Genomic DNA, 57,671 nt, shown 5'->3' with positions numbered 1-57,671 from the left:
ATAATGGGCATAATTGAACGGTCTTGCGGAGGTAAAGTCGTTGCGCAGGTAGATGACGGCCCCTTGTTTAGTTCGAATCAAGGTTAACGATGAATCGCCCTGCTTCCAATACGCAGGATCGGCCCCCGGATGCTCCGTGCCGAATAGCTCGGCGAAATATCCGCTTTGCGACGAGGGCTTCGACACGATCGTCATCATATAATCGAAGGCGTCGCCGCGGTGAATGCCAAGCCATTGCGCTACCGGCCCCAGTGAATGGGTCGGGTAATTATTGCCGTTATAATCCCTTAGCATCTCGCCTCTCCACGTCAAGCTCCCGTCAGGAGCGTGCGTAGCACTTCGAAGATCATGAATATATCCGCATTCCGCATGGGTCAAATCGCCGAATATCTTCTGTTCCGTCATATTGCGGATCATCATATTCAGACGGAAATAGCAGAAATTCTCCGCCATCATATAGATCATGCCTGTCTGCTCCGCCGTCTCGACAATCTCCCAGCATTCCTCCAGCGTATGAGCGGCCGCCACCTCACATAGAACATGCTTGCCTGCCTTCATAGCCGCTATGGCCTGCCGGGCATGAAGCATCATCGGAGTAGCCAGAAACACCGCATCAATCGCCGGATCTTCCAGAACCTGATTGTAATCGGCGATTGTCTTAATATTCGGGTATTTCTCCTTCCATCTGGACAATACTTCCTCATTCAGGTCGCATATGGCGGCCAGTTCAAGCTTCTCTTCCAGAAAATCGATCGATTTCGTATAGAGGAATCCGCGGTTCCCTCCTATTACTGCCAAACGCACAGGTCTAATCGTTGTCATTAGGGCAGCTCCCTTCGCTTGTTTAATACTCCCTTCCATCTATGTCTACTATATAGGGAATCCGTTATAATACATATGGAAACCATTCAGCCCTTATTAGTAAAATATTCAGATATAGGGGGTTGTCAGCATGCACGGGAATCGGCCAATGGACAGCTTCGGGAACTATCTCGCTAATATTCAGACAGGTATCCTCGTCTCATCTTACGGTGAGCTTGGTGCAGCATGGTCTTATCCGAATGTGAAGGACGACTTCAACCGTCTCTATTTCATGGTCGACGGTCGATGTCGGATCAGGGTCAATGGCTTACAGCTCACCCCTTCAGCCGGTCATCTGATCTTATTGCCGGCCGGAGCCGATATCTCCGCCGAATCTTATAACGGAGAGCGCTTTGCCAAATACTTTTGCCATTTTACCGCAGCGATCGGCGGAAGCCGGCTGTTTGATCTCCTTCATACGTCGCGATCGATCGAGGTCCGCGATACATCATTAATAGAGGAGCAGTTTCAAGAGCTTAATCGTCACTTTTCGGGTACCGGAATCACATCTGCGCTGCGTGCCAAGACAGCTCTGAATCTGCTGCTTTGTTATTTTATCGAGAACAATCCCACGGTCACGCTGCATGAATACAGCCACCCTTCCATTCAAAGAATGACACACGTGCTGGAATACATCGATAAGCATCTCGCCGATAAATTAACGGTTGAGGATCTGGCCAAGCTGGTTCATTTTCACCCTCATTATTTCATTCCGATGTTTCGAACGATGATGGGCTGCTCACCTATGCAGTATATCGCTAAGCTAAGATTCGAAAGAGCGGCAACCCTGCTGCTGTCAACGAAGCTGAATATGAACGAAATTGCCGACTATGTCGGGATTCATCCGGAATATTTCACTAAATTTTTCAAGCATCATGGCGGCGTAAGCCCCACTGAATTTCGTAATTGCAAATTTAATTAATGAGATTAATGATCGTTGCACGGCAAGCCAGAATGACATAAATTAATGTCATTAAATAAGTGCGAAATATCCATATTCCATGCGCCCGCCGCTGATGATCAAGAGCTTAGAAATCCGTTTCGCTAAGCGGGCAATCATCTTGTGATCTGACTAAATCCAACCTTTCTTCTTGCGCTCGAAGAATTCCGTATTTCCTACGGCTTTTTCATGTTCTCATTCGATAACAGCTTCTGCCCTTCGCTTTGATGCTGCTCGCCGCTTCGTCTATCGTGATATCGCCATTTACGCCTTGAGAAAATGACAAGGAAGGACAGCCTTGCGGCCGCCCTTCCTATTCTCCCAATACCTTAAATGCGGAACATGGCAGGAAACTGTTTCACGATCCCGTCTGTAAATGCATCCGCCATTTCCAATGCCTGCTTCTCAATCTGATTATACTTCTCGATGTCGGAGGGATATTTCTTAGAGATTCTGAGCACTGCTTCTTCTTTGGTCATTCGCAGATGATCATACAGCATGTTCCTTAGAGCTGACTCCGAATAATAAGGATTGATGCTGGCCAAGAAAGCTGCGATTTCATCCGCGTTGGCGTACCACTTTTTCTCCGCATCAGCAGCTGCCTGCTCATCTCCAGCCTTCGCCGCTTTAACAAGTTGATCTGCAAGTAAGAGATGCTCCCGCATTAATTGATTAAATCGCGATGCAATCTGATCGCCATAATAATGTCGGAATACCGCAGCCATATCCGACGGATTCTGCAACAGCCGTTCCGTGACGGCACTTTCATCCTGCAGTCCTTCTGCTATGCTGATAATCAACATCCTGGTCCATGCAACATGCTGCTCCCACAGCATCCGGAATGCCTGATTTAATGCCATCTCATGTTTGCTGATGCATGCTGCTTTATGCTCATGACCAGACTTCATTCTAATGAACCGGTTTGACTGAGTCTCACGAGGATGACAATTCACTTGACCGTTATAGTGGTACGGATAGGTACCCGAATAAACGATCGGATAAGGTGAAAATTGGAACCGTGGATCTGAAGTCCATGGTGATGAATAATACTTTATGACTAACTCCTCCTCAATCAGGATACTCACCTAGTTAAGCATATGTGGTGAGTAGCTGTCCGGGTATGGGCTAATGACCACCTGAACTTATACTTGTTAACGAATAACGTTTCGTTATAATCGTTCTTCACCTGGGAAGACATGGTATGATTCGAAAGAAAATGTCGTTGCTATACAACTCAAAATAGAGGATCAAAGTATGTTCGGAGGTTGAGATCATGATGAACACGAACGAGCAAATGATTGCACATTTGGAGCACATTTTATCAGAATATGTTCAATTTGAGGCAATGCCGGGTTTAGCAGTAGGTATCGTTAAGGATAACCAGGTGCTGTATACCCAAGGCTTCGGCGTCAGAAACATCCAAACCGGAGATCCGGTTGACAAGAATACGCTTTTCCACCAAGCATCCATATCCAAGACGGCAGTCGGAACAGGTATCATGCAGTTGGTTGAACGCGGGATGATAGATCTGGATGCCACAGTCACGACTTACCTTCCCTACTTCATCATGGCGGATGAGAGGTTCCGGCTTATTACGGTACGACAGCTTCTGAATCACACATCCGGAATGCCGGATGAAGATGATTATGAATGGGATCGCCCGCAATATGACGATCTTAGCCTGGAGAGGTATGTGAGAAGTATCAGCAGCCGCAGCCTGCTGCGCGATCCAGGCGAACACTTCTTTTATAGTAATATCAGCTATGAGATTCTGGGAGATATCATTGCGAAAGTAACGGGTATGAGCTTTGAGCAATATATGAAGAAATTTATCATTGAACCGTCAGGGATGCGAAGCAGCACCTTCTTCAAGCATGAAGCAGATGAACATCTGGCGACACCACATGTTCTCCGTGTAGAGAATGGATACGGCGGTGGCATTAGCGAGATCTTCCCCTATAACCGCGCACATGGCCCAAGCTCCACGTTGTACGCGAACGCCGAAGATATGTGCCGCTATGCGATCGTACATTTAAATCGCGGCTTTACTCCTGAAGGTCAGACTATTCTGAGTCCGCAAAGCTATGACGAGATGTGGAAACCGAATGACTTTACCGGACATGGCGACGAATCGTCCGCCATAGGACTGTCTTGGTTTATTGGCGAGTACAAAGGCTTCCGGATCGTCTCGCATTCTGGCATGGACACGGGTTTTCAGAGCAAGTTGATTCTGCTGCCCGATACGGGAATTGCCGTGGCCGTGATGACGAATTGTGATTATGTCTGGCTTAACAGCGTTTATACTGCAATTCTCGATAGTTTGTTGGGATTATATCCGCCTTCTATTAAACGCTCCCTGGCTCACCACCTGTCGAAGATTACAACCGCTAGCGGGGTCGATTCTGCACTGAAGGCGTTTAACCGATTACAGGATAACGGACTCGAACGTTATTACGTATGGGAAGATGAGTTTGTCTGCACCGCTAATATGTTGTTCGATCAAGGGAACCGCGAGGATGCGATTAGACTACTGGAATTAACGGTTCTACTATTCCCGGAATCTTCAACACCTCATAATCGTCTGCAACAATTATTGACTGAGAGTTAAGAATGATATCTGATCTATCCCTAGCCGTTCCCATAAACAAAGAAGGACGCTATCGATAGCGTCCTTCTCCCTATATGTTGGTGTTTTCTTTATTGTGGAACGGAGAATCCGTATTGGATAAATACGTTGAGCGCTTCTTCCGTTTGAAGGTAGTCATAGAACTGTTCGGCTTCTTTCATATGCTTGGTTGCTTTCACAATACCCATCGGATAATTCACAGGCGAATAACTGCTAGGATCAACGTTGAACGCCACTTTCACTTTCGATGACGTTAACGCATCCGTTTTGTAGACGAACCCGATATCCACATTGCCTGTCTCTACATATTGGAGTACTTGCCGAACATCCTTGGCTTGTACCATCTTACTTTGCAGACTATCCCACAACTTGGCATACGTAAGTGCTTCCTTGGCATAGTTGCCCGCCGGAACACTCTCCGGAATTCCGATCGCGATCTTGTTCAGTTCCTCTTGCTTCAAGTCCTGCTCGCTTGCTATGCTCAGTTTTCCGTCGACAGGAACAACGGCGACAAGCTCATTCGATAACCAGTTCCGCTGCTGGCTGGCATCGATCAGCTGCTTGTCCACCAACGCTTTCATATTCTTGGTGGCAGCCGATAAAAACAGATCAACGGGTGCGCCTTGTTCAATTTGCTGCTGTAACGCGCCTGACGCCCCTAAATTGAAAGCCAGCTTGATGTTCTTATTCTTCGATTCGTACATCGTCTTAATCTCATTCATGGCGTCAGTCAAACTCGCGGCAGCGGAGATCGTCAGTTCGACGGCTTCTTCAGATGAATCATCTCCTTGCGAAGCAGCTGGCGGTTTGTTGGAATCCGCCCCCGCCTGCGGTTCCGAATTTCCGCATGCACTCAATAGAACAGACAGCAACATGATGATCCCAATTAATGCATATCTAGTTTTAACTATTCTTAACAAGTTTCTCCCTCACAGTTCTTTTATGTATGGTTTGATTATAACTAGATATAATTATAGTGGGAATCCACATTGAAAGTAAACTAGAAAAATAGTTTCAACAGCGATCGTAGGAACCTTCTTCCTGCGGAGCGGTTTGTGTACATCCTTTCGTTCAATTATCACCTTAAAATATGTTACAATACGAATAGTTTGCTTGAGATGAGCTCCTATGAGGTGGTTGACGATGCCAGAGGACATTTCCTATACAGCAGAAGAAATATCGAAGCTATTAAAGATTTCCAAGCTTACCGTTTATGACCTGATTAAGAAAGGCGAGCTTCCTTCCTATCGGGTAGGCAAGCAAATGCGTGTGGACGCCGCGGATCTCCAAGCGTATAAGCTAAGAAATAAGGGGGGCTCTCACGCACAGTCTGCGCAGGAGCCGCCAGTTTATCCTTCCCCATCCCCTGCGGCTGTCCATCATGGGATTCGCTCCCTTGTGATTACAGGCCAAGACATGAGTCTCGATATATTAGCCAAGCATCTGGAGAACAGAACGCCCGGCCTGCGTCCGCTGCGATCCCATGCCGGCAGTCTCGATAGTCTGATCAGCATGTATAAAGGTGAATCCGATATCGTTAGCACACATCTGCTGGATGGCGATACCGGCGAGTATAACCTTCCGTATATCCGCAGGCTGCTGGTCGGCTCCTCCTATTTGGTCGTTAATTTATTATCCAGATATGCGGGCTTCTATGTTGCGCCCGGCAACCCGCTCAACATCAAAGGCTGGTCGGATCTGAGCCGCCATGGCTTGCGTATCGTCAACCGCGAGAAAGGCTCCGGCGCCCGTGTCTTGCTCGACGAACAGCTTCGTCTTCACGGAATCAAGCCCTCTCATCTTACCGGCTATGACCATGTACAGACGAACCATCTCTCGATAGCCGCCCAGGTTGCATTGGGCGAAGCTGATATTGGAGTCGGTATTGAGAAAACGGCTTCGATCGTGAATCAGATCGGGTTCATTCCTTTAATCAAGGAACGATATGATCTTGTCATGATCAAGAACCGAGAGAATCAGGCATGGATTAACGAGCTGCTGCATATCGTGCAGTCGGACGCATTCAAGCAAGAGCTCGAGGCAATGGCAGGCTACGATCTGTCGCTTACAGGCCGCATTTTGTATGAAAGCTGATTCGCGCGCCCGGTTATGGCTGCAATATAAAAAGCCGCTTTAAGCGGCTTTTGGGTCAATAAGTTATAATGGTTACCAGATGATCGATTGTGTTCGGCCGAACCTTCGATATCGTGTCCACGATGCCTTCGGGATAGACGGGCCGAGATTCCAGCTGTTCGAATGTACGCCACACCAATTTAATATCCGGATGTTCACTATGCCATATGGCGTCCGTATCTTCCCATTCGTCAATGAGCGAGCACCAATGGAGAAGCGTACAGTCATGCCGCTGTATGCCGTCGTATTCGACGATGCTTTCATTAACGACAGCCAGCCTGCCCACCTCGACAGGCAGATCGAATTCCTCCATAAGCTCCCTTATAATCGCATGAGCGGCCGTCTCCCTGAATTCCACGGCACCGCCCGGAAAACGGTAGAACGATTCTTCTGCATCACATTGTACGAGCACTTTCATGTTACGGTCATCCACAATAATGCCTTCCGCCCGCAATAAAGGTTTACCCATCTTTACCTCCATTACACGAATTGCCCCACTCCTGATTCATGGAATGGGGCTGTCTGTACTATATTCTGTACGCTTCCAGCGCTTCCTCATCGATATCGACGCCAAGCCCCGGGCCTTTCGGCAGCTCGATGTATCCATCCTTCAGCGTGAACAAGGAATCCGACTTCAAGATCCGATTCACCGGCTCCCACATCTCCTGCGGCGTGAACGGCGGCCGAACGATGCATACCTCCATCACGCGGCAGCTCGCTATGGCACCCGCGGCTTGCAAGGAAGCAGCCAAGTGCGGTCCCATCGTGCCGTGCAAGATACACGAGATGTCGAACGCCTCGGCAAGCGTGCCGACCTTGCGGCAGGTCATAATCCCGCCGCTGTGCGCGCCGTCCGGCTGAATGATATCAACGGCGCCTGCCGCCACGTACTCTTTGAAGTGATGCATCTCATAGCCGAATTCGCCGCCGGTAATCGGAATGTCAACTTCATCCCGCAGTCTGCGGTACGATTCGATATCCTCCCGGGCGAACGGCTCTTCGAGCCAGGTCGCGCCGATGGACTCCATCGCCCGGGCTACCTGCAGACCCTGCTCATAAGTCCAGAACCAGCCCGGATGATGAGCCGTACGGTCAATCATGAGCTCAAGGCCATCAACATCGCCTAATTGTTCCTTCACTTCCGCCAGCACTCTAACGTCGTCCAGCGGATCGGGCCGCCAGCCGCGGATTTTGAAACGGTTATGCCCCATCTCGTAATATCTGACCAGCTGATCGGCTTGATCCTTGATGCTCACATGAGATTGATCCGCCGCGCCTGCCCATACGCATGTCAGATAATACGGGATACGTTCCCGCGTGCTGCCGAGCAGCGTTCTTACCGGAAGACCGGCCGCTTTGCCGGCGATGTCCCATAACGCATGTTCAACGCCGGCGACCCGGTACAGCGCCTCGGTATGCCAATGCTGCTCGATATCGAGCGGATTCGCACCGATGAGGATCGGCCTGACCCGCTTCTCAAGAGCAGTCTCGTCTGTTCCTTGAAACCCGTAGCCGGTAATGCCTTCATCCGTTCGGATGCGAGTAATTCCCAGTCTGGTAATGCGATGGTCATCCGGCTGTGTGTCAGCCAGCTTGACTGTAAACGAATCGATTGAAGTAATTTTCATCTTCAGCTTCCATCCCTTCAAATTGGAAAGATTGATGCCGTTCGTTGATTACATGCTTACCCCTGGAAAATCACTTTTTTGTGAAAAGCGCATTCAAGATCGATTGCAATCTCTGCTTTTCGACGCCTTCGCCTCCCGATATCACAAACATCTATCCTATATAATGTATTCGCTTTCATTTTTCAGCTTGATAATAGCACCTTTGCCACCCTAGTTCAATAGATTGATTAACATTTGTTTCCTATTTAGCCGTATTACGAATGAGGAAGGGTTCCTATGATAACCTCATAAATTCGAACATGCAGGAAAGTATAATCACTTCCCGAATACTTCAAGTATGGAGTATTTAGGAAGTTCGCAAATAGACTGAGACGGAATTCATAGACGAGGTGAGCTGCATGTACGAGAACCTAATTAAGGATCTATTACTGGATCAATATTCAGTGGATGCTGAACAAATTGAGTTCCTATCACACAGCGGCAAAATGGTTTATAAGGTTTATGGTACAAATAAGAAAGCGTACGTCTTTGATATATATGTAACAAGAGAAACAGAAGGCAGCACAGCAAATGATGATAACGCTAAATACAATACTCCTGCAGCTATCGCATCTGAAGTGCGCATATTAACTACACTGAACGAGAAGTACCCTGAACTAAAATCTCCATCCCCCATCAAAAACAAAGATGGCCTATTCCTATCTTCGATTACGGTTAATGGAACAAGTGCACAATGCTTGTTAAGAGATTTTATAGCCGGAATTGAACTGGTAAAAGGCTCCGAACAGTATGTAAGCCAAGCCTACAAAGCAGGCGTAGCAGCTGCTAAGCTGCATCAATGCTCCAATCTGTACTTGCAGAGTGAATACAGCAACAGACCGGTTCATAAGCAGCAATATGTACGAAACATAATACATACCATACAGCTAGGTATTGATATCGGTACGATTACAACCGCTCAATATGCTATCGTCAAGGAAGCGTTGACGTTCATCATTCGAAGAATGGACGAGATGGATCAGAACGCTTATTACACCGGAATCGTACATACGGATTTGCGTGACGCTAACTTTTTATATGATGGGGAGAACGTGATTCCGATTGATTTTGGAAGATGTGTCTATGGCTACCTTCTTTATGACTTGGGAGAAATGTGCGCGCATATGGGAGGTGACGACAGCAACATACTCGTACAAATGATTACAGGCTATCACTCTATACGCAAGCTTAGTCATTATGATATCGTCACCATTGAAGCATTCGAAATGCTATTTATATTGAGCGTTATTGCGGAATTCATCTTACAGAAGGACAATCCATACGTATTCGATACGTTGAGAAGATTAACCGAGAAGGGTCTCGTACACCTGCTTTCCAGTGAACCGGTTATTCCAAGCATTAGAAGTGTTATTTACTAATAAGTAAAAACCGGATCAAAGGGATCCGGTTAACGTAATCGCTGCTAGAAATGAAGTCAATTAACGTTGTCCGCTAGCACATTGCTTTCAGATCTTTTATTTGCTCGATATGTCGTTGCTCGTGTAAATACAATAGTTCAACCCATTGATCTAATGGCAGGTAACCGAAAACAAGATGTTCTACTGCTATTGTCTTTAAAACGGACTTATCATCAATAGTACGAAGTACGTCCATTAATTTAATTCTTGAATCGCTTAATAGTTGAACGATTTGCAGCACTTGAAAGGGTTCGGAACCTGGTTCTGAAATCTTAGGCGCATGAATCTTGTTGGACCGATCTGACACAAAATGAACCGGTATGTGTTCTTTTTCAGCTGGATTCTTTTGTGCAAGCCCAAACGCGATGGCTTTTGCGAACAACTTTTCAGTAATATACAAATGATGACAGACCTGCGCTATGCTCCATTTATTCATCTCAACCCGTCGATTGAAATCATCAAAACTTAAAGAGGAAACCTCATGTAACAACCGCTCTCTCGTTTTAAATAACATCTCTGCTAATTTATCCATACTACTCCCCTTTCGCTTCCAAGTATATCCATTATTTATTATACCATTAGATGCTGAGAATGAATCGTAAAGATTCGATCCGGATGGAATAGTAATGAGTATGCATATTCGCTCCATTCAATTAACCTCGGTCCGAACGAAAAAAAGCCCGTGAGGGCTTCTTTCCGAGGGTTCGCTCGTCTTCTTGCTGACGAGTCCTCTCCGAGAAAATGAAGAGCTCGGACGTCATTACTCCGCCCTGCGGACGCGGTGGACCGACTCCGGAATGGAGCCCGTCCCAGGTCCATCCTGAGAGAACCGATTCTAGCCGTGTGACGCGGTCTCCATAACGCTTAATCGAGTTTGTAATTTGAAGGCAGCTTCAGCAGGATGCCTTCCCCTTGCTTGAAGGATAGGGTCAGCTGGCCGGTTTTTAGACTATAAGCCGTCTCAACGGCATCACCGCTTATTTTCGAAATCTCTTGAATCCATTTCGGCTTATGCTTGAATGTGAATGTACCTTCCCGGGCATTGTCGTAATCTCGATTCACGATCATCACATGAGGATCCCCGTTCTGATGCTCGAAATAAGAGATGATATAAGGTTCGCTGCTGTCAACGGGCTGGACGGCCGATTTGGCAGGAAGACGGTTCGTTGCGTCCGGGATCGTGCTTCCGGTATGGTAAACCGCAACCGAAGTCAATTGCTTCAACGTTTCGCCCAGCTGCAGCAGCTCCGCGTTATTCTGCTTTGCATAGTAATACTTCTCTGTTTTCTCATTATTCGAGTTGAGCAGACCGTCATGGAAACCGGGAATTGGCGGCGTGCCGTAAGTGAAGTAGATGATTCCTTTGACCCCATAGGCCAAATGGGTATACAGATTGTACCTCATCTCGCCTTCATTCGGCTCGCGCAGCACATCGATCCCGACCGTTTGCATATAAGACCATAAGTCCAGATTATGCTTCAAGGCTTGGCGGCGTACGATTTCCAAGGTTCGATAGGTATGCGGTTCAATACCGCCGTTAACACTGAACGGATAAGTGTCGAAGCTCAGCATATCCGGGTTTTTGCTCGCCCATTGGGAGACATAGTTCTCATAGAACGAAGAATTGACGAAGAAGAAGAAATCCGATTCCAAGGCAGCCCCGTTCAAAGAGCCTGTTCCCTGCGGGTACCAATCCTCTCCATCCTTCGAACGTACGATCCAGCCGACGGCATTGTCTCCTCCGCCTTCATGAATGATTTCCCAATAATAATCCGTACTCTCCTTCACCCTCGCATCGAACGTGAACGTTGTGAACAGCCGGGCCGATTCCGCCGTAAGCGTGCTGCTATCGATCAGCTTCTGCTTCTCCGGGGAATCCCAGATGCTCATCGTTAGTTTCTCGTCATCCTTGAATTGGTTGAAATCCAGCCATACTTGAATAGACGTAATTTCATGCTCGCCTGGCTGCGTCCGGAAGGTTTGACCAAGTGTGGCGTCTGGTCTCGCGTATTCCCCGTTTACGTCTTTCATATATCCGGTATGATTATAATTTTCCCAATAACCGGTAAGATTGACGAAGGTCATATGCTCAGGATCAAACGACCTGAATAGTTCCTGCACCTGTGCCGCATTATCGATCGAGTCATAGCCGGTCGGTTCGTCGATGATATTGTATCCCAGCAAACCCGGCCGGCCTTTATAATGGTTGACAATGTCCTGAGGAGCGGCAAGGACCTCTTCGGATAGAGGGCCGCTCTTGTTCGTGAATTGATAATTAAATCGTTCGTCGAACATCATCACCTTCAAATCATGCGCTTCAGCAAAATCCATCACGCGATCATGCGTCGGGAAGCTGTTCGTTCCATTATGCGGGACCAGAAAATTGACATTCATATCCTTAATTTCTTCCATACTTTCATCGGTAATCTGACTGGCCGGCTGAATCCAGAATACCCCGATCGGGAACGAGACATCCATCCGCTGTACCGGACCATCGGGTCTTGGTGGGATCGTCTGCTTCTCCGCTACAGATGCATTTTGCCCAAAAAGCAGCGTAGCTGCAATGGCAGTGGTGAGCAGAATACTCGCCTTTTTCTTCATGACATAACGCTCTCCTCTACAATGATTTTTATAGATTCATCATGAGTGAATGAACATACAACCTTCCTGTACCACCTCCTAAGTACGGGCGCTCATCGCAACAACACCCTTACGTAACCGCTTCCAAGAGAGTTCGAAAATATAATCGAAAGTTATTCTTTCGTTATTTCAAGAATCTCTTGTATTTACTTGAATAATAACAATTAAAATTTCGCTTGTAAACATATTTTTTCCCTTAAACTTTCGTTAATGCCATTAATGAAATATATTATTTCTTTTAAACTTTCGATTATTTTCGATTCGATCTTATTTATTCTGTAAAAAGAAAAGAGCCGCTTAATAATTTATTTAATTTATTCGGGATCTGATTTTACAAACTAACCGTAAAATAATATCAATCCCATACAAAAGCAATAAATATCACTTAAATCTATTGTATTTAGTTGGGTATAATCCATCTGACCAGGAGGAATTTTGATGAACCGTCATTTGAAACGATTGGCCGTCTCCTCGATCTCTGCCACTGTTTTGCTCGCATCAGCACAGGCTTCTGTGCTGCCCGTCTATGCCCAAAGCCATTCTTCGGGAGAAGTTCAAGCCGCTGCGTTCTCGAAGGTGACCGCCCTTTCCCCATCCATTCTCGACCTGAAATTCGACAACGATGCGACCGATAGCTCGGCAAGCGCGGTCTCCGCAACCATCTACGGGAATCCCGAATATGTCCAGGGACGGATCGGACAAGCGATCCAACTCCAAACGCGGGGCCAATACGTGGATCTCGGAGATCGCAACGAGTTCCGCTTCGGCGATGCCGCAGATTTCTCCATCGCCTTCTGGTTCAAATCGTCGGGAATTACGGGCGATCCTTCCATCATCTCGAACAAAGACTGGAATTCCGGAAGCAACACGGGGTGGATTCTGGCCGTAAACGGATCAGGCAATCTCGTGTGGAACTACAAAACGTCCAAGAGCGCCCGAATGGATACCACAGTGCCGGGGATTGCCGACAACACCTGGCATCATATCGCCGTCTCGCATGACCGCGCCAACGGGATCGCGCGCTTCTATAAAGACGGTGCGTTGGTGAAAACCGTCGATATCTCCAGCATGAAAGGCACGCTCGATTCCCCGTACACAACCAAAATCGGTCAGGACGGCACGGGCAAATACGGCTCTACGCTGACCGCGCGAGTGGACAACCTGCAGATGTATAGGAATGCGTTAACCGATGCGGAAGTTAGAGCCATGTTCGATAGCGCGCCTCCGCTTCCGCCCGCTCCGGTCGCATCCGTATCGTTGGATCAGACGGAGCTTAACCTGAAAGCGGGTGCGCCGATGCCGCTTGCGGCAGCCGTATATCCGGACGATGCGACGAATAAAGAAGTGAAATGGACGTCCAGCGACGAAGCGGTGGCCAAAGTGGAGACGATCGATGGCCGCACGACGGTCGTGACCGGCAAAGCCGGTAATGCGACCATAACGGTCAAAACCGTCGACGGCGGCAAAACGGCGACGGCGGCCGTTCGCGTCACGAATTCCATCGATGTATCGGGAGACGGGCTGCTGACGAAGGAGGATCTGAATCTCGTCCTGAAAAACCAGAACAGCCGGGAGGGCGACAATCGCTGGGAGCGGGCGCAAACCGCGGATATTAACGGCGATCGCAAAGTCGATCACGACGATGTGCAAATCGTCAGGGACAGGCTGGCTCCTTACAAGGACGATTTTCTCTACAAACGCGTCGTGTTCATCGGGATCGACGGTGCCGGGAACGGCGTCAAGGACCCGCAAGCCAATGCTGAAAACATTCGGAAGCTTATGAGCGAAGGTGCGGGTACGTACGAAGCAAAAGCGATGCTGCCGACGATCAGCGCGCAAAACTGGGGCTCCATCTTGCATGGCGTCGTTCCGGCCAAGCATGGGCTGACCAATGACGTCGCGGCAGGCAAGCCTTACCCGGAGAACAATCTCTACCCGTCCTATATGAAATTGCTGAAGCAGGAGCGTCCTATGCTCAAGCAAGCATCGTTCGCCACCTGGTCGCCGATCAACAAGGGCATCATCGAGGATTCCGCTGGCGCTTATAAAGCAAACGGAGGGAATGATGAAACGACGACGCAAAACACGGTCGACTATATTAAATCGGAAGGCCAAAACGCGCGCAACATTTTCGTCCATCTGGACGAGGTGGATGGCGCCGGGCACACCTATGGCTACTATACCCCGAAATTTTACGAGAAATTGCAAAAAGCGGACCAAAATGTCGGTCGAATCATCCAAGCTTTGGAAGAAAAAGGGCTGACGGACGATACGCTCATCATCCTTACCGCGGACCATGGCGGGAAAGGGACCGGACATGGCGGAAGCTCCCAGGAAGAGCAGACGGTTTTCTGGTTGGCGAAAGGAACATCGATCGCTGCCGGCACCGTATTGTCAGACGAAGTGAGGGTAGTCGATACGGCTGCCGTAGTCGCTCATGCGCTGCGTTTGGAGATTCCGGAAAATTGGGATGCGAAAATACCGGCAGGACTGTTTCAAGGCAAAAAAAAATAAAGACGTGAACAGGCAATGTCATTAAGTTAAGCGCAGAGACACCACCGAGAATAAAATGGAATCCGAAACGGCATGGGAAAAAGTCCTGTGCCGTTTGTTTTTTGTGCAAGCAAGGAAAAAGCGTACAGCAAACAAAGCGGATGGAATATCCGCTTAAAAAATGTTCATGGGAACCGAATTATGCTACTCTGTAGACGAAGCTACCGTTATATTCAGAGATCCGTGAGGAAGTTTCCCCCCATTATTCAGGTAGTGCTTTCTCATTTTATTAAAGACGAATAAGTGGCTTATAAAATGGAGACGATCGGTTCTGTGGCGTGTGTGAAAAGGGTGTTTCGCCCGTCAATAGGAGGCCAAGATGAACGAAACAGCATTAGAGCTTCAGTTATTTGAGAACTTAAAGCCTGAGTTAACATCGTTCTGTTACAGAATGCTAGGATCCATAGATGACGCCGACGATGCTGTTCAGGAAACTTTTATTCGTGTTTGGCAAAGTTGGCATTCATTCAGGCAGGATTCCTCATTCAAAACATGGGTTTATCGTATTGCATCAAACTTATGCCTGGACAAGCTAAGACAAGCCAAACGCCGCACGCGTCCCGTTGACCTATCCGACCCAGCGGTACTCATCGTTGAACTCCGCGAAAAGTTTCCTGACTCAGCTTGGATTTGGCCTGCCCCTGATTTCTCGGGGAGTCCGGAAGATATTTTCATTCGCAAAGATACCCTCGAACTCTGTTTTATTACACTCTTACAGATCTTACCCCCCCGTCAACGTGCGGTTCTTATTTTGAAGGATGTATTCGAATGGTCCTCCAAACAGATCGCAGAAACTTTAGGAATATCGCCGGCAGCGGTTAACAGCGCCCTGCAAAGAGCCAGAGAAACGATGGACCGAGCGAAACTTCATTCTAACGAGTTTAGCATGATGGATGTCGAACCTGATCGTGAGCTGCTATCACGGTATGTGGAAGCCTTCAAACAATTTGATATCAATGCGCTGGTAGCGTTGTTTCATGAGGAAGGCCGTCTGTCAATGCCGCCTTTCGCAATGTGGGTACGCGGCAAAGACGATTTGTTCAAGTTTTTTTCGCTTACACGCTGGCATTGTGAGGGCTCCCGGTTTTTGCCGATTACGGCGAATGGGGGTTATCCTGCTTTCGCACAGTATGTGCCAAGCGGTGAAGACTCCTACTTGGTACCCTGGGGTATTCACATTATTGAAATAAAGGACAAGCAAATATACCACGTCCAAAATTTCATTAATACAAAATTATTTTACCGATTTGGGCTTCCTGCACAAATACACCGATGAATATCGTAATCTAATTTCGTCTAAATAAATGAGAAACAAAATTACGATTATCAAAGATAGAAAGGACGATAGTTCATGCGTAAAATCATTCTATTCATTCACAGTACTTTTAATGGAGTTGTCACTGGCGACCCAAGCGAGGACAAAACCAACTGGGCGGTCTGGAGAAATAGCGCTGGCATTGAGGAAGGTTCTCAGTATCTATTAAATATTTTCGAGACAGCTGATACCATTTTGCTTGGCCGCGGAACCTACGAAGACCTCTCTAGAAAGTGGCCGACTAGTCGAGGGTCCAAACGGGACGATGGAGGTTCAAGCCTGGGTGATAAGATAAACAACGCCCACAAACTAGTTGTAACAAGCGCCCGCCCGCTCGACAAGCTAAAATGGGGAGAATTTGAAGCTCCAAAACAATTGACCGGCAGTAATATAGAAGAGCAAATTAAGGACCTAAAAAAAGGTGACGGTGGCGACATTGTTATTTTCGGTAGTCCAACGCTCGTGCGATCACTTGCAAATGCAAATCTTATTGACGAATATCAGATAGTCATGCACCCGGTTGTGGTCAACGTAGGTGAGCATTTGTTTGACAATCTTAAGGAGCAGAAGGAATTCCATCTCGTGGACGTCAAAACACTTAAGGTAGGTTCCCTCTTGGTAACCTACAGACCCGCTAAAGCTTAGCTCAACCGGGCAGATCATTACTGTCAACACAAACAGCTACCCAGTTGATAAGGTGCAATGGACCGTCTGTTAACACAGCACGCCGACAGGCTGCTCACCTTGACTACCTACGAAGGAACCTTTGATCAAAAACAACATACGTCCAGTGAGTGATCGCGCATGCTTTGAAAAAGATTGATGTTATGTTGTCGCAAGCTTTAACCTTTAGGCATAGTCGTATCCAAAATGGCTAGGAAGCACATATAGTTAACCCTTCAACGTGTTCAACTAATGATTCGGGGATGGTTTTGGCACTATATAGGTCGAAGACGTCCTGCCAAGTTTTAATGGTTCGCATATAATCCCTCCTAAAAAAATGACCCCCTCGAAAAGCAATGTCATTAAGTTAAAATGGAATCCGAAACGGCATGGGAAAAAGCCCTGTGCCGTTTGTTTTTTTGTGCAAGCAAGGAAAAAGCGTACAGCAAACAAAGCGGATGGAATATCCGCTTAAAAAATGTCCATGGAACCGAACCCGAAAGGACATCGGATAAAACAAGTTCTCCTGCAAATCCAAAAAATCAAAGGTAGACGTGGAAGGGACGAACTTGTAAATCTCGGGATTAGCCTTGACCTCTTTGGTTTGTTTTTTGGTGAGTGTCAGATGAACGTCCTGATCAAACTCTCCTCCAGAGGGCAAGCGCAAGCCCGAAAGAATACCATTGGAATCCAAATCCTTTACCCGTATGACGTAGTTCCACCCTTTGCGTTCCATATGCGCGAAATTGTTGTAACTTTCATAACCTCGATCGGCAGTAGCACTGGTTTTGCCTTTGATGGGGGAACGATCAACCATATCTGCCAGTGCCCTTCCCTCGTTGCACAACCTTCGCGGTTGAACAATGGCATCCATGTAAAGTCTATTGCACAAGTCGTAGGCTGCTTTCAAATGCAGGAGGTTATAGCCTTTCGTGTTCGGTTGACTTTGAAAATAGGTGTCCGTGTCCGCAGCGTCCGTTGCGATATGCAAATCCGAGCCGTCAATGGCGAGTAATCGATACCCGCGGTAGTCCTTGAGATCCGTATACGATTGCGTAAAATTCTGAAACAAGAATTCCACAGCGGACGGCAGGATTTTATTCCTCTGTTGGACGAAAGCAGACGTGGTTGCGGTGTTTACGTCATAGCCTTGCGATTCCAAGAGTTCCTTATATATGCTGTTGCCGCCCATGGAGATCAGGAGTTGCATAACCGTTTCAAAGGGCAGCTTTTTCTTTCGGGTAAAATCTTTTTCCGGGTTTTTGACATAAGGTGCTGGTGCGGCTGACATTTCTCGCATAAGGGATGTCAGCGTTTCTTTTAGCGAATTCACGTACTCATTCATTGCGAAACCTCCTCGTTTTTCAAGGGCCGCGATTTTTCTTTTTCGTGCAAAAAAAGAGCGGGCTATCTTTTCGATAACCTGCTCTTTTCTTGATTTTTGAACCGGAGCCTTAACTTAATGACATTGCGTGAACAGGCGCCGTTTTTCTCTTTGAAGAAAAACGGCGCCTGTTTTATCCAGCGGCTCCGGTCAAGCCAGACACACATGTCGGTGAGAAGTTAGTCGGACATATGACGTCACTGCCGCGGGAGTAGTCTTCCTTACCGACAGAACTGCCGCTATCGGACTGCGCTGGCCCGCCAGTATTTTTTTCGGAATGCCGCTCCTTTACCACTGGTTTGTTGGGATTCCAAGTAATCAATATGCTGTTTGACTTCAATCCAGTTTGATGCGCGGTATACGAATTCATGAGTAACGGACAAATTATAGGGCTGCTCATATAGAATCACTGGCTTGTTAAGGAGAGCAAACTCCTCAGCATAGTGAGGGCCATCGTCAATCAACACATCCACATTGGATGTAATACAAGCCTGGAGTTTATTCTCAATAAGGGTAAGATTGTGGTAGTTAATTTTATAGCGCTTCAGCCATTCCACGGTAACCTCGCGAAATAGCATCGGCCGGGCCGTAATAATAGACAGCTGATGCCGATCGTAGAGGTACTGCATAATTTCGACTGCCATCGGTAAAGGCGAGGAGTTCCAATGGATATCATGCCCATATTTCGTATACACCGCTTCTCGCTCTGCATGATCCCACCCATACAAACGATAAATATAAAAATCATTTACATCCTCGGGCGTGAACGATAATCCGGACGCCAAATTATAATATCGCAAATGACTGGTAGTGGCATCCAGAATGGTGTTATCCAAATCTACTCCAATATGCATGGGAATACCGACCCCCAATTCATGTATGGGCTACCTTCTGCGTCCATTATACCATAACCTGGAAGTCTCGCACGACACGTCGTCTGTCTCAATTTTCTGACAGCATTCGATTCCGAGACGAATGTGCCATTCATAATTCATCATCTTCACTATGTTGAAAGTTCCACTCATTTTAACCTTGCGATAGCTAAAATCCGTTATGCTGGACCAGATCGAATCGGTTGCCATATAAATCTTCAAAGACGACTTCCACGCCCCATGGCACATCGCTCGGTTCACCGAAGAAATGAACGCCCCTTGCTTTCATGGCATCGTAATCGCGCCTGCAATCGTCCGTATGGATCACAAGAAAAACATGGTTAGCCGCTTGGCTTCCCAGCCGCGCCACCTTCTCGCTTGTATCCGCTTGAACGAATACAATCGCCGTTTCGTTGCTGGCCGAAGGGGCTACTGCAACCCATCTCATTCCATGGCCAAAGGCGTTGTCCGCAAGCAGCTCGAACCCCAGCTTCTCCGTGTAGAACTGGATGGCTTCATCATAATCCTTGACTAATATCGTAACAAACCCGATTTTTCTGTTCATTCCATGGGCACTTCCTTCCTTCGCAGCTATTTTCACTCACTTGATATCGTTACTCGTACAGTTTATCCAATTATTCGCTCAGCGAAAACACCGACGAGCCTACAGATCAGTGGACATCATAGAAAGAAAGAGAACATAATAGAACCAGCGAGATGAAAGCGATAATAATCACACTTTTCTTGAATGGAGAGAAAACCTGATGAGCAAGAAGCGAATGCGAGAATACGGCTTGTCCGTCGGCTGGCTTCCGGCCGGTACACTCAACAGCATCTCTGACGTCCCTGGCGTATCCGTCGGCCACGTCACATTGAATTCAGATTCTCCCGGCTGCTCCGTGCGGACGGGCGTGACCGCCATACTGCCGCACCAAGGAGATTGGTTCCGCAGTAAAGCAGCAGCCGCCTCGTATGTCATTAACGGCTACGGCAAGACCGCGGGCTTGGTCCAGGTGGACGAGCTTGGGTTTCTGGAATCGCCCGTTATGCTGACCAATACGTTCAGCGTCCCGGCGGTCGCGGAAGGAACGCTGCGTTATATGATGAACGAGAACCATGAAATTGGTGACCAGACCAGCTCCCTTAATGTCGTAACCGGGGAGTGCAACGATAAGCATCTGAACGACATGCGCGGGCTTCACGTTCGACCCGAGCATGCAGAAGAAGCAATTCGGCTTGCCCGTCAAGCAGCTGGGCAGCCTGTTGCCGAAGGCGCAGTTGGCGCGGGAACCGGAATGGTATGCTTCGGCTGGAAAGGGGGCATCGGCACCTCCTCCCGGAAAATTTACGCTGAAGGTCATCCATACCACATCGGGGTACTCGTTCTGACGAATTTCGGTAACCCGGATGATCTTCTCCTCCTCGGACAACCGATTGGCGAGAGGCTCCTTCATCGTTCAACAGAACGGCAGCAGGACGACGGTTCTATCATGATCGTCGTTGCGACAGACCTCCCGCTGGATGCCCGGCAATTGAAGAAGATCGCCAAGAGGGCCGGAATTGGCCTGGCCCGTACCGGCTCGATCGCCCATCATGGAAGCGGCGATGTTGTTATTGCCTTCAGCAACGGCAACCTGATCCCTCATTCGCCTGACAAGGATATTCTCACTATGAACGTGATCCGCGAGGATGGCGAGGTCATCTCGCAGTGCTTCCGGGCTGTCGCGGAAGCAACCGAAGAAGCCATCGGCAACTCCATGTTCATGGCTGAAACCACCCATGGCCAATACGGAAGAACGGTCCGCGCTCTCCCTGTAGAAGAAGTCATTGCCTTCCTTCGTTAAATCGACTGACAGGACACACTTCAAGTGACTAGCTCCGTCATGCAATGGTGCACAGCTCGCTCTTACGACGCTGTGCACCACGCTTATTCACCGCCGCCGTACACCCGGTTAGCCCTCTTCCTTATTTCTAGAAAGCCCCCGAAGCCAAGTTCCCATTATATAACGTGGCCGATCTTCGCGCTCTTCTGGCAACCGCTTCGGCAGAACAGCTCGCTTCTACGAATACCAGGTTCGCGGGATCGCCGACCCTCGGCCAGACCTGCTCGCCTTCCTTGCTAAGAGGTGTAATTCCTCCCGTAATGTAGCCTAATGCTTGGGAAAGAGATTGCTCGTCGCTGTACCCATACAGCTCCGCCAAGCGTCCAACCTTCTCCAAATGATCTCCGTTGCCGAATGGAGACCAATGATCGGTCATACTATCGGTCCCAAGCCCAACCGTTACGCCATGATCATGAAGCAGCGGAATCGGCATGACAAGACCGCCAATCGGTACAGACGAAGCAATGGACATCCCAAGCTCGGCAAAGCGTGCCGCAAGCTCGGAGGCTGTTCCCGAAGCAATCCCTGCGAAACCGAAAGCATGGCTAACCGTCACCCTGCCATGCCACTTCGCGTCTTCCGTCATGTCGGCAAGCCGGCTCATCGTCGTTAAGCCTGCTTCCCCCCGGTCATGAATATGAATATCGACGCCTGCATTGGACGCAACGGCAATTTCCATAATCGTCTGCAACGATTTCTCGATATTCTCATCGACAGTAGCCGGATCTACGCCGCCTACGAACGTTGCTCCATGCTTCATCGCCTCGCGAACAAGTGGAGCGGCATTGGAGCGGAGAAGCCCATGCTGCGGGAAGGCAACCACTTCATAGGATAGCTTGTCCGAAAAGTTATGCAGCGCTTGCATCGTTGCTTCCAGATTGGATAATCCGATGACCGGATCGATATTGCAATGCGTCCGTACATGCGTGGAGCCGAATCCAAGTATCGTCTCCAGAATGCTCTCAGCCCGATGTTGAGCGGTTGGCAGAAGTTTGGGAAGAAGCTCTCGCTCCTCTTCGATTCGGCCAAAAATACCATTGACGCGTTTCACGGCCTTCCATGGCCCGCTATAATAAGTTTTATCGATATGGATGTGCATTTCCTTGAATGAAGGCAGCATGAGAAGACGTTTGGCATCTACCTTCACGAGATCATCGGTTAACGCTTGATCCGCAGGAATGATTTCGGCAATTACTCCATCCTGTATACGGATATGATAGATATCCGTCATGGTCCCGGATACGGCACCATCCTCATAAATATAACCCTTCTCAAGCCGAACGTTTGTTAACCAGCTGTTGGACATGATGCTCCTCCTCATCGGGTAGCTTTATGGAATCGAACGGCATTAATTTGCTCCTTGGCCGTCGATGCCTCCTCTCTAACATAGCGGATCAGCTCTGATTCTACAATCCTACTCCAGTCACTCCGTTGATTTCGATACGCATAAATAATTCCCCGTGAGGATGAGATGACAGCACCGTTGCCTTTGTCATCGAAGAATTCACTCAGATCCTCCGCTCGTCCGCCTTGGATACCGAACCCGGGAACAAGAAATATCGAGTGAGGCAATGCCCGTCGGAGCTTGGCGGCTTCCTCCGGATACGTTCCGCCGACCACTGCGCCAATATAGGAATAACCGTGGACGCCGGCTGAGTCACCCGCCAGCTTCTCGATTTCCTCCGCCAGCATATCGTATAATACCTTTCCATTCGCTAACTGGAGATCTTGCAATTCATGAGACGAAGGGTTCGATGTCTTCAATAAGAGAAACAATCCTTTATTGTTATCCCGGGCTGCCTGGATAAAGGGCATATAGCCGTCGCTGCCCAAGAAAGGATTGACGGTGACCATATCGCCTGCCATGGTACCTTTCCCCAGATAAGCGCGGGCATAGGCTGCCGAGGTTGAACCGATATCCCCTCTTTTGGCGTCATTGATCACGATCAGATCTTTCGATCGGGCGTAGGCAATCGTTCTTTCCAACGCCTGTATGCCGAAGCTGCCATATACTTCATAGTAGGCAAGCTGAGGCTTGACGGCGATGACTTCATCCGCCACCGCATCTATGATGATTCTGTTAAACTCGAATATTGCATCTGCAATACTTTCATCCGATGATAAATCAACGTCTTCTAGCAAATAATCCGGGAAATATTCCAGATCAGGATCCAGCCCGACAACGAGGGCACTGTTCTTCCTGCTGACTTCTTCTATTAGCTTATCCGCAAAATTTCTCAACTCAAATCCGCTCCCTTATTTGTTCAAACATCGCTTCCAAACCAGCGAAACACGCGTTCATAATAATCCTTCAGGTTATCCCGATGCCATGTTAAAGTGAATGATCTTCATCATGAATGGCCAGTTCCGACGTTTTCTTCAACCGCCGCAGTACGGCAACCAGATCGATATCCGGCCTTTTGCATAGCCCGTTTAACACAGCTTCAAGTAAGCTATTACTGCTATGTACGGAAGTACAAACGATACTTCTATTCCCAACGCATGCGTTCTTTGAGGGAAACGATCTGTGCGGTATGGTGCCGGCCGTGCCAAGCATATCGCTGCATGGCGAGATCCAGACTCATAATGCCATGAGTGGGACTCGTGAACGTCTTGCGGAAATCCTCCGGGGCTAACGAACGAAGCAAGGCGACAAGACGGCTGTGAAGGACGTCCAGCAGCGTGATCGAAAGCTCCACCGGCTCCCGGTAGTCTCTCATCTCAGCCCATATATCCTCCCGGTAGGACGTCGCTGTCGGGCTTTCTTCAGTCAGTGCCCTCTTGAAGCGAATATAAGCATTCATATCGTTATCGGCCATATGATGAATGACCTGCTGGATCGTCCAGCCGCCTGAACGATAAGGCGTTTGCAATTGCTCCATCGTTAGATGTTGAACAGCTGCGCGAAGTCGGGACGCAGCATCAGCAATATCCTCCATCAAGCGGTTACGATCTTCTGGGGTCGGTGCGGGGAACGGCTCGAATCTTCCAATCGGATAACGGTACTGCTCCATAAGCTCACCCTCCCCCTCCCCCTCTCCCTCCAACTGAATCATGTCGTAAATAGAGAACACTCCTTCCATTCCAAAGAAAAAAGGACGCTATCATATCTATGATAATACGTCCTTCCTAATATTACACTATCAATCATGCTCTAGACCTTCAGCTCAACGATAACCATCCCGCGGCCAGGTACATATAGGCTGAATTGAGATCCTTCCGGGAAGACCGGCACGCCGGGAAACCCGGTCAGTACGCGTATCGAAGATATGTTTCGACCTGCATCTATCCTCGCTGACTTGTAGTTATAATAAAGATTGTGAATCAGAATCCGCCAGCTGCCGGGGTTCATCTCCAATACCGAGATCCGGATGAATTCACTGTTCTTGATCACAACCGGTACGCCTGAAGCAGCTTTCATCGTCTCTACGCATCGAAGCAGAAAATCATCATTCATTGGCTTGAAATACAATGCTTTCACCCAAGAAATCGCATCATTGATCTTATCAGACTGCTGCTGCACCGAAGTATCTTCTAGCTCCATGACGAAGCTATCGATGAGTGTGCCGTTCGCATCACGCGTCATGCAGAAATAATGATCAGGCTCACAAGGAAAATTCAATCCAACTGCGACTGCAATTCGAGCCAGCCGCTCGGTCATCTTCCCGATTAGAATCGAAGGTCCATTCCGGTAAGCGGCTGCGAGCGCCAATTCGTTATCCGGCAATAGATGCAGGTTCGCGACAACAATGGTTCCTTGCGCGCGGTCCAGGTCTTCAATGTTGACCATCGTATGGAGAGGCGCTCCTCTCTGCAGCCATTGCTCCATGAACCGGTGAACCGGCCAGCTGCGATTCACGATAAACTCATCTAATGTAGTCTGCAGAGCCGCATCCGACCATACAAGACTGGCTCCGATCGCACGCTCCGGATTTCCGCTGAAGCCAAGCTCCCAGCGATCCGACAGCCACTTCCAGCCGTCGCGGCTTATCCCATCGCCCAGACAGGCCATGAAGCCTGCGGAACTGCGCTTCAGCTCGCCGCCTTCCTGTATGTAAAGATTAGAGAAGGCGTAGATATCCCTCTCGAGAACGGTAGGCGCATGGCTGATCGTGTCCCATTGTTCATTCGTGTCCTGGATGGCGTTCAGGCAAATCAGTTTCACATCCGGCACATACGCCTTAATCGTTGCCAGCATCGCCATGAATTCGGTAATTGGCTCATATTCCATGCCATCCGCCCCGGCCGATAAGGATGCTGCGACAGACTCGACGACAAACCCGTCAATCCCGGTTGCCGCAAGCAGCTTGTAGTCCACCCCGTAACGATACAGCGCTTCGAACGGATCGCGTGTCCATGTGGTGTTCGCGACTGCCTTCTTCCCTTCCTTCCGGATGGCTGTCATAATTTTCTCCCAGAAGCCCGCCCACCTTGCGGCGTGAAAATGTATCCAATCCATCCGTCTATAGTGCCAGATCCATTCGCCGCGCTGCTTCACGGCATGTGCATCATGATCGCAGTTCATGACGATCTCCTGCCCTAATTCGTCTCCGCTGAACCGGACGAATTGTTCGACCATATCGTCGGAATAATCGATTTCAGCAATGCTGAGCCGCGAGCTAGTATAGCCATCGGCTCCATGGTAGCCGTCAAAATGATAATCTCGCATCACAGTCATCAGATCATGGATAAACAAATCCTCGTAATAGCTTCCGTCCTTGAATCGCTTGAGCGGATTGATAACGCCGTACGCATGACCCGACATCCTCATCTCGTACAGCTCCGGATGTGCTCCGCACCATTCTGAAGGACGAAGCTCATTCGGATTATGAACATGAAACATGTCAAAGAAGGCGCAGTATACCGCAATGCCATGCTTCTGAAGCTGCCCGATCAATCCCTTCAGCTGATAGTTGGTCCACTGCTGCCGGTTCCGGTGTTTGCCGTAAGGACGCGCATTGTAGGAGCATACCTCGGGCGGGAGCACGTGCTCCTCCGACATTCCCGGATGTGCGTGAACGAAATCCGGCGTAAACAGCAAGAGCGAGACCGTATCGGGCACGTAACCGACCGTATTCAGATAGGCCTCTACTCCATAATCGTCGCTGGCTTTGTTTTCGAATCCGATTAACTCAATCCATATCCACTTCTCATAACGGCTGTCACTCATGTACGAACCTCCACCTTATTCCGAATTGGCCTTCGCGCTTTCGGGAATGATGTCTGACACGAGATGGGATGCAACCCTTTAGAGCAATTTCTAGATCAGTATACGATAGGATTGTTGAATTTTCTATATAATATATAATGTATTCTCTGCTCGGAGAGAACAAGGAAGACCGGACAAGCAGCACGCTTGTCCGGTCTTGTTCATGACTTGAATTACGTTCTCTTAAATCCGTCCAGCATACTGGAGATAATGATCGTCGTCTGCTCCAATGCATGCTCATAGTCCGGCATCTGAGCAATCCAGAGCGCTGATTCATTCAGCGCACCGGATAGGCAGTGCGTCATAGCTTCGATCGATACAGACTTAAGGCTTCCTTCCCGCTCCATGATTTCGAGCTGTCCCCTCAATAGGCGCATGGAATTGTTCTCGTCCATCACGCGCCATACCTCCCAACCAAGTACGGCTGGGCCATCGACGAGCATGATGCGCTTGCAATGCGGTTCAACGGCTGCCGCAACGAATGCAAGACATCCCCCCAGCAGCTGCTCCCAGAGGTCATCGGACTTGGCAGCCTCCGCTTCTACCCGCTCCGCGATCTCTTTCTGTACCGATTCCAATACGGCAAGAAAGAGTCCTTTCTTATTTTTAAAATGATGATAGAGCGCCCCGCGCGTCACTTCGGCTTCCTTCGCAATTTCTTCAAGGGCTGAATCGGCAAAGCCGAGCTTGGTGAAATGTGCTCTCGCAACTTCGATCAGCTTCTGAATCGTTTCATTGGTTTCTTCTTTGTTTCTTCTCATGAACGCTATGGTCTCCTGTCGATATCGCTGCTTCCTATATTAGCATAATTCAAGCAACTTCAACGCTGCCGAATCGCCGGATTTCGTCAACGTCCGCAAAGAATGACGTGCCATCCAGGGGTTATACGGCCCAACGCGGTTCAACCGGTCATGCAGCCAATCAAGCGCGACTTGCTTATGGTCCTTCGTCAAATCATTCACATGGTTTGCCACTGATTTTCTCACATAGAAGGAAGGATCATTCCATAATGGCCCCAGCAAAGCTAGATTATGTGCAGGATCACCCTTAATAACCGGAATCCCTTTCGCCCAAGGAAGACGGGGGCGGGTCCCTTCGCTGACAAGGCGCCGGACGTGAGGATTGGGATCGCATGTCCACGTTCTGAGCTGCCGGATCGTTGCGTCCGGATATATATTCAGATAAGGACGAATGGCATATTCCGAGGTATGCCGCTTCGTAATCTCATACATGGCGTGCATCGAGATTTCGTAATGCTTGAGGCCGTACTTCTCGACGAAATAGGCAGCAGGCATCAGAAAATAGCCATTGTTGAACATGCCTTCTTCGGTTTCATTCTCCGGACCAAGAATATTCAATAGAATGCTTATTGCCTCTGGATAACGGTCGGGCAAAGCTTCTCTCAGTTCATCGGCAATGACAGCCACTCTGCCCTTCAGTTCAAGCGGCTCCACCCGCTCGGTTATCGCGGCAATAAATTTGCAGGCAGGGAAATCCGGATAATGAGATTCTATGAGATTGGCAAGCCGAACAGCCAGCTCGCTCCCGAAATAGAGCTTCAACGGCTTCACGGATGAACTCATTCGCTCTCACCATCTCCCGTATTCAACCACACCTTCTCCGCATACTGCTCACGCTCAGCTTCCGATGGAGGAATAATCTCAATAATATCCAGCAGTACACCGTTCGGATCGCTTGTGATAAAATGCCGCTGTCCAAACTCCTCATCTCGAAGCTCAAGCTCAAGCGGAAGCTTTTCCTCCTCAATGAGTCTCTTAAACTCCGTATCCGCGTGGTCGACTTCAAAGTTGAGGATCAGACCCTGTACCTTTCTTCTATATATGTCGGGTATTGTCGGATGCGAAGCATCCAAGATTGCCAATTCATACGCTGCCCCGCCGTTATTCAATCGGAGACTTACATACCAGTCCGCTTCATATACCGTTTCAAACCCAAAATAATTTTTGTAAAAATCAGCGCTAATGGCGACCTTGTCCGTCAGAATAACGGGATAGAAACTCGATAGATGCACGGGCAACAGCTCCTCTGAATGATGATGTTTATTTTAACATACATACTGTATGTATGTAAAATAATTATAGAAGCGCCGATTCCGCGTAGCACCGAATCCAGCCGTGCGACACGACGGCATCCCTTACCGGCTATCAAGCAAACAAAGCCAGCAGATGCTGATGGCGAACCCGGGCAAAAAACAACGCGCTACAAGGATCGCCCTGCAGGATGCCATGATGGCGGCTTACAGGGCGATTCGCTCATCTCCGATCAAGCTGGACTGAACCTGACGAATGACAATCGATCTTCTCTTCTAGCTACATATTTCTCTCGAAACCGCATTTCACCAGCCGACCTCGGAGCAAATATCGGCCGGCTCGCCAATTCCTTCCTTCATTGTTCTGGGCGGCAAGGCGCTGATAAACTTTTTCCGCCATCTCTATCATCGGCTGCTCGTAAGCCGTCATCGGATAGTCGGACATCTCGGTCAAATAGTCGACCGTTGCGAGGGGAAAATGCTGCAGCCCTCTTTGCTGCATATGCCGGGCTACGGCAAGGCCGATGCCGCCGCTAATGCAAATGATTCCCAGGGGCTCATCAGCCTTCAAATGAAGTGATTCCAGCAACAGTGCCGTTTCAGCCTCGACATTCGTGTTCCATCCAATCGTGAGGATCGTTCCGCTTCCTCCACTGGCGTCCATGAATGCCTTTTCCCGAAGCACCTCGCTGGACAGAGTCAGCCCTTCAAAGCCGATAAATACTATGGTACCGTCAAAACGGGAGCGCATATCCTCATATAGGGAGTACACCGCGTGATAATGATCAAGGCATACGATATCGGCAACGTCCGTATCGAACTGCTGGTCGAAGATGACGAAGTTCATCCCTACCGTCTGGAGACGCATGAGCAGGCCGAAGTCGATATCGTCGGTTTGCGGCCAAATGACCGCATTGCGTATCCCTTTTTGGATAAAGCGGAAGAAGAGCTTGTCGGAACGCAGCGCTTTACCCTCGTAATCCTGCTTGAACAGCATGAGTGATCCGTTCTTGTCGGCAGTTTGTTCGAAATGCTCCATGAACAGGGCGAAGAACGGATCGTGTACGGCTGCCACCAACGCGATCAAGTCCATGTTTCCGGAAAATCCGCCTTTGCGTGCCCGAACCAGGGTTCCTTGACGCGGAACCCCTTCCAGAAGTCCCTCTCGCTTCAATTCGTCCAACGCTTTCCGGACCGTCACCCGGCTTAGGCCCGTTTGCTCGCAGAGTTCCTGCTCTGTCGCCAGAACGCCGCCAATCGGATATTCGCCTTGAATTATTTTTTTTACGATCTCGTCTTTTAAGCCGTCATACAAGGACATGCCGATCACCTTTCCAAATAAGTTCACTGATGGAACATAGACTCGCATGCCCTATAAACTTTTTCATGTGACATGCTCCCACCACTTATAGAAGTGGGGGCTTCCCAGGACATACCTAATAACCTAGATATCATTACTGGGCTATCTCCGCCTGCCCGGCGGTTCTCTATTCATCTATGCCATACCTAACAATCGAATCCCTTCGGCCCGTATGTTTCCGGCAGCATTTTCATCCCTCTGATGGAGCGTGCCACAACCCTCACAGACCCAAACTCGATCCTTAAGTGTCCGTTCCGTGTTGATCGTACCACACGTTCTGCAAAGCTTGCTCGAAGGATACCATTTATCGATCCGAACAAGCGACTTACCACGTTCAGCCCGTTTATACCCAAGGAACGCCCTGAACATGCCGTTTCCGTTATCCATCGTTGCTTTTCCGAGTGATAGGGATTGGGACATGGCTTTCATGTTCAGATCTTCCACAACGACTGCATCCCAAGCTTCAGCCAGCTGCCGACTCTCTTTGTGCAGGTAATCTTTCCGCTGATTGGATACTTTCTCATGGAGACGGGCTATCCGAAGTTTTTGTTTCCTCCAGTTCGAGCCACCCTTCTTCCTTCTGGAGAGGACTCTCTGGGCTCTCTTCAGCCGAACTTCCATCTGGCGCAAATATCTCGGAGAATTCGCGGATGTCCCGGTGTGGTCGATATATAACGCCTTTGAACTATAATCCAGACCCAGTACTTTTTCACGACGGGGGATCGTATGTTCTGCGTCTGCCGTATACTCGGTCAGGATCGAAATGTGGTATTTCCCATTTGAATTGCGGCTGATCGTTGCCGATTTGATTTCATGTCCATCCGGAATTTGCCGGTGGAGCTTGATTCGGATCTCACCCAGTTTAGGGATACGGACATGCTTCCCGTCTGCTGCGATTCGAACCGTCCCCTTCTGATTATTGGTTGTGTAGCTCTGAACCGGGTTTTTCCGACTTTTGAACTTCGGATACCCCATGTGCTTGTCCCGAAAGAAGTTCCGGAAGGCGGTCTTCAGGTTTAGCTCCGCATTGCACAAGGCGAGGCTGTCCACTTCTCGCAGCCAGTCGAACTCCATCTTGAACGCTGCTGGTGTCCGATACCTCTGCCGCTTCAATTGCTGTTTATCCACTTTATAATATTCGTACTTGACTTGACGTTCAGCCAGCATCCGATTGTAGAGAAACCGAACACAGCCGAATGTTTTACGAATCATCGTCTCTTGCTCTGTTGTGGGATAGATTCTGAACCGATAAGCCTTATTCACGTGATCACCCCTATTCGTTGATTATACCACAAATAAGGAATGTATGTTCGTATATTATCGACAAACAAAATACTAAAAACACTGATTCATCCCCCACCTACACGCTCACTACGTGAGTTAGGAAGTTTAGAGGTGGGGGGACTTCTCGGATTATAGGATAAAAATCAGCCCCCGACGCTACTTCGTTTTCGGCTTGACGACCTCATCTCCCTTATGGAAGTCGGTCGCGAGCCGGGCGTAACGCTCGACGGGCACCTGGCCTTGACGGTTCAAGCCAGGCGCATCCTCGCCTCGCATCATATAGATATTCAACTTGTCGTCGCCGCCTGTATGCCGCACATTGATTCCAGAATAGCGGATCGTCATGCCGATTCGCCAACGATCAGAAACATTTGCAGGAGAACCGTGCACGATATTATCGTCATGTAATGACAATTGGCCGGCTTGAAGGCAAAGCGACTTCGCTTGCGAAGCGTCGAAAGCGCCTTCTTCAAGTTCTAGCGTAAGGATTGAATCGGTAGCGATGCGGCGATGTTTGATCAGTCCTGCTCTATGGGTGCCGGGAATGACCTGCATGGCGCCGTTCGCCTCGTCCACATCTGTGAAAGCTAGCCAGACCGTGACGGTATTGTGCGGCTTGAGCGGCCAGTAGTATGCATCCTGATGCCATGCGACGGTATCCTTGGAATGTGGAGCTTTACCGAAAAACTGGGTTCCCCACATGAAGAATTCCGGACCGAGGATTCCTTCCACATAGTCTAGTATTGGCGGGTGAGTGCAGATGTCGTAGATCCACTTGCTTTTCATATGCCAATCGCGAATATGAATGATTTGCTCCCCCGGCACAAGCAGCTTCTCCAGTTCCCGAAGCTCTTCTCGAAGTTTTTCGACTTCCTCGTTCGAAAATACGGCAGGCAATCCAAGCAAATAACCATTTTGCTTATAGTCATTCTTCTGCTGTTCCGTCAACCGGTAGAATGTCAACTTCGATCACTCCTCATGTATAAATTGTATTATCGATAAATACAATTAGAGAATAATGGAACATCCAAAAGTTGTCAATCCTCCATTTGAAGGACAAAGAAATGCCAAGAATCCATCAGCACTTACTTGCAATTTTTCGCACCCGATCCCCTACATGTGGTACGAGCCACAGGCAAGAAGACGACCGATGCTTTCATCAGTCGCCTTCATTTGGATGTAAGCAGCTTTTTAAGTGAAAATATCGTCCCAGAACGCCCAATCACGGAGTTATGACTGTATTGGTTTTGTTATAGACTTTAATGTCATTCGCATTGACATTCTGCCCGATATAAGCGATCCATAGGTCAATGCCCTCAACTTGTATGTGCTTCGCTTCTTCTTCCAGGATTTGAATACGATCCACCTCTGGATTAGATGTCGTTATGACCGTCATGCTGAAAGGCATACTCGTCTTTCCAGTAATAATGTACGAGTATTCATCGGGACTTAACGAGCCGACGCCATCAATAACTTTCCAATTGCCTTTGGTCTGTTCAAGATAATGAATGGAGATCAAGCCGTCCTGCATCATGTTAAATGCCAATATCCCTTCATCCTTGACTTCATAATGGGAGGTCTTCTCGTAATTAGGTACCGCAGCTAATGCGTGTTCGATTTGGGACAGGCCGAAGCCCTTACCGCTATTACAAGTCGTGGTAAGGAGCATCGTAATAATCGTAAACATGAGTAGACGATTCAACTTCATCATAACTGCTCCTTTATCATTGGAGGTGACGACGAGCCGCCGTTGGCGCTATTCCGTCACCGTAAAATCAATCTGTGATTTAATCGTATAATCCTCTTCCTTGTCCTCGCCGTCAACTTTCGATTCCACATAGAAATCAGCAAACCCGTCTACGACATAATAACCTGCGGGAAACCCGTCCGCCCAAAGACTTTTTATAAAATCGATATAAGCCCGTTCGTCGGTTTCTCCAAAGCCCCCGCTGTTCTTATATTCTTCTCGAAGCGGCTCGCCTCTCTTGAGCGTTGTGTTCAACAAAGGCGTATTCATATTATAGCCTATGCTGTAACCACGCGTTCTCTCTTCAATTGGAAAGGAGAACGGCGATGCGGCATGATAAATCGTGATCGAATCCTGCTCCCCGATATATTCTAACTCTGCATAGATCTTGACGGTTTCGCCTAAGCTGTATTCTGCCTTCTCCGTGACAAGACGATAAATAAAATCGCCATCGGCCGTCACCGCATTTTGCTTATTTAGAATGTCAACCTTAACTGTTCCGGGATCCTCTGACTCCTGTTTTTCTTTGGAACCGCAGCCTGTTATGAAGATCAATATGGACATGAACCCTAATAAAATGGAAGCCTTCATCCCAATCACCTCGCGTGCATTTGTAATCTCTAACGTTGCCTGAGAGGATAATGTTCCATCATTTACTGGATATGTTTCGATCACGGATCATAAGTAAAAAAAACCGCGAAAATCGCGGCTGTAGGACAGATATTTTTCGTACCGTGCGGAGCTCCCAGCGCAAGGCGTTTCGCTGCAAGATGGCGATTGATCGACCACAAGCGCCCTTCCTGAGAGAGGGGCTTATGTTTCTTACAAGCTGTCTAAGACTTGCAGAATTTGATCCGCAAGCAGATCAGCCGCCTCGGGGGCGAATGCCGTTTGAAGAACTTCATAGCCACCCTCAGCGAAGGCTTCGGCCGTCGCAAGATAACCGTTGGCCCCATTGGAATATCCGCTGAACAATGTGTATGGGAATGGGGAGTGCGCTCGAATTCGCTTTCCTGTTGCAGTAAACGGTTCTAACGGTACCCCGATCAACACGGTATCGCCGACTCGAATGAAATGGGCTTCGATCTCCGCGAACGGTTTGCCATAAAAATTCCTTGAATACCGGAGCGCCATATTATTACGCTTCAGTTGGAAATTTGCTTCGCTTATTTGTTCTGCTGGAGCGTTACCGTCTCTTAGAGCGGTCAGTTTGTCGACGAGCTCTGTATTGATTTTCTCCAATTCATTTGTCGGCTTAAGATCACCTACGGGCAGTGAGAGCTTGTGCGATAAGACTTGAAAAGCAACCGGGTCCTGCGGCTTGCGTGTACGTGACCATATCCCCAGGCTCGCTCCAGACTCGACAACCTCGGAGAAGCTGTAGCGGAACTGTTTGTTTCTCGCTTCAAGCAGCGCTTGCGATGCTGCACAGCCCAGCATGGTGCCCATGTCTTGAACGACATCCATTCGATCGAGGAAGCCGCCTGGACCCGGACCGATGTCGCCCGTTGCCCCCTGCAGGAAGAGACAAATCCCGCCCACAGTTTGTTCGACGAAACGTTTGGTTACGCCGGGATAATCGGGGCTTGCTGCTTGGTTCGTATAACCGAGTGTCGTCGGGTGAGCCGCATAATGGACGATACTTGCCACAAGCTTGCCCTCCTCATCGTCGAATCGCACGATAGACACGGTGGGATCCGTCTCTCCGGATTCATTGAATCCGGTAATGATTCTGCCGCTATCCAGCGTCTGTCTCCTGTTCTTGCCTATGGAGCAGGCGCCGTATTCCGCATGTACCGAGACGGTTACTTGCCGATTGGCAGCTTCCACGGCAGCGCTGACGGACTGCTCGATCAGATAGCGGACGTACAGCTCGACGAGATCGCGATTGGGTGCATGCGAGGCGTCGCCGACAACGGGCCCCGCATGGGTATGCGTGGTGGAGACGCGGACCTGCAGCTTGTCGATGCGGAGTGCTGCCGCGATGGCAGTTCGAATCTGATCCGCTTGCAGGTTCGATAGAAGACAAAGATCGAGGTCCAATACGACTGCAGCTGTTTGACCGTCCCCGAGAACGAGAGCCGTACACCAGAAATCCGATTCAATATGAGTAGGCGTTATATGCGTTTGCGCCCCCCAGCCTCCTTGCGCCATCGTTAACGGGGGATTAATAACCGCGCGGGCGGCTCCTGCTTTCAGCATGCCATCATCTCCATAAATTGGTTTCTTCTGCATGTCTTGTAAGATTACGAGCTTAGTTAAACTCGTATAGAAGGCGAAGCAGCAGCAATCAGATCATGTGCGTGGACTTTTCCGGCGCTGTAACGCCTTTTTTGGGTCTTACAGCTAGATCAACCGCCAGTGCTCGGGCTGTAACGCCTTTTTAGGGACTTACAGCAAAGCCTATCTAGTAGTCTCCTAGTACTTGCTAATAAAATAACAAGTGCACGCATACAAACTGCCTACACTGACGTCAAAGCGATCCGCTTCACGGCCAATCCGTCACCATAACTTCCACAATTCAATATTATAACAGCTGAACCAGCGCATGAAGGCGGCGGAGGGATGCGTTGTGCGGCCGACTCAAGTCCCTTCAGACCGTATTCTGGGGCATTGCCTCCGCGACCAAATCTTACTCTTTCGGCCGGCCATCCCATACCGCTCCCTCCTATGCTAACTGTTCGTCCAGTCCACCGGTACAACCCTTATATATTTCTTGAACGCCTTACTAACGGTGCCGTTATAGCCTGCGCGCTGAAAGAAGCGGTGCGCCTCTTCTCTTTGAGTGCCGCTCATCAAGCAAATTCGGGTACAATGCCTGGATACACATAAATCCTCCACGTGCGCCAGCAATGAACGGCCGATTCCTTTACCGCGAGCTTCCTCAATTACGAATATGTATTCTACCATTCCATAGGGTCTGAATTCGTACGCCGGATCCATACACAATGTAAGAAATATAGTTCCCAGCAGATCTCCGTTATCTTCGTAGACGAATAAGAAATTGTTGGGATCCTGCCTGATCTGCTCGATCCTCTCCGGCAGAACGTTGATGTTCCTGCTCGCCGGAGCTAACGATCGGTAGAATCCATTTAGTATAATAGAATCGTCCTTCACTGCTTCCCTAATCATTCTTGTTCACACCCCTATGACCTTTCAACCATCGACCGGCAGCGCATTCCTTCAGAAGAAATCGCCTCGCGCGAAAGGATACCAAGAAACATTGATATAGTTGACGGTAAGCGTTTGTTTATCAAATAGGAACGAGATCACATACACGTTGTCGGCTTTGTTCAATTGATAAAAAGAGGTCAAGGATCGAATCGTCCCGTCTTGCATCACCTCATAATAATAGTTCGCCACTCCGTCGCCGTCATAGCCTGCGGTTCCATATTTCTTCAGAACGTCGAAGAGTGTGCTTTGACCAAGGACTATGCCTTTTTTCGTTTGAAGCCCGTCACCCTCATGAATATCCAAATCGATTTTCCACGAATCGAGCTTACCATTTTCATTGAAATGAATGGAGAAGGAAGGGTATGTCTCACTATCGAAAACATCCAGCCCGGCGGATGTGCCATACAGGCTTCCGATCGATTCCCTGGAATCACCTAGCTTCAATAAAGATTTTGAATTCCCCTCAAAAAGGTTCAAATCTTCCTTCGTAATCGGTTCAGTGCTGAAATCAGGCATTCTAACCGCTTCTTCAACCGGAAGTTCCGGCAGCAAGCTGTGGTCAGAGAGCGCTTTCGGACGAGGTTTGACATCCACCATGCCCTTCAAGATCAGACGGCGTATCCATTGAATCGCCTCTGCCCGTGACAAGGTGCCATCCGCATCGAAACCCTTCTCCGTCGCTAAGGTGATGCGATTCGCAAGCCCATTGCCAACCACATAAACAATAGCATCTCGGCCTTCATAATGAAAACCCTGCGCGGCAGCAATAATTTCTGCTGCTCTTCCGCGGTTGATTGGCGCAAGCCGAAGCTCAGGCTCAGCGGATCCAAGCACCGGATGATTCCAAGATGCAGCTAATCGATACGCGCCTTCGGTCCAGTTATATTGAACACTGCTAGGTAGAGCAATACCGAAAGCGCGGTACATGACTTTCAGAAATTCGGCCTCCGAGATCGATTTATCCGGCTTAAAGGTTCCATCCGGGTAGCCATTGATGATGTTCGTTCTTATTGCCCATTGAAACAATTGCTCCGCCCAATGATCATCGAGGTCTGACGGCTGAACCCGTAACCCCTTCCACTCCCGTTCTATTGTACTGTCCGGTATCGACGACTGTGCCGAAGCTGTCCCTCCCGCAAGCATGGTTGCCGCAATCAGACCAACCGCCGCGCGTTTCAATTTCACCATGAAAAGCACGTATCCTTTCCGTAAATATGAATGATAGGGACATGTACAGAAACTTGTCGCTCCCCTTCGATTTATATCGTAATACAAGCCGTAATTTGTGTATACCAAATGACAAGCTAATATCGTAAAAGGCCGCGGAAACCGAAATTTCCGCGGCTCAATACATCTCAATTTATAGCGGCAATAGCATAACCAGGACACTATGACCGCTAGAGAAGGTGCTCCAACCCTGCCAGCAATGATTTCGCAGCTGCGGCGGTGATCTTCTTGCCGCTTTGCTTATTTACGGTTCGGGCAAAACTATTCAGATTGCCTTTCTGAATATCTCGCAGCAGATCTCTGGATAACGATGCCTGCTTAAATTGATAGAGGGTATATTGATTGACCAGCGCAGTTAAGGCATCGCGTATGGCAACTGCATCACGGAGCAGCATTGCGGCTGCATCGCTTGAAACCTGTATGATCGGCGCTGTCCGATCCAGCTGTATGACGGACGTTCGTGCCTGCTCCACATTCCCGGCCTTGTCCGTTTAACAGTAGAGCATGTTATAACGGCCATCCGTATCCAACGATACGGTACCTGCATATGGCAGCCAGGTCGTACCGCCGTCCATGCGCTGTATTCCGTTAACGCCACACCTGACAAATTGTCGGATGAAACAAGCGTGATCCGAACGGCTTCGTTATGCCAACCGCCTTGGCACTGTGTCAATGGCGTTACCGCGGCTGTAGTCGTGGGACTGTCTTATCCAGCGAGATGGAAACCGATCCGTAGCCTCTCAATCCGGCAGCATTCGTTGCGTAGCCCGTAATGAGCTGATTGGCCTCCTCCGTACTGACTAACATAGGAGGATCGACCGTCAACGGCAGCGAGCTCTCTTCATCTTCTGCAGTAAACTCCACCAAGACATATTGTACCAACCGTGACCCCATAACAAATCGCGTAAATCGCGGCGTTTTTGGTGACATGAATGTGGTCAATGCATTCTTCAGTTAATTGTGTTGACAGCTTACATAAATTGGTTTATTCTTTCATTGAACGGTTCAACCGATCAACAATCAATAAAATAGCGATAGCGAGAATTCATTTTCATTATTGGAGGGGAATTTTCATGACAGAAACGAATTTAGCAGTTACAGAAGGAAATTCAAAGCGTGCTATTATTATTGGGGGAGGAATAGGCGGATTACTGACTGCTAAAGTTCTTTCCGGGTACTACGGAGAGGTATTGATTGTAGATAAAGATGATTTACCTGAAAAACCTGAGAATCGCTCCGGTACTCCTCAGGATTTTCAGCCACATCGTTTAACACCGCGCGGGAGTATGATTATGAATCGCCTCTTTCCTGGATTTAATAATGATTTACTGGCAAGTGGAGCACCCTCGTCACTCAACAAAATCGCTCATTTAAGCAATCCATATGGAAGCCACGCGATGCCAAACCCAGAGGATGAAGCGACGTTTAGCAGAGCCTTACTGGAATGGGTTTTTCGTGAACGCGTGAAAAAGATTCCAAATGTTCGGTTTCTTCTCAAACAGGACGTAATTGGTTTATTAACAAATTCGAAACAGACAGCTGTCACAGGGATCACTGTACGGGATCGCGGTCAATCAAGACAGCAGAAAACATTCGCAGGGGATCTGGTATTGGATGCAAGCGGACGTTCTTCCAAGCTGGTGATATGGCTTCAAGAATTAGGTTATACAATACCCAGACCTGACATTTTAAAGGTCTCTCTTGGATATAGTACTCGCCATTATCGGATCCCCTCCCATCTGGCGGAAAAATGGGATGTTATTCGAGTAGATGGGAATCCCGTAAAGAAGGAATTCACAGGGGTCTTTTCCATTGTTGAAGATAACCGTGCAGAAATGTTGCTTTGGGGTGCGGGTGGACGCTACCCTTCTACGAAAGCTGAAGAGTTTGAACAAACCGTTGCTCACCTTGCAGACCCGTTCATTGCAGAAGTTTTACAGGGACTCGAGCCTCTCACTTCCCCTCGAGGTTATCGAATATCCGAATTGAGCCGTCAGCACTTCGAACAAATGGAAAAATGGCCCTCCGGATTATTAGTTTTGGGAGACGCATTGTGCAATTTTGATCCGATTTATGGTCTGGGAATGACCATGGCAGCGATAGAAGCGGAAATGTTGGAGCAATGTTTAATAGAGCAACGTGCAAATCCCACCCCTCATTTTGAACAAAAAGTACTTCAAAGACTACAGGATGCGATTGAGCCTGCCTGGTGGTTGAATTGCGTGTCTGATTTACAATGGTCCGGCGTTGAATATAGGGGTCAACCCTTGGAAGGGATTGATTTTGCCCAAAAATACTTTAATTTATTTCTACAAGAGGCAACTACGAAACAAAATTTCGAGCAATTTTTATTGTATTGGGGTGTAAATTCATTATTGTTCTCCCCGCGGGTAATGATCGATCAACATATGGTAAGCTCTATTCTTGCTGATGCATCTACCGCTGACAAACAATGGTTTCATGAGTTTTTTAAAAAAAGGGATCAGACATTGGATGAATATTTGGATCAATTACCTTCATTCTCTGGAGCATCCTTTGTATCATTTCCACCGGAAAGTTAAGCCATAAAATTAAGCCATAAAACAAAGGCAGCAACTAAAAAGGAGCGAAACGTACATTGTCACCGATGAACGAAGAACAACTGCAACATATTCGTGATGAACGAAAAGAACAGATTATGGCAGCGGCGCTTAAGATTTTTGCACGGAGAGGCATCATTGGGACAAAGTTGAGCATGATTGCCACAGAAGCGGGTATTAGTCAAGGTCTTCTATACCACTATTTTAAATCGAAAGACGAGCTTTTCATTATACTTATTCAGGAGGCTATTCAAGAATCAATAGACGGTATGAAGAGCGTCTACCAATTACCCGGATCGCCTATTGAAAAATTAAGAGGAATGACTCAGCTCGATCAAGAGGGACAGCTTTATTTTATGCTGATTCACCAGGCACGTACATCAGACGGAGTACCTGAGGAAGCAAAACAGCTTATTGCACAGTACTCCATGGACTCCTATGTTGTCGATATCTTAGAGCCCTTATTCATTGAAGGGCAGAAAGTAGGCGAATTTGCACAGGGAGATCCCCGGAAGCTGATTTCCGCTTATTTTACGGTCGTTTCTGCCCTTATGACATTGAGTATTCATGAAGATGAAGCTTATCAAATGCCAGAAGTTGACTTTTTATTGCGGATTGTAACAGGTCGTCCATGATAAATACGGCGGGTTCTCCTCTTCCGCAAACAACGGTCTCGTCTTCGCAAGCGACAGAGCTGAAAGCAGCGGCAGTACAACCAAACCCAGCTTCATAAACTTGTTCGGAGCCCAAGCATTCACGCCTCTCCTTCGTTCTCAATAAAGAATATGTCATTCTTTATCGAGAATACCATGGGCATCTTATTTTTCTAATATATGGTACATTATTCTATTCTTAATTTTCGCCCAGAATCTCTCCCGTACCCGTTCCTTCGCCCATCCTTCTTATGCGGTCCTTGCTTTTGCGGTAACGAAATAATGATAGTTGATGACTTTCAACCCCTTCGATGTTGCGTGATGATGGAAAATCTCTTCAACCTGCTGCAGACATTCACGCCACACGAACTCCTTCAACAGCTTGCTTTGACCGAAGCATTTCTTCCTTAACACATCCTCCGGTGCCGCAAGATACTCGATCTCTTCTATAGGTTGAACTTGAATATCCGCTAGCCCGCTATCGCTTAGCCGTAAATTTCGTACTAAGCCTTCAGCGGCTTTATCAGGTTCGTATACCATTGGAACGTATAAACCGGGAAAGAGCTTCCGCAGACCTCCATCCGTTCCGCCATGATACAGCCCACAGACAAGACCGCCGGGTTTGACAACGCGGTTGGCCTCCTGATACCATCCTGTCGGACCTTTCTTCGTATAGGCCGCATCGAATTCATGATCGGCGAATGGCAAGTCGGCATCGGCATTGACCTGCTGATACCTCACTTTCCCGGAACCCCTGCTCCTGTTCGCCGTATGAATGAAGCCTTCCGTAATATCGATTCCGATCACTTCAGCTGCTCTCGCGTTGGATGCAACCCGATGCGTAAATTCGCCATGACCGCACCCTACATCAAGAATTCTCGCTTGTTCCGATAGATTCGAACATATCGTCCGATATAATATCGTCTCTGCAGTTGGCTCCTCGAAGATGGAATTCCAGGGATACTTGTATTCCCCGGTCTCTTCAACCAACCGCGAATAGAATGCTTCGCTTTGCGGCGGCGTCCATTCCGGATGCCGTGATGGATCTGGGAATTGATACGGTTTCACGCTGCTTCCTCCTCGCTCAAGCATTCAACTCCGAGAGCGCAATCTTACGGATCTTCAGCCGGGCCAAACATATGCCGTCTTCCGCTTCACCCGCGCAGTAAGCCAGCAATACGGCGTTTTCGATAAAATGAATCGCGGCATAGCAGCAGCCGTTGCCGTCCTCTTCCCGTTCGATTGCAAAATGTCCGGTCCATGACTTCCCTTCGTCCTGACTGATCGCTCCTATAAGGGGCGTCCGTCCCCAGCTATGATTCTCGACTCGACGCGTATTGTACACCGGTATAGGATTCCAGACCGCAAGCAGATGACCGCTCGCCGGATTGCGTTTCATCGATAACGGTGAACATGGCGAGGTGAACGTAGACGGCATCGGACTGCTCCATGATTCACCGCTGTCATAAGAGAACATTTCGTACTGGCAGCCAAGGTCGGTTCGTGCCCATCCCCATATTGCCCCATTGCTAAGCTCAATGGCTCCCGGCTCCTGCAGGTCGCTCATCGAATTCGGCGCCCCGATGGAAAGGAAATTCCGCGCTTCGAACCATGTCCGGCCATCGTCGTCCGACAAGAAGAAGAACGTGATCGCCCTCCCGTCGAAGCTGCCCCATTCCGTATTGCTTGACTTCATCCGGTGCATCGCGGCCGGGACAATCAGTCTGCCGCTCGACAACCGGATGACTCTATCATTGTTCGTGACATAATAGCCTTCACCAGGCACACAGCATACCGGATCGCTCCAAGTCTCGCCCTCGTCCGCCGATCGGCGCACGTGCAATCGCATATCATGCCATCCATACCGCAGCAGATAGAACAAACCGACATCGCCGTTATTCATTCTCAGCATTGATACGCTCATAATATTGAGCGCTTGATGGTCTTCCGGCTGCGCGATGAAAGCTTCATCGGTCCACGTATCGCCATCATCGGACGAGTAGCGAACCGCGATGCCTGCCTTCGCGAAGTCTTCCGAAGAATCGCCTATAAAGCGGCTGTAGACAAACATTAACCGCCCGTCGCGCAAATCCAGGAAAGCGCCTTCGCTATTCCTCGGATTGCCCGGACCGGGACGCAAATCCAGGACGACCTTCCCCCGCTGTTCCATAACCATCATCACTCCTCTTCGGGTGAGCTGAATTTACAGGTCCTATATAATCCCAATCTATCAAAGATAGACGAGGTTGTAAACGAGCTTGAACAGCAGTGCGATGTCGACCGGAATCTCCTATTATTTGGTTGTTGGGACCCGATCGCCATGATATACTGACCCCAGTAAACAAGCCATTATGAAGCAGTTATGGAGGGGTTTTCATATGACTGAAACTTCTTGTCCAATTTCAAAAATAACGCTTTCCGGCGAAGAAATCAGCAAGTACATCCTTATTCATGGAGAGCGCTGCACCCCTTCCGAGATGACAGCCGTGCAAGAATTGCAAACATACATCGGGCAAAGCTGCGGTGCGAAACTGTCAATCGCCAGCGACACCATGGCGGCATCTCCTTATGAAATCGTTGTAGGAACCACCAACCGCAGACAGGACCTGGATGTAAGCTACACGACTCTCGGTGATGACGGCTTCTATCTGCAAGTGAAAGAGTCCAAGCTTTACATTGCAGGAAGCCCTGTCCGCGGAACGCTATACGGCGTGTATACATTTCTGGAAGATTATCTGGGCTGGCGATGGTTCGCCCCAGGCGTGGAGCGGACTATTTTCTCAGGTGACGTGGCGCTGCCCGATTCGATCGATGCGAAATTCATACCGGCCGTAGAATATAGAGACGCCTACTGGTATTCCACTTTCAACGAAAATTGGGCCGTGAAATTAAAGGTAAACAGCACGATCAAGAACAGAGAATGCAGCCGTTCGATTCGGGAGGAATGGGGCGGCGGAATCGGCTATGGCGGACCTTCCTTCGTTCATACCTTTAATGTATTTATGCCCATCAGCGAATACTTCGCCGAGCATCCGGAATACTATGCCCTGCACGATGGCAGAAGAAATGGCGAGCACTTGTATACGCAGCTCTGCCTCTCGCATCCGGATGTGCTGCGCATTATGACGAATAAGGTATTGAACTGTTTAGAAGAAGAACCTGACGCAGGAATCGTCTCTGTTTCGCAGGATGACAGCTACTTAAGCGATAGTTATTGCCGCTGCGATGCCTGCGAGCGTATCCATCAAGAAGAAGGCTCCCCCATGGGCTCCCTGCTCCGCTTTGTCAATGCCATCGCAGATGCCGTCAAAGAGCACTATCCCAAGGTCATCATCGATACGCTGGCTTATCAGCATACGTTTACCCCGCCCAAGATAACCAAACCGCGCGACAATGTAGCCATACGGATTTGCACCTACAGCCCGGTCATTTCCCGAATGCACGAGGAACAGCCGCACATCAAGGAATCGCTGGAGATCTGGAGCAACATCTGCAGCAGAATCTATATCTGGGATTACACTACCAATTTCAGCGATTATATGGTTACGTTCCCCAACTTCCATACGCTGCTGCCGAACATGCGGTTATTTGTCGCCAACAATGCCAAAGGCATCTTCGAACAAGGCAATTACCAGTCGATCAGCGGTGAATTCGGCGAGCTCCGCACCTATTTGCTGGCCCAACTGATGTGGAAGCCGGACATGACCGAATCGGATTACGAGCGGCACATGAATGAGTTCCTGCAGGGCTATTATGGCCCAGGCTGGCATTTCATCAGGCAATTTATTGATGATGTGCAGGATATTGTACTGCAATCGGAACCCGGCGCTCGCGGCACTCCTGCTGAGATCCTTCCTCCCGATTTATTCGATTTAGAGCAGGCGAAATCATGGTGGGATCAGGCAGAGGCTCTCTCGTGCAACGAACATACACGTGAACGGATTCGCCGTTCCAGGCTGCAGCTGCTTCATTGGGAGCTCTTTGCCGATGGACACGCGGATGACGCGGAGAGGGATCACTATTACAAGATGGCAAGAGATTTCGGTATTACAGCCTTAAATGAAGGTGCCGCCGTACCTGAACCAAAAACATGCTAATACTTCGTTACGGCAAACATCCCAATCCATCAGATGGATTGGGATGTTTGATTACATGACATAAGCCCGCGGCGGATGCTCGATGATCGGCGGAACATGTCCGCGCGGAGCATGCTCTTCAAGCCGCTCGGCGATCTGTTCCAGAATTTGAACCCCTGATTCTTCCGACGCCAGGATGCGTTCGAGTACAGCCATCGCAGTTCGGGCGGTATGCGGATCGTTGGGCTCGCCTCCCGATGGCGGCGGAAACATCGTCGCCAGCTCATCGAAGCCTTTGGCGACGTCGGCATAATGCTGCGAGGCTTGGCGTAACAGATCGTGAATTTGCAGTCGCCATTCATCGCCCGGCTTCTCCCATTCCGCAGCCAGCTCCTCCAAGCATAACACAGCGTTATTGCGATTCTGACGGATAATGCCGATGGTGTAGGCCTGTCCGATAGGATCGATAGCCCGCTTCCGGAATACCTCCAACCAAGTGTCATATGCGGCGAGCCCGTTCACGAATCCGGTGAACGTCTCATCCCCTCCCCTTGCATGTCGGCTGATCATTCGGCAAAGTCTCCATAGCGCATCGGATGGCGTAATCGGCTGCTCACCGACAACCCCGAGCAAGAATAAGGAACGCGTTTGGAGACGACCCAATCGGTCATAGGACACACTGCCATCCGCTTGCGTATCCAAGGCATTGAACTGCTGCTTGTCATCATCATACCCGTAGATGAAGCCAAATTCGCTGTGCAGCAGCTCCCACACCATGGCCGGCATCCCTGAATCGATCGAGCTCTGGGCCAATGCAATCGCTTCGGTCATCAGCCTCGGATCTGGCGGCTCGAAATCGAAGGCTTCCACATAACGCACTCGAATACCCAGGTTAAGCATACCGTTCATGATCAAGTAATTTCGGTCGATCATATTGGTGCTGGACATATCGACCCGGGATTCCTCAATGTTTACGATGAAGGCGCCTAATAGAAATCCGTCCACATAGGACAAAGAGAGATGAGGATAGCGCGATCGGACAAACCGGTACAACATTTCAGTGCCGCTCAAGAGCGACCCGCCCGCCTCCTTTAACGGTGATGGATCCAACTCGTTTCGTTTCATGAAGCCGTCTTCCTTTCTTCGCTGAATATGGGTGCGGATCAGAAATGAAAGGCGTTCCTCTTGAACCTTCTGACGGGATCTGGAAATAATCTTATACACATTGCCGACGCTGATCTGGAACATCTCGGCGATTTCCTGCGGGGAACACTGCTCAAAGAAGTAGTTTTCAAAGATGCTCTTCTCTCTTGGATTCAAGCACCGCAGCAAGTCCTTAATGATCCGGTACCATTCCTGACGCTCCAGGTGCAGCTGTGGATCCTTGTATAGGCCTGCATTAGCAATTTCATGAGCGCAAGCGCTGCGGGCGATCAAGAAATCCATAATGCTGCTGATATCGTAAAGATTGACGGTATTCTCGCTTGCTTGCGGCAGTGGATAAGATGATACCGGCAGTTCGCGGCCGTACGGTCCACCTCTGCGCAGCTTCATGAGGGCTTGGTTTCTCACAATGCTTCTGAGCCAACCCACAAATTGATCATTGCGCACGAGCGTGTCGAGCTTTAAGAACGCTCGGATCAAGGCCTCCTGAACAATATCCTCCGACATATGCGGATCCCGCGATATCCGGGCAGCCCATGAGAATGCCTTCACCCGATGACGCCGAACGAGTTCTTCGAATGCCGGAGCGTCACCCTGCCGCGCCCATTCCGTAAGCACTTCATCGCTAACCTTTTCCAATTGTACAGCCTGTCGATCCTCAGCCATTTCAGCCATGACGCACACCCCGCAATTGTTCTGATCCGTCCCTATATATATTCGGATGCCACGGCTTCGCAGATTCTGACAGTAAGTTTAATATTTTCTGAATGAGTACTACTACAGGGTCTTCTCACAAATCCCCGTACAGGTATTCCAACTCATCCCATTGATCGGTTAACCAGCACAATTCCTCTGTGAAACGACTTGGGGGGCCGCTAAATTTATCCATTTCGGCTTTCAGCCACCAGCCCGCTTCCTTGCACCATAACAGTTTGAGCGCGAGAAGGAACTGACCTCTCGGGAATGAACGTTCCTCCCGATAGCCGCAAAAGTACGCATGAATCGCGTCTCCTCTCAGCTCTCCACGGTGCAGCGCACAAGACAACAGCGTCCGGGCGATATCGATCTCCGGATAACTGAATTGGACCGTGTCGAAATCGACGAAGCGAACACGGTCATCTGTCCCGATCAGGATATTATCCGCCCATAAATCCCAATGAGCCCACCCGGGTTCAAGGCTATTCACGAAGGATAGATCCATCTCGGATAAAATCTGGCCTTGGATCTCCAAATACCGGATCGCCTTTTCATTAGGAACAGGCTGCTTTAACGCTGATTCATAATTAGCAGCCCATTGTTGTTTCATAGCCGGTATTGAGGGAGTCCACGGTTCGCCGTCTAACGAAAACCGGGACAGGACGCGATGCATGCTTCCGGCCGCTTTGCCTAACCGATAATGGGTGTTCGTATCCAGAAGGCCGGCAATGGGCGGACGGCCTTCGAAATGTTCCATAATAACGTAGAAATGTCCCGATTCCGTCTTGAATATGAACTCGCCATCCTTGCTCCATACGTTTGGACAGACGTTAATCTCATCATGCAGCAAGTGCTGGAAGAATAGCGAGCGCCCAATTCTTGACCGGCGTCGAGACTCAGATAACCGATATCGCATGGGATGGTAGCACTTGACGAATAGCTGCTGCGCATCGGTCGTTATGATCCATTTCAAGTTATACCAGCCGATGAAATTCGGCGTATAGCCGTAAATATGGATACCGAAGGTTTCCTGAATATGCTTAAAGATATCTGCTCGAACCGCCGGATCATCGGCTGCGCGTCGTTCTTGATCAACGCTCAATGAAGGTCACCTGCCTGTATATAATGAGCAGCATAATCGCCGCAAGCTGGATGAGTCCTTTTTATCTTGCGGCTAAGTATGTTGAATTGTATTGGCATTCAACGAAACCTCCTAATGATGATAGACTCATCATTCTGAACGATATCGCGCCCCTTAAAGTTGCAATAAATTCCATTTTATCGCATTATATTCCCGCTAACCCTGCCTTCCCCTTCCCCCGCAGTGCTGCAATACCATTCCGCTTGCGACCGAAACATGGCCGCGTATACGCCATCTGCCTTCAGCAGCGTTTCGTGCGAGCCCTCTTCTACGATCCGTCCTCCCCGCATGACAATAATCCGATCCGCGTAGCGCGCCCAGCCGAGACGGTGCGATACGAACAAAGTCGTGCGGCCTTGCGCCAACTCGCGGAACGACCGGTAAAGCTCGGTCTCATGCTGCGGATCGAGCGCCGCCGTCGGCTCGTCAAGCACGAGCAGCTTGGGGCTGCGCAGAGCTGCCCGGGCGATGGCCAGACGCTGCCATTGTCCGCCGCTTAGCTCTCTTCCGCCCTCCGCCAGCAATCCAACGGGACTGTCGAGTCCGCCGCATTCGCTTTCCAGACTGCCAGCCCCACCTGCCTGCAGGGCGCGGCGCAAATAAGCGTCCTTGCCAAGCTGTTCCTGGAACCCGAAGCCGACGTTATCGCGCAGTACCGTTTCGTAACGGACGAAATCCTGGAAGACGGCTGACATCGAGCTGCTAAGCTTCACCGGGTCTAACGCTCTCATATCGACTCCGTCCCATATTATTCGCCCGCTAGTTGGTTGATACAAGCCGAGCAGCAAACGGACGAGCGTCGATTTGCCAGCCCCGTTCTCGCCGACCAGCGCCACGGTCTCGCCAGGGTTCAGCGTCAACCGAATCTCATGCAATGCCGGTTCTTGCGCACCGGAATATTGATACGTAACGTTGTCAAACTCGATTAAACACGAAGTCCCCGGATTCGGGAGCGGTGGTGCGATCCCCTCCTTGTCAGCCTCATCCCCCGCCGAAGATTCTTTCAAATAGTCGTTTAAATCCATGATCTTTGTACTCTGAATATAGATTTTGCTGATGGGATGAACCATTCTTCCGGATATGCCGTATGCCTGCCGCATCGCCAGAAACACAATGACGAGCGTACCCGCCGTGAAGCCGCCGGAACCGAGATTCAATGCCATCCACATGATCGCTCCGAACAAGCCCGCAATCTGAACAGCCGATATGATCATACCCCGCTTGATTTCTCTTCTCCGCGCATTCATCCGCAGTGACAGCGACTGACGCATCGTATCATGCCACTTATCAATCAAATAGCCGATCGAGCCGAATATCCGCATTTCCTTCACCGTCTCCGGCTTCGTCACGACTTCGCGCAGGTAATCGGATTGCCGCCCCGATCGGGTCAGGTCCCGATTCATACGGCGCACGACGATATCGGATTCCAGCCGGATGATGAAGGATATGGCGTAGACGATGACCAGCAGAATGCAAACGACGGGATGGGCAAGCGATACCACAATTAGGAGGCCAATCAATTCAAACAAAAGGGTAAGAAAAACAATTACATTCTTCAAGATGCCAAGCACGTCCCCACCCGCTACGGTCTCGGCGCGCTGCAGCCGGTCATAATAGTCGGATTGATCCATTCTTTCTAACGGAACACGGATCGCCCGACGATGCAATTCGGATTGAAGGAGCATCGATGCCCGGTCGCTAAGCATGGGATCGGCTGCGTTCTGGCATGCGGCAAGCAGGGATCGGATCAAAGCAACACCCGTAAAGATAATGAGCGGCAGCAGCGCCTCCTTGAGCATCGATTCCCAATCTCGTCCGTCCGAACCGCCAATGAACAAATCAATCAAATCCTTCTGGGCCGCATACCCCGGTATGATGAGAACGCCGAGCAGCAGCGGAATTCCGAGCCAAATCAAGGTCAATACGGGCATCGCTCTCGATATCCGGCATATCAGTTGTCCGATACTGCGAACAGTCCCAGCACGTGTAGTAATATTCATCCATTCACCCCAGCGTATCGTTATAATTTGCGAGCAGAGGGTAGTCAAATCTTTATGCCATCTGCTTCACTGCGACGCAGCTCGTTCACGCATACCATGAAGCCTGCAGCTGGAACATTCGGCTGTATTCCCCCTTTCGTTTCATCAACTCCTGATGGGTTCCTTGCTCCACGAGCCGGCCATGCTTGAGGACGAATATGACATCCGCCAGCTTCGCGGCCCCTAGCCGATGAGTGACAAGCAGAGCCGAACGCCCTTCGGTTACGCGCAGGAACAGATCGAAGGCTTTCTTCTCCGTCTGAGGATCGAGGGCTGCCGTCGGCTCGTCGAAGAATACGAATCCCGCATCCCGAAGAAGCGCGCGGGCAGTTGCGATCTGCTGCCACTGCCCGCCGGAGGGTTCCATTCCGCCAAAGGGCGAACCGATCTGCATGTCCAAGTCGCCAAGCCGGCTGCCCGCCGATCGAAGCGCATTCCTTAATCGTGCATCATGATGCATCTCCGTCAGGTTGCCAAGCGCAACGTTCTCCCGCAGCGTGACAAACAACCGGGTAAAATCTTGAAAGACCGCAGATATTGAACCTTCTCCGGGCTTCCCATCCTTCAAGCTCCTTCCCCCTTCGCCGCTCCAGACGATTTCGCCGCGATCCAGCATATACATCCCCGTCAACAGCTTGATTAACGTCGATTTGCCCGATCCGTTCTCGCCGACCAGAGCAGCCCTGCAGCCCGAAGGAATCGTCAGACTGATATCGTGCAGCGTCTCCCGTTCAGTGTTGGGATAACGATAATGAAGCTTGCGGATTTCCAATGACGTCCCGCGCACAGTTTCGTTGGGTGGACTCTCTGTAATGCTGTCCGAGTATTTTCTTATGACTGTGCCAATATTAGCGGTCTCAGCCTTACCTGACGTATCTGTGTTTCGAGCCTCCAATGCATGGTGAATCTCGAATCTATGATCTTCTTCAAGATTCATATAGGCTCGAAAATCTGCCCATCTCATATATTGGGTCTGCATGGAGGCTGCATGACCGATCAGGCTCTTCAACTGCGACAACAGCAGCGTCAAAGCCATGAATAACAACGTGAATTCACCGGCGGTAAGCTTGCTTGCTCCCGGCAGCAATACGAGCAGCGAGACGAGCAATCCACCGACGAGTACCATGAGCAGCTCCGGTCCGATCTTGCGCAGCTCGGAGGAACGGACGATGGTCCATTTTTCACGCGATTGTCTTTGGTACAGCTCTAACCAGCGTCCGGACAAGATCGTTCCGATATCGAACAGACGGATTTCCTTGGCCGCTTCGCGTTTCGTCATCAGCGCTGCATAATGCCGGAGCAGTCTGCTGCCCGATGTCTGCTCGCGGCTTAACCGCTCGAGGCTTGCAGCTGACTTCCCCATAACGTACATTTGGAGCAGTGCCGCCGCGCTGATCGCGATAACCGGGATCCATTGGCCGTATGCCAGCATGAGTGCAATTAATACCGCCGACTGCAGCGAAACCTGCAGCAGCTGACAGCCTGTATCGTAAACGGTAAATAATGAGACCTGCAGCGCGCGTTCGCGGAGATCCTTCATGCGAGGCGCTTCAACCAGAGTGAGAGGAAGTTTGGAGGTTTTATACAGCAGAAGCCGCTGTTCCTCGAGCGTGCCAATTTCGCTCAATCTTGTCATGGCGAGCGGGACAGGGACGAATCCGATATTGTTGATGATCATGAGCGCGGCCAACCAAGAAGCTGCTGCAAGTATAGGGCCGATCGGGGCTGGGGCAGCCCATGCTTGAACGCGGTCGACGAGCGTCTTGACCAGCCACAGCTCCACAGGCATGATGAAGGTACCCAAGAGCAGCATGACGGCCAATACGAGAACAGGCGAACGTTCCACCCGGTACAAGATCGATGCTGAATCCAAGAAGCAGCGTATATACTTCGTAATATCCATCCCCCTCATGCCGATCTAGGTAATATTTAATCCGGCATGAAATAGGATATAGAATTTTTTCCAACAAGTATAGACTTATATTAAACCGCCGTTTATAATACGATTATAGGGAGCCGGAATAGGTGCCCCTTAATTTAAAATCACCCAAAAACAACAACTGACACCGGCAAGGTGTCTTTTTTATTGGCCTCGTTACCCCTATGTCAATAAGGAGCTCCAGACGCTTGAAGCGTACTACCCCGCTGCGGATTGCAATGATCCGGCTCGGCTGAACGGATAATCCCGTTTCTTCCCGAACCTCCCGTACGACAGCTTCCTCTAATGACTCCCCCGGGTCCACGAGTCCTCCCGGTATCATCCACTGCCCTCTATTGTTTCCGTAACCGATTTGAACCAATAACACTTCACCGTCTTTAACCAACACGCCTCCTACTGATAGCGATTGTGAATGAGCCATCCCCGTTCCCTCCCTCGACAGAATACAAAATGAGCTTTACTGACGATTCGCAAACACATGCTGAGCGAACTCAATCCAACCTTGAGCCGCCTGAGAGATGTAACCTCCCTTCTTCCGTATGATAGCCAAATCCCAATGGATGCTCGGTTCGATCAGCCGGATGACACGAACCTTGCCCGTATCGAGCTTCGCGCATATCGTCTCCGGAAGGAGGGAGATACCCTGGTTCGCGCAGATCAACTCATAGATGAAATCCCATTGCGCGCTTTCATAGACAACCCGGGGCTCGAATCCCTCCCGAATACAGGCTGCCTTCACGCGGTCATGCAAATTGAATTCCTGGCGAAACAGGATGAATGGCTCATCCCTCAGGTCCGCAAGCCGAACCTTTCGTTTCCTGGACAACGGATGCGCGTGGGGGAGAACGAGGTTCAGATGCCGCTGCACGATTGGGATAATGTCGAATAATCCTTCATCGACAGGCAGCACGATGACCCCCAGATTAATCTTCCCTTCAAGGAGAAGCTGTTCGATCCGTTTGCCTCCCTCTTCCACGATATGGATCGCGATGTCAGGATGCAGCTGATGAAAATCCGCAATGACCTTCGGAAAGAAGCTTGCCCCGATGACCGGAGGCAGTCCCAACGCAAATTGTCCCCTTCTCATCTCCGTTAAGTCTTCTACCGCAGCTAACAGCTGCTGCCTGGCATTGATGACTGCTTGCGCGTGCGTCTGAACCAATTTGCCTGCTTCCGTCAACACGACTCTACGGGTGGATCGGTCGAAGAGAACGATGCCCAGTTCATTCTCCAGGTTCCTCACCATTTTGCTTAGCGTGGGCTGCGAGAGATGAATCGATTGGCTTGCCTTAGAGAAGCTCGCGTGCTGAGCGACCTCGAGAAAATAGCTTAATTGCCGTAAATCCATCGTCCTGCCACACCCTTTATCTATTGAAAAATGGAATAAATAGTATGCCTTATATGTATTTTACTCATAGAAATGCCGCGAGTACAATGTGATTAATGATATCGCCAAGGAGGCTTGTTATGATTACAGCCATTACCGTATTGGGAGCAGGAACGATGGGACTGGGAATCGCCCGGCTGTTTGCCGGTCACGGCTGCCGGGTGACCGTATACGACCCGAATATACAGCCGCTATCAGACCCATTTCTTCCACCCTCTCTTGTCTTGGCAAACGATTTTGAGAAAGCGGTTTCAGAAGCGGACCTGATTGTGGAAGCCGTTCCCGAACAAATGGACATTAAGCGTGAAATATTCGGTCGGCTGGACAAACTCATTAAACCGTCAGCGATCGTCGCCTCCAACACATCGACCTTCCAGCTTCATGACCTGACTGCGGACTTAGCGATCCGTGACCGCATGCTCATCACCCACTTCTTCAATCCTGCCGATTACATTCCGCTGGTAGAGATTGTCGCCTTGCCTTCAACATCCTCAAGCATAGTATGTGAAGTCGCCTCCTTGCTGCAGCGATGCGGAAAATCACCTGTAGTCTTGAACAAGGACATTCCCGGCTTTATCGCCAACCGTTTGCAAGCCGCATTAATGAGAGAAGCATGTTACTTGCTGGAAAATGGTGTTGCCGATGCCGCCCAGATCGACACGGCAGTTCGAGAAGGTCTCGGCTTGCGCTGGGCATTCAAAGGTCCGTTCGAGGTCGCAGATCTTGGCGGACTGGACATCTGGGCCAAAGTGACCGGTCATCTCTTCCCGGAACTGGCTAACAGCATCGAAGCACCGCAGTCCATCGTTGAAAAAACAGGCCGCGGTGAGCTTGGCGTTAAGAGCGGACGCGGCTTCTATGAATATGATGATGTATATCGTACTGCAGATCGGCTTCGGAGCAGCCTGCAGCGCTTGCTTACACTCAAATCGAATTTTCACCAGGAAGGGTGATTGTCTTGACGGGGGTTAAAGCACGGACGATGAACAACGTGGTTATCGCAAGCGCAGTACGTACGCCAATTGGCAGCTTGAATGGGTTGTATAAGGACGTGTCCGCAGTTCGTCTTGGCTCTGTCGTCATCGCAGAAGCCGTACGGCGCGCGGGCATTAATCCCCAGGAAGTAGACGAGGCTGTCATGGGTAACGTTCTTCAGGCAGGCCTTGGACAGAACCCCGCTCGGCAAGCGGCTCTGTCGGCAGGTCTTTCCATTCATGCACCCGCAATGACGATTAATCATGTATGCGGCTCAGGAATGAAGGCCGTCAGCCTTGCGTTCAACGCCATATGCTGCGGCGAGCGCGACATTATCGTTGCCGGCGGTATGGAAAATATGACCTTAGCCCCCTATCTATTGCATGGTGCCCGTTCCGGTTATCGAATGGGGCATCAGACCGCAGTCGATTCCATGATTCAAGATGGCCTATGGTGCGCCGCGAACGATTACCATATGGGAATTACCGCCGAGAACATTAGTGAACAGTATGGGTTCACGCGCGAGCAGCTCGATCGATTTGCATGGGAGAGCCAACAGAAAGCCAAAGCCGCTGTGGATGCCGGTAAATTCGATGACGAAATGACCCCGGTATCGATCCCTCAGAAGAAAGGCGAAACGCAATTGGTTAGCAAGGATGAGTATCCCCGCCCCGATACAACATTGGAGGGACTCGCGAGATTGCGGCCCGCTTTCAGACAGGACGGAATGGTGACCGCTGGCAACGCATCCGGTATCAATGACGGTGCCGCCGCATTGGTGATCATGTCTGAACGCCGTGCAGCCCGGCTTGGGATCAAACCGCTCGCGACCATACTTGCACACGCTACGGCAGGCGTCGATCCTTCGATGATGGGAACCGGTCCGATTCCGGCGACTGAACGGGCTTTGGAGAAGACCGCTCTAACGATGAACGACATCGATCTGCTGGAAGTCAACGAAGCCTTCGCCGCACAGGCGCTGGCTTACAGCAAGCATTTTGACATTGATTCCGATAAATTCAACGTGAATGGCGGAGCCATAGCACTCGGCCATCCGATCGGAGCAAGCGGCGCCCGCGTCCTTGTCACTCTGCTCCATGAGATGGGCCGCAGAGGCTCGCAACGCGGATTGGCTGCCCTATGCATCGGCGGCGGCCAAGGGATCGCGGCCATTGTCGAGCGCATATAAGCAAGGCAAATCTACATGAGGTAAGGAGTCGATTCCTTATGAAAGCCATAATGAACTCATTTTCCGATGCGGTCAAGATCATTCCGGATGGGGCAACGATCATGGTTGGCGGATTTGGCCTTGTCGGCATTCCGGAAGGTTTAATTACAGCCTTGGCCGACAGCGGAGTCCGTAATCTGACCGTCATCTCCAATAACTGCGGCGTTGACGATTGGGGGCTCGGCCTGCTTCTTCGGAACAAGCAGATCAGCACGATCATCGCGTCTTATGTTGGCGAGAACAAGGAGTTCGAGCGTCAAGTTCTCAGCGGGGAAGTCGAGGCACAGCTGGTGCCGCAGGGAACGCTGGCCGAACGCATTCGGGCTGGAGGTGCGGGCATTCCAGCATTCTATACGCCTGCGGGTGTCGGAACTCTTCTGGCTGAGGGACGAGAAACCCGTATGTTCGGGGGCAAGGAATACATTCTGGAGCATGCCTTAACGGCAGATTTCAGCTTAATCCGCGCTGCCCGGGGGGACCGGATGGGCAATTTGATTTATAACAAGACGGCCCGCAATTTTAATCCGATGATGGCCAGTGCCGGCAAAGTGACAATTGCCGAGATCGAGGAGCTCGTGGAGATCGGCAGCTTGGATCCCGGTTCTATCGATACCCCGGGTATTTATGTGCAGAGCATGATCGTAGGCGAACAAAAGAAACGAATTGAACGGCTTACTACGCACACCAAATAAGTGTCCGGGGGAGATGGAAGAATGAGTGAACGGCCAGGAATCAGGGAACGAATCGCGATGCGAGCGGAAAAAGAATTGCAGGACGGCTATTACGTTAATCTTGGTATCGGCATTCCTACCTTAGTCGCCAATTATATTTCGCCGGACAAACGGATCGTTCTGCATTCGGAGAACGGCCTGCTTGGTATCGGTCCATATCCGGCTCCCGATCAAGTCGATCCCGATCTTATCAATGCGGGCAAGGAAACGGTGACGGCCATTCCGGGCGCCTCCTATTTCGACAGCGCGGATTCCTTCGCCATGATCCGGGGCGGACATATACATCTTGCCATTCTGGGAGGCATGGAAGTATCTGAAGCGGGTGATCTGGCCAATTGGACGATCCCCGGCAAGATGGTCAAAGGCATGGGCGGCGCGATGGATCTGGTGCATGGGGCCAGGAAAGTCGTCGTTATTATGGACCATGTCAACAAATCCGGACAGCCGAAAATAGTGAAGACGTGCAGCCTGCCCTTGACCGGTGCAAAAGTCGTGCATCGGATCATTACAGACCGGGCCGTGATCGATGTCACGAGTGAAGGACTGCTCCTGGCAGAAGTCGCGCATGGCTATACAATCGATGATATCCGCAGTGCGACAGAGCCTCAACTGCGTGTATCGGAACATGTCCTTCTGGAGGCCTATTAATGAACGGCTCTTACACGAGCCGTGTAGTTATCGTGACGGGTTCTGCTCAAGGAATCGGCTGCCGCATTGCCGAATCCTTCGCAGAGCAAGGCGCAACTGTCGTATTATCGGACCGCAATGCGCCTCAATTGGAGGCTGCCTTGCAGAAGGTCTTACGATCAGGCGGCAGCGCTGCCGCCATACAGGCGGACATGACCGCGGAGGCGGATGTCATCAGCCTCATTGATCAGACGATCGAGCGTTTCGGGCGATTGGATGTCCTCATTAATAACGCGGGGATTCAGCATATTGCTCCGATCGAGGATTTTCCAACCGAAACCTTCGAGCTGATGCTTAAGATCATGCTCACTGCCCCCTTCATCGCCATTAAACATGCGCTTTCTTATATGAAGCAGCAGCGGTATGGCCGAATTCTGAATCTTTCCTCCATCAACGGGCTGGTCGGCTTCGCGGGGAAAGCCGCCTATAACAGCGCCAAGCACGGAATCATCGGCTTAACGAAGGTGGCAGCATTGGAGGCTGCCCCCTTCGGGATTACCGTGAATGCGCTATGTCCAGGCTATGTGGATACCCCATTGGTTCGGGGCCAGCTGCAGGAGCTCGCACGAGCCCGCCAGGTGGAGCTGGATAAAGTATTGGAAGAAGTCATCTACCCGCTGGTCCCTCAGCGCCGATTACTGGAAACGAAAGAAGTCGCCGATTATGCCCTGTTTCTGGCAAGCGAGCAAGCCAAAGGCGTAACAGGCCAGGCCGTCATTCTCGACGGGGGCTATACGGCCCAATAATGCCCATCGCGGACAACGCCAATGAAGACCCTTATACGTAAGGGTCTATTTGGCCTTCCGGTCAGAACGTCGTCACACAAAGCCAGGTCGACACCCTCATTTAACTCACCCATCTATCATTTTAATAGCCGCTGACCTTCCCTACTAATTACAAACATAACCTCATGTTTATTCATTAATTGATTCATAGACGAGTATATATAAGCAAGAAAGCGAGTTGATAGATGATATGCAGAGGCAATCCTTTATCCGGGGAACGTTTATTCTGACGGGCGCGGCATTCATCAGCCGTATTCTTGGCTTCATCAATGGAATCATACTGGCCCGAATGCTGGGAACCGAGGGCATCGGTTTATTAATGATGGCTCAGCCTCTGATCCCGCTCGTGATCACGCTAACCTGTCTCGGATTGCCTGTCGCGATATCGAAATTAGTAGCTGAAGCCGAGGCGCAGGGGCATCCCCATAAGGTGAAACGGATTCTCGTCGTGTCCTTAACCGTTACGGCATCCTTAAGCCTGCTTCTGACCCTTCTCACTTTTATTGGCGCGAAGCTGATTTCCCATCACCTATTAACGGATCAGCGGGCCTATTACGCGATGCTGGCGATTACGCCGATTGCGCC

53 protein-coding genes (2 of these 53 cut by a window edge) are annotated in these 57,671 nt (G+C 49.7%); 18 read left to right on the top strand and 35 right to left on the bottom strand.

The genetic code is table 11. The features are described from left to right. Positions 1–822, bottom strand: the 5' portion of a protein-coding gene (locus L1F29_RS15230; RefSeq protein WP_258389149.1) for a Gfo/Idh/MocA family protein. It extends 387 nt beyond the left edge of the window; 822 of the gene's 1,209 nt are visible here — the first part of the coding sequence; it begins with the start codon at positions 820–822; its stop codon lies beyond the left edge, outside the window. A 130-nt stretch (positions 823–952) separates the two neighbouring features. Between L1F29_RS15230 and L1F29_RS15225 the strand changes: the two genes are divergently transcribed. After that, positions 953–1,783 carry a helix-turn-helix transcriptional regulator gene (locus tag L1F29_RS15225; protein ID WP_258389148.1) on the top strand — a complete coding sequence of 277 codons (831 nt, stop codon included), beginning with the start codon at positions 953–955 and terminating at the stop codon, positions 1,781–1,783. 347 nt (positions 1,784–2,130) lie between these two features. Here the strand turns inward: L1F29_RS15225 and L1F29_RS15220 are convergent, their stop codons facing one another. Continuing rightward, positions 2,131–2,661 (bottom strand): acetylglutamate kinase, encoded by a 531-nt coding sequence (locus L1F29_RS15220; RefSeq protein ID WP_258389147.1) that lies wholly within the window; start codon positions 2,659–2,661, stop codon positions 2,131–2,133. Between the two features lie 413 nt (positions 2,662–3,074). Here L1F29_RS15220 and L1F29_RS15215 point away from each other — a divergent pair, with 413 nt between their 5' ends. Further along, positions 3,075–4,409 carry a serine hydrolase domain-containing protein gene (locus tag L1F29_RS15215; protein WP_258389146.1) on the top strand — a complete coding sequence of 445 codons (1,335 nt, stop codon included), beginning with the start codon at positions 3,075–3,077 and terminating at the stop codon, positions 4,407–4,409. An 89-nt stretch (positions 4,410–4,498) separates the two neighbouring features. On the opposite strand, the gene modA is transcribed toward L1F29_RS15215, so the two are convergent. Next, positions 4,499–5,347: a molybdate ABC transporter substrate-binding protein gene (gene modA / locus L1F29_RS15210; RefSeq protein ID WP_373876509.1), complete on the bottom strand. Its 849-nt coding sequence runs from the start codon at positions 5,345–5,347 to the stop codon at positions 4,499–4,501. 223 nt (positions 5,348–5,570) lie between these two features. On the opposite strand from modA, the gene L1F29_RS15205 reads away from it, so the two are divergent. After that, a complete protein-coding gene (locus L1F29_RS15205) occupies positions 5,571–6,521 on the top strand; it encodes a substrate-binding domain-containing protein (protein ID WP_258389144.1) in 951 nt (316 codons plus the stop codon). Between the two features lie 55 nt (positions 6,522–6,576). Here the strand turns inward: L1F29_RS15205 and L1F29_RS15200 are convergent, their stop codons facing one another. Both L1F29_RS15200 and L1F29_RS15195 read right to left on the bottom strand, forming a co-directional pair. Further along, positions 6,577–7,029 (bottom strand): NUDIX domain-containing protein, encoded by a 453-nt coding sequence (locus L1F29_RS15200; protein ID WP_258389143.1) that lies wholly within the window; start codon positions 7,027–7,029, stop codon positions 6,577–6,579. A gap of 58 nt (positions 7,030–7,087) precedes the next feature. Beyond that, positions 7,088–8,188, bottom strand: coding sequence for a mandelate racemase/muconate lactonizing enzyme family protein (locus tag L1F29_RS15195; RefSeq protein ID WP_258389142.1), 1,101 nt, complete (start codon positions 8,186–8,188; stop codon positions 7,088–7,090). 398 nt (positions 8,189–8,586) lie between these two features. Between L1F29_RS15195 and L1F29_RS15190 the strand changes: the two genes are divergently transcribed. Further along, positions 8,587–9,606 carry a phosphotransferase enzyme family protein gene (locus L1F29_RS15190; protein WP_258389141.1) on the top strand — a complete coding sequence of 340 codons (1,020 nt, stop codon included), beginning with the start codon at positions 8,587–8,589 and terminating at the stop codon, positions 9,604–9,606. Between the two features lie 73 nt (positions 9,607–9,679). On the opposite strand, the gene L1F29_RS15185 is transcribed toward L1F29_RS15190, so the two are convergent. Next, positions 9,680–10,177, bottom strand: coding sequence for a DinB family protein (locus L1F29_RS15185; protein WP_258389140.1), 498 nt, complete (start codon positions 10,175–10,177; stop codon positions 9,680–9,682). 332 nt (positions 10,178–10,509) lie between these two features. Further along, positions 10,510–12,246, bottom strand: a complete 1,737-nt coding sequence (locus L1F29_RS15180) for an alpha-amylase family protein (protein WP_258389139.1) — start codon at positions 12,244–12,246, stop codon at positions 10,510–10,512. A 477-nt stretch (positions 12,247–12,723) separates the two neighbouring features. On the opposite strand from L1F29_RS15180, the gene L1F29_RS15175 reads away from it, so the two are divergent. From L1F29_RS15175 to L1F29_RS15165, 3 genes are all read left to right on the top strand, one after another. After that, positions 12,724–14,799: an alkaline phosphatase family protein gene (locus tag L1F29_RS15175; RefSeq protein WP_258389138.1), complete on the top strand. Its 2,076-nt coding sequence runs from the start codon at positions 12,724–12,726 to the stop codon at positions 14,797–14,799. Positions 14,800–15,157: 358 nt separating this feature from the next. Beyond that, positions 15,158–16,114, top strand: a complete 957-nt coding sequence (locus tag L1F29_RS15170) for a sigma-70 family RNA polymerase sigma factor (RefSeq protein WP_258389137.1) — start codon at positions 15,158–15,160, stop codon at positions 16,112–16,114. Positions 16,115–16,189: 75 nt separating this feature from the next. After that, on the top strand, positions 16,190–16,798 hold the full coding sequence (locus tag L1F29_RS15165) for a dihydrofolate reductase family protein (RefSeq protein WP_258389136.1): 609 nt from the start codon (positions 16,190–16,192) through the stop codon (positions 16,796–16,798). A gap of 385 nt (positions 16,799–17,183) precedes the next feature. Here the strand turns inward: L1F29_RS15165 and L1F29_RS15160 are convergent, their stop codons facing one another. From L1F29_RS15160 to L1F29_RS15150, 3 genes are all read right to left on the bottom strand, one after another. Next, positions 17,184–18,161: a transposase gene (locus tag L1F29_RS15160; protein WP_258389135.1), complete on the bottom strand. Its 978-nt coding sequence runs from the start codon at positions 18,159–18,161 to the stop codon at positions 17,184–17,186. Positions 18,162–18,439: 278 nt separating this feature from the next. Beyond that, on the bottom strand, positions 18,440–19,054 hold the full coding sequence (locus L1F29_RS15155; RefSeq protein WP_258389134.1) for a 5' nucleotidase, NT5C type: 615 nt from the start codon (positions 19,052–19,054) through the stop codon (positions 18,440–18,442). Positions 19,055–19,241: 187 nt separating this feature from the next. Continuing rightward, positions 19,242–19,637: a VOC family protein gene (locus tag L1F29_RS15150; RefSeq protein ID WP_258389133.1), complete on the bottom strand. Its 396-nt coding sequence runs from the start codon at positions 19,635–19,637 to the stop codon at positions 19,242–19,244. Positions 19,638–19,836: 199 nt separating this feature from the next. Between L1F29_RS15150 and L1F29_RS15145 the strand changes: the two genes are divergently transcribed. Continuing rightward, complete coding sequence (locus L1F29_RS15145; protein ID WP_258389132.1) at positions 19,837–20,916, top strand: DmpA family aminopeptidase; 1,080 nt, start codon at positions 19,837–19,839, stop codon at positions 20,914–20,916. A 127-nt stretch (positions 20,917–21,043) separates the two neighbouring features. Here L1F29_RS15145 and L1F29_RS15140 read toward each other — a convergent pair whose 3' ends face one another. The 7 genes from L1F29_RS15140 to L1F29_RS15110 all read right to left on the bottom strand — a co-directional run bounded on the left by L1F29_RS15140 (position 21,044) and on the right by L1F29_RS15110 (position 28,196). Then, positions 21,044–22,261, bottom strand: a complete 1,218-nt coding sequence (locus L1F29_RS15140; protein WP_258389131.1) for an amidohydrolase — start codon at positions 22,259–22,261, stop codon at positions 21,044–21,046. 11 nt (positions 22,262–22,272) lie between these two features. Beyond that, the gene (gene pyrF, locus L1F29_RS15135; protein WP_258389130.1) at positions 22,273–23,196 is read right to left on the bottom strand and encodes an orotidine-5'-phosphate decarboxylase; all 924 of its coding nucleotides are present in this window, start codon (positions 23,194–23,196) and stop codon (positions 22,273–22,275) included. A 248-nt stretch (positions 23,197–23,444) separates the two neighbouring features. Beyond that, entirely contained in the window at positions 23,445–23,969 is a 525-nt protein-coding gene (locus L1F29_RS15130; protein ID WP_258389129.1) for a YfiT family bacillithiol transferase, read from the bottom strand. 140 nt (positions 23,970–24,109) lie between these two features. Continuing rightward, the gene (locus L1F29_RS15125; RefSeq protein WP_258389128.1) at positions 24,110–26,125 is read right to left on the bottom strand and encodes a hypothetical protein; all 2,016 of its coding nucleotides are present in this window, start codon (positions 26,123–26,125) and stop codon (positions 24,110–24,112) included. A 212-nt stretch (positions 26,126–26,337) separates the two neighbouring features. Beyond that, positions 26,338–26,925 (bottom strand): TetR/AcrR family transcriptional regulator, encoded by a 588-nt coding sequence (locus L1F29_RS15120; protein WP_258389127.1) that lies wholly within the window; start codon positions 26,923–26,925, stop codon positions 26,338–26,340. A gap of 39 nt (positions 26,926–26,964) precedes the next feature. Beyond that, positions 26,965–27,747, bottom strand: coding sequence for a hypothetical protein (locus tag L1F29_RS15115; protein ID WP_258389126.1), 783 nt, complete (start codon positions 27,745–27,747; stop codon positions 26,965–26,967). Then, complete coding sequence (locus L1F29_RS15110) at positions 27,744–28,196, bottom strand: VOC family protein (protein ID WP_258389125.1); 453 nt, start codon at positions 28,194–28,196, stop codon at positions 27,744–27,746. Before L1F29_RS15110 ends, L1F29_RS15115 begins: the two co-directional genes overlap by 4 nt. Positions 28,197–28,299: 103 nt before the next feature. Here L1F29_RS15110 and L1F29_RS15105 point away from each other — a divergent pair, with 103 nt between their 5' ends. Further along, positions 28,300–28,461, top strand: coding sequence for a hypothetical protein (locus tag L1F29_RS15105; protein ID WP_258389124.1), 162 nt, complete (start codon positions 28,300–28,302; stop codon positions 28,459–28,461). Positions 28,462–28,494: 33 nt separating this feature from the next. Here L1F29_RS15105 and L1F29_RS15100 read toward each other — a convergent pair whose 3' ends face one another. The 10 genes from L1F29_RS15100 to L1F29_RS15055 all read right to left on the bottom strand — a co-directional run bounded on the left by L1F29_RS15100 (position 28,495) and on the right by L1F29_RS15055 (position 37,888). After that, positions 28,495–29,562, bottom strand: a complete 1,068-nt coding sequence (locus tag L1F29_RS15100; RefSeq protein WP_258389123.1) for a GntR family transcriptional regulator — start codon at positions 29,560–29,562, stop codon at positions 28,495–28,497. A gap of 147 nt (positions 29,563–29,709) precedes the next feature. Next, positions 29,710–30,786, bottom strand: coding sequence for an RNA-guided endonuclease TnpB family protein (locus L1F29_RS15095; RefSeq protein ID WP_258389693.1), 1,077 nt, complete (start codon positions 30,784–30,786; stop codon positions 29,710–29,712). A 228-nt stretch (positions 30,787–31,014) separates the two neighbouring features. Continuing rightward, entirely contained in the window at positions 31,015–31,821 is an 807-nt protein-coding gene (locus L1F29_RS15090; RefSeq protein ID WP_258389122.1) for a phytanoyl-CoA dioxygenase family protein, read from the bottom strand. Between the two features lie 259 nt (positions 31,822–32,080). Next, a complete protein-coding gene (locus tag L1F29_RS15085; protein WP_258389121.1) occupies positions 32,081–32,566 on the bottom strand; it encodes a hypothetical protein in 486 nt (161 codons plus the stop codon). A gap of 48 nt (positions 32,567–32,614) precedes the next feature. After that, on the bottom strand, positions 32,615–33,196 hold the full coding sequence (locus L1F29_RS15080) for a hypothetical protein (RefSeq protein WP_258389120.1): 582 nt from the start codon (positions 33,194–33,196) through the stop codon (positions 32,615–32,617). 231 nt (positions 33,197–33,427) lie between these two features. Then, positions 33,428–34,807: a neutral/alkaline non-lysosomal ceramidase N-terminal domain-containing protein gene (locus L1F29_RS15075; protein WP_258389119.1), complete on the bottom strand. Its 1,380-nt coding sequence runs from the start codon at positions 34,805–34,807 to the stop codon at positions 33,428–33,430. A gap of 471 nt (positions 34,808–35,278) precedes the next feature. Next, positions 35,279–35,737, bottom strand: coding sequence for a GNAT family N-acetyltransferase (locus L1F29_RS15070; RefSeq protein WP_258389118.1), 459 nt, complete (start codon positions 35,735–35,737; stop codon positions 35,279–35,281). A gap of 51 nt (positions 35,738–35,788) precedes the next feature. Next, complete coding sequence (locus tag L1F29_RS15065) at positions 35,789–36,967, bottom strand: S-layer homology domain-containing protein (protein ID WP_258389117.1); 1,179 nt, start codon at positions 36,965–36,967, stop codon at positions 35,789–35,791. A 209-nt stretch (positions 36,968–37,176) separates the two neighbouring features. Continuing rightward, positions 37,177–37,479, bottom strand: a complete 303-nt coding sequence (locus L1F29_RS15060) for a hypothetical protein (RefSeq protein WP_258389116.1) — start codon at positions 37,477–37,479, stop codon at positions 37,177–37,179. Positions 37,480–37,684: 205 nt separating this feature from the next. Next, entirely contained in the window at positions 37,685–37,888 is a 204-nt protein-coding gene (locus L1F29_RS15055; RefSeq protein ID WP_258389115.1) for a hypothetical protein, read from the bottom strand. Positions 37,889–38,079: 191 nt separating this feature from the next. On the opposite strand from L1F29_RS15055, the gene L1F29_RS15050 reads away from it, so the two are divergent. After that, the gene (locus L1F29_RS15050; RefSeq protein WP_258389114.1) at positions 38,080–39,567 is read left to right on the top strand and encodes an NAD(P)/FAD-dependent oxidoreductase; all 1,488 of its coding nucleotides are present in this window, start codon (positions 38,080–38,082) and stop codon (positions 39,565–39,567) included. Positions 39,568–39,623: 56 nt separating this feature from the next. Then, a complete protein-coding gene (locus L1F29_RS15045) occupies positions 39,624–40,220 on the top strand; it encodes a TetR/AcrR family transcriptional regulator (RefSeq protein ID WP_258389113.1) in 597 nt (198 codons plus the stop codon). Positions 40,221–40,487: 267 nt separating this feature from the next. Here the strand turns inward: L1F29_RS15045 and L1F29_RS15040 are convergent, their stop codons facing one another. Both L1F29_RS15040 and L1F29_RS15035 read right to left on the bottom strand, forming a co-directional pair. Continuing rightward, a complete protein-coding gene (locus L1F29_RS15040) occupies positions 40,488–41,306 on the bottom strand; it encodes a class I SAM-dependent methyltransferase (protein WP_258389112.1) in 819 nt (272 codons plus the stop codon). 16 nt (positions 41,307–41,322) lie between these two features. Next, positions 41,323–42,408 (bottom strand): sialidase family protein, encoded by a 1,086-nt coding sequence (locus tag L1F29_RS15035; protein WP_258389111.1) that lies wholly within the window; start codon positions 42,406–42,408, stop codon positions 41,323–41,325. Between the two features lie 208 nt (positions 42,409–42,616). Here L1F29_RS15035 and L1F29_RS15030 point away from each other — a divergent pair, with 208 nt between their 5' ends. Further along, positions 42,617–44,335 carry a glycoside hydrolase family 20 protein gene (locus L1F29_RS15030; RefSeq protein WP_258389110.1) on the top strand — a complete coding sequence of 573 codons (1,719 nt, stop codon included), beginning with the start codon at positions 42,617–42,619 and terminating at the stop codon, positions 44,333–44,335. A 51-nt stretch (positions 44,336–44,386) separates the two neighbouring features. On the opposite strand, the gene L1F29_RS15025 is transcribed toward L1F29_RS15030, so the two are convergent. The 6 genes from L1F29_RS15025 to L1F29_RS15000 all read right to left on the bottom strand — a co-directional run bounded on the left by L1F29_RS15025 (position 44,387) and on the right by L1F29_RS15000 (position 52,641). After that, positions 44,387–46,153, bottom strand: coding sequence for an RNA polymerase sigma factor (locus L1F29_RS15025; RefSeq protein ID WP_258389109.1), 1,767 nt, complete (start codon positions 46,151–46,153; stop codon positions 44,387–44,389). 115 nt (positions 46,154–46,268) lie between these two features. After that, entirely contained in the window at positions 46,269–47,276 is a 1,008-nt protein-coding gene (locus tag L1F29_RS15020) for a phosphotransferase enzyme family protein (protein ID WP_258389108.1), read from the bottom strand. A gap of 176 nt (positions 47,277–47,452) precedes the next feature. Further along, positions 47,453–49,315, bottom strand: a complete 1,863-nt coding sequence (locus tag L1F29_RS15015) for an ABC transporter ATP-binding protein (RefSeq protein ID WP_258389107.1) — start codon at positions 49,313–49,315, stop codon at positions 47,453–47,455. Between the two features lie 85 nt (positions 49,316–49,400). Further along, positions 49,401–51,257: an ATP-binding cassette domain-containing protein gene (locus L1F29_RS15010; protein ID WP_258389106.1), complete on the bottom strand. Its 1,857-nt coding sequence runs from the start codon at positions 51,255–51,257 to the stop codon at positions 49,401–49,403. A 103-nt stretch (positions 51,258–51,360) separates the two neighbouring features. Beyond that, on the bottom strand, positions 51,361–51,714 hold the full coding sequence (locus tag L1F29_RS15005; RefSeq protein ID WP_258389105.1) for an NUDIX domain-containing protein: 354 nt from the start codon (positions 51,712–51,714) through the stop codon (positions 51,361–51,363). A 36-nt stretch (positions 51,715–51,750) separates the two neighbouring features. Continuing rightward, a complete protein-coding gene (locus tag L1F29_RS15000; RefSeq protein ID WP_258389104.1) occupies positions 51,751–52,641 on the bottom strand; it encodes a LysR family transcriptional regulator in 891 nt (296 codons plus the stop codon). Positions 52,642–52,760: 119 nt separating this feature from the next. Between L1F29_RS15000 and L1F29_RS14995 the strand changes: the two genes are divergently transcribed. From L1F29_RS14995 to spoVB, 6 genes are all read left to right on the top strand, one after another. Then, the gene (locus tag L1F29_RS14995; RefSeq protein ID WP_258389103.1) at positions 52,761–53,633 is read left to right on the top strand and encodes a 3-hydroxyacyl-CoA dehydrogenase family protein; all 873 of its coding nucleotides are present in this window, start codon (positions 52,761–52,763) and stop codon (positions 53,631–53,633) included. A 29-nt stretch (positions 53,634–53,662) separates the two neighbouring features. Next, positions 53,663–54,844 carry an acetyl-CoA C-acetyltransferase gene (locus L1F29_RS14990; RefSeq protein ID WP_258389692.1) on the top strand — a complete coding sequence of 394 codons (1,182 nt, stop codon included), beginning with the start codon at positions 53,663–53,665 and terminating at the stop codon, positions 54,842–54,844. A gap of 38 nt (positions 54,845–54,882) precedes the next feature. Next, a complete protein-coding gene (locus tag L1F29_RS14985) occupies positions 54,883–55,575 on the top strand; it encodes a CoA transferase subunit A (RefSeq protein ID WP_258389102.1) in 693 nt (230 codons plus the stop codon). 21 nt (positions 55,576–55,596) lie between these two features. Beyond that, positions 55,597–56,262, top strand: a complete 666-nt coding sequence (locus L1F29_RS14980; protein ID WP_258389101.1) for a CoA transferase subunit B — start codon at positions 55,597–55,599, stop codon at positions 56,260–56,262. After that, positions 56,262–57,047, top strand: coding sequence for a 3-hydroxybutyrate dehydrogenase (locus L1F29_RS14975; RefSeq protein ID WP_258389100.1), 786 nt, complete (start codon positions 56,262–56,264; stop codon positions 57,045–57,047). Before L1F29_RS14980 ends, L1F29_RS14975 begins: the two co-directional genes overlap by 1 nt. Before the next feature lie 229 nt (positions 57,048–57,276). After that, positions 57,277–57,671: the beginning of a stage V sporulation protein B gene (spoVB, locus tag L1F29_RS14970; RefSeq protein ID WP_258389099.1), read on the top strand. The gene runs 1,171 nt beyond the window's last position; 395 of the gene's 1,566 nt are visible here — the first part of the coding sequence; it begins with the start codon at positions 57,277–57,279; its stop codon lies off the right edge, out of view.

The organism is Paenibacillus spongiae, from assembly GCF_024734895.1.
GTDB classification, from domain to species: Bacteria; Bacillota; Bacilli; order Paenibacillales; family Paenibacillaceae; genus Paenibacillus_Z; species Paenibacillus_Z spongiae.
This window is presented reverse-complemented; position numbering and strand designations above follow the sequence as displayed.

Coding starts and splice junctions, on each gene's coding strand:
- L1F29_RS15225 (WP_258389148.1), top strand. CDS start 953: ATGCACGGGAATCGGCCAATGGACAGCTTCGGGAACTATCTCGCTAAT.
- L1F29_RS15220 (WP_258389147.1), bottom strand. CDS start 2,661: ATGGCATTAAATCAGGCATTCCGGATGCTGTGGGAGCAGCATGTTGCA.
- L1F29_RS15215 (WP_258389146.1), top strand. CDS start 3,075: ATGATGAACACGAACGAGCAAATGATTGCACATTTGGAGCACATTTTA.
- L1F29_RS15205 (WP_258389144.1), top strand. CDS start 5,571: ATGCCAGAGGACATTTCCTATACAGCAGAAGAAATATCGAAGCTATTA.
- L1F29_RS15200 (WP_258389143.1), bottom strand. CDS start 7,029: ATGGGTAAACCTTTATTGCGGGCGGAAGGCATTATTGTGGATGACCGT.
- L1F29_RS15195 (WP_258389142.1), bottom strand. CDS start 8,188: ATGAAAATTACTTCAATCGATTCGTTTACAGTCAAGCTGGCTGACACA.
- L1F29_RS15190 (WP_258389141.1), top strand. CDS start 8,587: ATGTACGAGAACCTAATTAAGGATCTATTACTGGATCAATATTCAGTG.
- L1F29_RS15185 (WP_258389140.1), bottom strand. CDS start 10,177: ATGGATAAATTAGCAGAGATGTTATTTAAAACGAGAGAGCGGTTGTTA.
- L1F29_RS15180 (WP_258389139.1), bottom strand. CDS start 12,246: ATGAAGAAAAAGGCGAGTATTCTGCTCACCACTGCCATTGCAGCTACG.
- L1F29_RS15175 (WP_258389138.1), top strand. CDS start 12,724: ATGAACCGTCATTTGAAACGATTGGCCGTCTCCTCGATCTCTGCCACT.
- L1F29_RS15170 (WP_258389137.1), top strand. CDS start 15,158: ATGAACGAAACAGCATTAGAGCTTCAGTTATTTGAGAACTTAAAGCCT.
- L1F29_RS15165 (WP_258389136.1), top strand. CDS start 16,190: ATGCGTAAAATCATTCTATTCATTCACAGTACTTTTAATGGAGTTGTC.
- L1F29_RS15160 (WP_258389135.1), bottom strand. CDS start 18,161: ATGAATGAGTACGTGAATTCGCTAAAAGAAACGCTGACATCCCTTATG.
- L1F29_RS15155 (WP_258389134.1), bottom strand. CDS start 19,054: ATGCATATTGGAGTAGATTTGGATAACACCATTCTGGATGCCACTACC.
- L1F29_RS15150 (WP_258389133.1), bottom strand. CDS start 19,637: ATGAACAGAAAAATCGGGTTTGTTACGATATTAGTCAAGGATTATGAT.
- L1F29_RS15145 (WP_258389132.1), top strand. CDS start 19,837: ATGAGCAAGAAGCGAATGCGAGAATACGGCTTGTCCGTCGGCTGGCTT.
- L1F29_RS15140 (WP_258389131.1), bottom strand. CDS start 22,261: ATGTCCAACAGCTGGTTAACAAACGTTCGGCTTGAGAAGGGTTATATT.
- L1F29_RS15130 (WP_258389129.1), bottom strand. CDS start 23,969: ATGGAGCAGTACCGTTATCCGATTGGAAGATTCGAGCCGTTCCCCGCA.
- L1F29_RS15125 (WP_258389128.1), bottom strand. CDS start 26,125: ATGAGTGACAGCCGTTATGAGAAGTGGATATGGATTGAGTTAATCGGA.
- L1F29_RS15120 (WP_258389127.1), bottom strand. CDS start 26,925: ATGAGAAGAAACAAAGAAGAAACCAATGAAACGATTCAGAAGCTGATC.
- L1F29_RS15115 (WP_258389126.1), bottom strand. CDS start 27,747: ATGAGTTCATCCGTGAAGCCGTTGAAGCTCTATTTCGGGAGCGAGCTG.
- L1F29_RS15095 (WP_258389693.1), bottom strand. CDS start 30,786: ATGATTCGTAAAACATTCGGCTGTGTTCGGTTTCTCTACAATCGGATG.
- L1F29_RS15085 (WP_258389121.1), bottom strand. CDS start 32,566: ATGAAGTTGAATCGTCTACTCATGTTTACGATTATTACGATGCTCCTT.
- L1F29_RS15080 (WP_258389120.1), bottom strand. CDS start 33,196: ATGAAGGCTTCCATTTTATTAGGGTTCATGTCCATATTGATCTTCATA.
- L1F29_RS15075 (WP_258389119.1), bottom strand. CDS start 34,807: ATGCTGAAAGCAGGAGCCGCCCGCGCGGTTATTAATCCCCCGTTAACG.
- L1F29_RS15070 (WP_258389118.1), bottom strand. CDS start 35,737: ATGATTAGGGAAGCAGTGAAGGACGATTCTATTATACTAAATGGATTC.
- L1F29_RS15065 (WP_258389117.1), bottom strand. CDS start 36,967: ATGGTGAAATTGAAACGCGCGGCGGTTGGTCTGATTGCGGCAACCATG.
- L1F29_RS15050 (WP_258389114.1), top strand. CDS start 38,080: ATGACAGAAACGAATTTAGCAGTTACAGAAGGAAATTCAAAGCGTGCT.
- L1F29_RS15035 (WP_258389111.1), bottom strand. CDS start 42,408: ATGGAACAGCGGGGGAAGGTCGTCCTGGATTTGCGTCCCGGTCCGGGC.
- L1F29_RS15030 (WP_258389110.1), top strand. CDS start 42,617: ATGACTGAAACTTCTTGTCCAATTTCAAAAATAACGCTTTCCGGCGAA.
- L1F29_RS15025 (WP_258389109.1), bottom strand. CDS start 46,153: ATGGCTGAAATGGCTGAGGATCGACAGGCTGTACAATTGGAAAAGGTT.
- L1F29_RS15015 (WP_258389107.1), bottom strand. CDS start 49,315: ATGAATATTACTACACGTGCTGGGACTGTTCGCAGTATCGGACAACTG.
- L1F29_RS15010 (WP_258389106.1), bottom strand. CDS start 51,257: ATGGATATTACGAAGTATATACGCTGCTTCTTGGATTCAGCATCGATC.
- L1F29_RS15005 (WP_258389105.1), bottom strand. CDS start 51,714: ATGGCTCATTCACAATCGCTATCAGTAGGAGGCGTGTTGGTTAAAGAC.
- L1F29_RS15000 (WP_258389104.1), bottom strand. CDS start 52,641: ATGGATTTACGGCAATTAAGCTATTTTCTCGAGGTCGCTCAGCACGCG.
- L1F29_RS14995 (WP_258389103.1), top strand. CDS start 52,761: ATGATTACAGCCATTACCGTATTGGGAGCAGGAACGATGGGACTGGGA.
- L1F29_RS14990 (WP_258389692.1), top strand. CDS start 53,663: ATGAACAACGTGGTTATCGCAAGCGCAGTACGTACGCCAATTGGCAGC.
- L1F29_RS14985 (WP_258389102.1), top strand. CDS start 54,883: ATGAAAGCCATAATGAACTCATTTTCCGATGCGGTCAAGATCATTCCG.
- L1F29_RS14980 (WP_258389101.1), top strand. CDS start 55,597: ATGAGTGAACGGCCAGGAATCAGGGAACGAATCGCGATGCGAGCGGAA.
- L1F29_RS14975 (WP_258389100.1), top strand. CDS start 56,262: ATGAACGGCTCTTACACGAGCCGTGTAGTTATCGTGACGGGTTCTGCT.